Origin of the sequence: Pseudanabaena sp. SR411 (assembly GCF_002251945.1) — a bacterium.
Lineage (GTDB): Bacteria > Cyanobacteriota > Cyanobacteriia > Pseudanabaenales > Pseudanabaenaceae > Pseudanabaena.
In genome coordinates this window covers 1-57,671 of the sequence record NZ_NDHW01000036.1, presented here as the reverse complement: position 1 = coordinate 57,671, position 57,671 = coordinate 1, and the positions used below count along the sequence as shown (strand labels likewise).

Sequence of the window (57,671 nt, the reverse complement as noted above, 5' to 3'; positions counted from 1 at the left end):
TTAAAAACTTAGCCGATCTGTTTAATGGACAGATTGTGGATCTGGATGAAGAACCTAGCGATCAATAAAGAACAAACTTCGCATCGCGAAGTTTGTTCTTTGGGTTTTAAGCGTAGTCCTGAAGTGCAGTTACAGAAATTGCTCCAGTTTGTAGAGATCGAATCGCCGCGATCGCCGCTTTTGCCCCTGCAAGGGTGGTAATTACAGGAATCCGATAAGCTAGAGCCGTCCGCCGAATCATTTTGCCATCAGCCTTTGCCTCTTCGCCACTAGGAGAATTAACAATCAGTTGAATTTGACCGTTTTTCATCGAGTCACCAATGTGGGGACGACCTTCATGGACTTTGAGAACTTGTTTTGATTCAATATTGTTGCGCCGTAGGATTTTATAGGTTCCTTCTGTAGCAACAATTTTAAAGCCCAATTCGACAAAGGCTTCAGCAACGGAGGGAATACCGCTTTTATCGCGATCATTAACCGAGAGAAACACAGTTCCCTCTAGAGGTAAATGAGTTCCAGCCGCGATTTGCGCTTTGGCAAAGGCGCGTCCGAACTCGGTATCGATGCCCATGACTTCGCCAGTGGATCGCATTTCGGGGCCCAAAATTGTATCTGTGCCAGCGAACTTAGCAAAGGGAAGTACGGCTTCCTTGATCGAGATATGTTTAGGAATCACCTCTTCCGTTAAACCAAGTTCCGCAAGGGTTGCACCAGCCATGATCCGCGATGCATAGTTAACGAGGGGGACGTTAATCGCTTTGCTGACATAGGGAACAGTACGCGAGGCACGAGGATTGGCTTCAAGAATGAAGACCTTGCTCTCTTTGAGATTGTTATTATTCAACTGCACTGCGTACTGGATATTCATCAAGCCAATTACATTGAGTGATTTGGCGAGGCTAATCGTCCATGTGCGAATGGTGGTGAGAACTTCGGGAGGCAAAGAGAAAGTAGGAATTGAACAAGCAGAATCGCCAGAGTGAATTCCTGCTTCTTCGATATGCTCCATAATGCCGCCGATGGTGACATTGCCAAGTTGATCCGCGATCGCATCCACATCCACCTCGATCGCCCCTTCAAGGAAATGATCGATAAGTACGGGATGTTCAGGCTCGATAATGATCGCCCGACGCATATAGTCTTCGAGTTCAGCATCGGAGTAGACTACTTCCATACCCCGACCGCCGAGAACGTAACTAGGACGGACAACCACAGGATAACCAACGCGCTGCGCGATCGCTACGGCTTCTTCTTCAGAACGCGCTAGACCATTATTAGGCTGTAGGATGCCAATTTCTTGACAGATTGCCTCGAAACGTTCGCGATCTTCGGCAATATCAATGGAGTCAGGTGAAGTTCCCCAGATCTTAGTAGTAGAGTTTGTGTCTTGTAGATATTTCAGCAAAGGAACTGACAACTTCAACGGAGTTTGCCCACCAAATTGAATGATTACACCTTCAGGTTGCTCGGCTTCGATGATGTTTAAGACATCTTCGCGAGTCAATGGCTCGAAATAGAGGCGATCACTAGTGTCGTAATCAGTAGAAACGGTTTCAGGATTAGAGTTAACCATGATTGTCTCAAAACCTGCGGCGCGTAACGCATAGCTAGCATGACAACAACAATAGTCAAATTCAATCCCTTGTCCAATGCGGTTTGGTCCACCACCAAGAATCATTACCTTGCGCTTAGTGGAAGGGAGAATCTCAGATTCTTCCTCATAAGTGGAATAGTGATAGGGAGTGAGTGCTTCAAACTCAGCCGCACAAGTATCGACAGTCTTGTAGGAGGGGATCACACCAAGGGATTTACGATAGGTGCGGACTGCATCTTCATTTGTGCCTGTGAGATAGGCAATCTGGCGATCGCTAAAGCCCATGCGTTTTGTTTCCAGCATCTCATCTTTTTTGATACTGTCTAGCTTCCGACCCTTGATCAAAAGTTCCACATCGGTGATCTCGCGCATTTTTTGCAGGAACCAAGGATCGATATTGGTTAGTTCAAAAATGGCTTGCACTGATAGTCCTGACAAAAAACCATCGCGAATCGAGAAAATGCGATCAGGATTAGGAACTCGCAAACTGTACTTGATTTTATCGAGGTCAGGTAATATTTCTTCGCGATCGCCACCAAAACCAAAACGACCAACTTCCAGCGATCGCAATGCTTTTTGGAACGATTCTTGGAAAGTTCGTCCGATCGCCATTGCTTCACCGACGGATTTCATCTGAGTGGTGAGAACTGGCTCAGACCCAGGGAATTTCTCGAATGCAAAGCGAGGAATCTTGGTGACGACATAATCAATGGTTGGCTCAAAACTAGCAGGTGTTTTCTTGGTTATATCATTGGAAATTTCATCAAGGGTATAACCCACAGCAAGTTTTGCCGCAAATTTAGCGATCGGGAAACCTGTCGCTTTCGATGCAAGTGCCGAACTACGCGACACGCGAGGATTCATCTCGATCACGACGACATCGCCATTTTCAGGATTGATCGAGAACTGAATATTCGAGCCGCCAGTTTCTACGCCGATTTCGCGAATGATTTTAATTGAATAGTCACGCAAACGCTGATATTCTTTGTCAGTCAGGGTTTGAGCAGGTGCAACCGTAATCGAGTCACCTGTATGGATACCCATTGGGTCAATATTTTCGATGCTACAAATGATCACCACGTTATCGGCGAGATCACGCATCACCTCTAGCTCATACTCTTTCCAACCAATCAGCGATCGCTCGATCAGGATTTGCGATACAGGACTCGCTTCTAAACCAGAGGCACAAATTTCTTCAAACTCCTCTTGGTTATAGGCGATCCCGCCACCTGTACCGCCCATCGTAAATGCAGGACGAATAATTAAAGGATAGGAGCCAATTTCTTGGGCGATCGCACGGGATTCTTCCATGGTTGTCCCCAAGCCAGACGGACACATGGCAACACCGATCCGCTCCATCGCTTCTTTAAATAGCTTGCGATCCTCAGCCATTTCAATCGCTTCCAGTTTTGCGCCAATTAGCTCCACGCCATATTTTTCTAAAACCCCCATCTTAGCGAGGGCAACCGCCGTATTCAAGGCTGTTTGTCCGCCCATAGTTGGCAATATGGCATCAGGACGCTCTTTCTCGATAATCTGCGCGACAACTTCGGGTGTAATCGGCTCAATATAAGTGCGATCGGCTGTAGCGGGATCGGTCATGATCGTAGCGGGATTGGAGTTAACTAGGATCACGTAATAGCCTTCGTCCCGTAAAACTTTACAGGCTTGGGTTCCCGAATAGTCGAATTCGCAGGCTTGCCCAATCACAATTGGGCCAGCGCCAATCAGCAAAATCTTTTGGATGTCATTACGGCGGGGCATAAAATCTTGTATTTCTTAGGTAACTCGCAATACATTTTATAGCGTCATGGCGATCTCTTAGTATGTAGCGCATGATGCTAATTGGTTTGTTGGCTAGCAAGTAAGTGGATTAGCAGCAATTCTCATTATGGAAATTTAGTTAGTGCCATGAATTATTCACGGAAGATCTGCGGTCATGTTTGGCATGATCTCGCTCGACAATAAACCCGTAGAGACTTGCTGCGAAATCATACCAACACACAAAATGGCGTAGCTATTTTGTGTGTTTAAAATCCTTACTGGGTTTGTTTTTAATTCACAAAAGTGTCCTCACACTTTTGTGAATTGGTATTAGGCAGTCGCTTTGATAATTTCCTGTAACTTATTGCAAGCTTTTGAAATTGCATCGATGCTGCCGGGATTTACTAATCCGTAATAGTCGAAGGTGTAAACGCGATCGCTAATTACAGCATCAAGTTTGTTCCAAAAGGGGGCTTCTTTCAGCTTATTGATTGTGCCATCGCCCACATCAACAAGAATGAGGACTTTGGGATTTGCTTCTAAAACTTTTTCGGCAGAAAGAGTGATATAGCCACGTTGGGGGCTTTGACCCTGTAACTCGGCAGCCGCATTATTAATTTGGAACTGGGTCAGTAAATCACCAGCCCAACTATTCTTATTAGGAGCTAGGATTGGTTGCGAACTCACTAAAACGAGGGTTGATTCTGGCTTGGCAGATTTAGCTGATAGTAAGGATTGATAGGATTGAATTAGGGTTGTGGGATCAGCTTGAATTTCAGTAGAGATCGCTTTGGTTAATTCCTCTAGTGATTTCCAACTAGTAATGCTAGAAGTCATGGTCTTGATGCCCAGCCCTTTCAACTTTTCCAGAACTTGATCGTGAAATCCAGTTGCGCCAATTACTAAGTCAGGTTTGAGAGCGATGATTTTCTCTAGATTTGGTGGGGTTTGTCCTTCGCTAACTTGGGGGAGTTTGCTCATTTCAGCATTCTCTCTCAATAAGCGACTTCCGGGAATACCGACTAATTTAGTTTTATCTAAGCGATAGATAATGTCTGCTGAAAGTGAAGTCAAAGCAACAACCTTAGAAGCAACCGTAGGTTTAACTTCTGCTATTTGAGGATTATTAGGAGGAGTTGGAGCCGAAGATTGGGAAGGGATAGCTGGATTGCAAGCTACGGTAAATATGGCGATTAGGGTAATAATTAACCAGTTTCTGAGCGATCGCATGAATTGAAATACTCGATAAATCATAATTATAAGCTATTGATAATTTTGAGGGATTTGAAAAACCATTTATGAATTACTTTCTATGGGTAAAGGTTCTAAGAGATCCCCCTCAATCCCCCTTGTAAAGGGGGAAGAAGAAAATCCTCCCCCCTTTACAAGGGGGGCTGGGGGGGATCTCATCGCTAACTTAAAACATTGGCGATCGCCTGTTTTTGTTCCGCGTCATAGCCCCATTTTTCGAGAAATGCTGCATACTCACCGCTATCCATATTGGCGGAATCCTGCATTTGTTTGGCAATGGCACGAACTTCTGGCAAATTGACTTTCTCAATTAACAGGGCAGTGCGTTTTGCTACGCGATCAGAATCATTGGCTTGATCGGGTTTGTCATTGCGTCGATGGGTGATTGCCATTGCGGTTGACATAGCGAGATTTTTTACTAGCAATTCAGCGATCGCATTAGGTTCAGCTTGCAATGCTTGAATGATTGCAGGGCTAGGATTATCAGCGAGTTCCCATTCCTCTGTCAAAAAGCACACGAAAAAGCCTCTGGCTCCATTGGAGGTTTTGACAAGGTTGGTAATTTCTGATTGCAGTTGAGCATCATCAAGATCGGTGCGCGATAGTAGCTGCTCAGTGTAGGCGATCGCTTCTTCAAAGGTCATTGCCCTCTCATGTGAAGACTTTGGTTGCAGCAAGCTCAGTAAATGTCCTTCTGGCGATCTCATGGCGGCAACTTTACCAAAGGAAGGTTCACGCACGCGCCCCTGTAAGGATGCGCCGAGGGATTCTAATTTGGCGATCGTCTCCTGTAAATCAGTGACATGAAAACTAAGGATCGGCGATCCACCAACTTCAGCTTGATTTTCTGCACCATGGATGATGATTTTTGTACCATTTGCATCTAGCTCCGCCATGTTAGGACTGGCATTGACCACCGTTAGCCCTAAGCCTTCCTGATAGAATTTCACCGCCGCAGTTACATCTTTGATCATCAGCATAATATGTCGGAATTGAATAGTCATTTTTAACTGCTCCTGAATAGAAAAAGAATTGATGCTAATGTGTCGCGCGTAGCGCGACACATTAGCGAATTAAAATACAAAGGTCAAACCTGCTCTCAGACTGATTCCCGATTGAGCGTATCTGGGTAGATCCGTCGGGGCAGGAGCCGTAATCAGAGGGCGCACATCGGAATAGAGGAAGTATTGACTATTAAAGAGATTGAAGATACCCATGTTTAAGGTGAGTTGGGGAGTGATTTTATAAAATCCTGTTAGGTCAACCACAGTATAGCCTTGCGGCGTATAGGAATTGGCGGGACGGTTACTGGCAAGTCGAGGTTGCCCCGCAAAGGTGGCGATCAAATCCGCACCCCAAATATTTTCGGGAGCGCGATAACGCAAACCTGTCACTAACTTGATCGGATCGACAGTTTCCAAAGGTTGATTGGCAGTCAAGTTATCGCCAACGGTCAGACCTAGAGCCGAAATCAGGCTAAGCCCATAATTTTCAGGGCTAAAGCGATATTCACCACTTAGCTCCAAACCGTAGGTACTCGCTCGCGCCACATTCTGACTTTGGAAGAAGGTCACATTGGGAATGCCATTGACAGAACCAGTACCCGCATTAGCAAAGGCTTCAATGAAGTTATTGTAACTGTTGTAAAAGCCCGTCAGCCCAAAGTTGAACTGGGGATAGTTAGCGCGAATCCCTAGCTCAAATGTGTCACTGGTTTCTGGCTTGAGGTTGGGATTTGAGAGGGTCTGATAGCGAAAGAAAGGACTGGTGAGATTGGTAAAACCAGAGTTGATCTCACTGTATAAGGGAGTGCGGAAACCCTTGGCATAGCGTCCCACTAGCGTCCATTCAGGTGTTGTTTGCCAGACAAAGCCAAGACTAGGGGAAACTGCCGAATCGCTGAAGTCTGCTGCAACTGCACTAGGGGAATTATTTAGATAGAGTTGATCGAGTTTGGTGGTGAGTTTGTAGGAGTCAAAGCGCAAACCTGCAATTATGGAGAAAGTATCACTAAAGTTAAATTCATTCTGGGCATAAATCCCTAAACGGAAAGTGTCGGAATCAGGAAAGTCTTTGACGGGAAAGCTATCGGAACCAACTAAATTTGTATTGCCAATATTCGCTCCAGCCGCATTAAACCGATTCTCGATACCATTGCGAATCCGTTGATTGCTGGTGTTAGAGATATCAATTCCATAGGTAAGAATATTGGAAATCTGATCGATTTTGAATTGACTTTGGAATTGAACTTCACCACCAAACAGGCGATCGCTAAAGGTATTCGTGAGATTACGAAAGCGCCGCCGATCCGCACCTGCACCAGTTCTCACAAAATCCTGAGTCCGAATTTCCTCAACATTCGCATTTTGATAGTACAGCAAAGCTTTAACGGCAGTTATAAAGCCCATACTATTGGGATCGTTGTAGTCATAGGAAATGCTGAAGCGATCGCGAGAGACATTATTATCTAAAGTCTCATCCTGTCCCCGAAACCCTGTCGGTGATTGCAATCCCGCCACCGTAATTGGTGCAACCCTAAAATTATCGCGATTACGGAAAATCTCCGCCGCAAAGCTAATTTTACTGGTTTGATCAATGCGATAAACCAATTTGCCGATCCAGTTATTACGCGCATTGCTACGGCTATCAACAAACTCATTACCCGTGGGAACCCTTACCTCGGCTCCATCACGGCGCGTATAGCCTAGCAAACCTTCAAAATTGCCCTCCCGAAAAGCGATCGCGGCGGAATTTGTAAACCCGCGATCGGTGGTTTCATAATTAGTGGATAGACTGGTAACTACCGATTGATCGGGGCGCTTTTTGAGTAAATCCTCTGGCTCAATGGTACGGAAACTCACCACACCACCAAGGGCATCACTGCCATAGAGTGCCGAGGCAGGACCCCGTACAACTTCTACTCGTTGTAAGCTCTCAATATCCACATAGTCACGCCCAAGGGAAGGTGTACCGAAGGAGAATTGATTGGGAACGCGAATGCCGTCATTGAGAATGAGAACACGGTTTCCGCCTAGTCCGCGAATATTGATATCCTGCAATCCATAGCGGCGATTGTTGCCAACGGAAACATTAGGCTCATAGCGGAAAACATCGCGTAAATCTTGGGCAAGGTTTTGATCTAGTTTCTCGGCATCAATGACGCTAATCGAAGCGGGAGATAGGCGCACAGGACGCGCCCGCCTTGCCCCTGTAATCGTAATCTCTTCATCGGGATCATCATCGCGATTGAGGCTGTAGAGGATACCTTGGGTTTTTAAAGTCACCTCTTGGACAGGCGGTTTGCCCTTGCCAGCAACGTTTACGCGAATCGTGTTGCCCTCTAATTGTGTCAGGCTGATGTTACTAATTTCCTCAGTGGGATTAGCGGTTGTAAATTCCTGTCTATCAGGAATTGCCAAGACTGCATTGGGAATATCAGCAACGAGGTCATTACCCTCAATTCGAAAGTTATTGGTGTCAACTTGCAGCGATCGCCCTTCTGCGGTTTCCAGAATAATCTCTAATCTAGAGCTAGTAGGATTAATCTGGATATTTGTAATTTTTACGGGGGATGCTTGAGCGGTTTCTACAGAATTAGGCTGATTTTCCTGATTTGTTATAGAAATTACTGAATTATTAGGAACATTTTCAGCGATCGCGAGTTCTACAAATAACAGCGATATGGGAATGCTAAACAATAAAAAAGCAGCATTCTTGAGCAGAATGTAATGAAGTTTCATATGATGTTGATGTCGATTTGATATTGATAAATTCGATATTTGAGGGCAAGTTGGCGCTTGCCCTTTTTCTTGGGGAATTGCTTACCCCTCCCTACCCCTCCCCTTTCAAAGGGGAGGGAACAAGATTTCTAGCTTTTCCCCTTTTCAAGGGGCAATTAAAGGGAGTTTTTGAGAGATGTGGGTGGGGGATCTCTGGCAACTAAATCACCGTCGGATCGCGGCTTTTAACTAAAGTATGCGATGGCGACAGCAAACAGATCTGTAAACCCACAGGTGTAATGATCGTCACTGCTTCCACATCAAAAACTTGACGTAGATTATCGGGAGTGATTACATCCGCCGATCGCCCGATCGCTTTAATCACACCCTGCTTTAACATCGCTAGGCGATCGCTATAGCGCATCGCTAGATTAATGTCATGCAGCACCGTAATAATCGACAATTGCCGCTCTTGGTTGAGCGTCTTCAGCAGTTCCAATAGTTCTAACTGGTGATGCAAATCCAAAAATGTGGTTGGTTCATCCAGTAAGAGAACTTGGGGATCTTGAGCCAAGGTTAAGGCTAAGAAAGCCCTTTGACGCTCACCGCCTGAAAGCTGCTCGACGGGGCGATCGCTTAATTCTGTGAGTTGAGTTTGAGTGATCGCCGTCTCCACCATTTGCCGATCCTCTTCATCCAGATCCCATTGCCACCAAGGTTGATGGGGCGTGCGTCCCAGACTAACCAGCTGTCGCACCGTCAAGCCCGATGGAATCGTCTGCTGTTGCGGCAAAATCGCTAACTGCCTAGCCACAACATTGGCGGGCTGTTGATGGATTGCTTTACCATCGAGTAAAACCGTGCCTGTTTGCGGTGTCAAAATCCGACTGCATAGCTTCAACAAAGTTGATTTGCCTGAACCATTTGCGCCCACTAAACTCAACCATTCTCCTTTATGGAGAGATAGGGACACATCCTGCAAAATTGTTTGCTTGCCATAGCCACCAACGAGATGTCGAGCCTCTAGCAGTGCTTCAGCAAGATTATAGGAATCATGATTATCCATTACTAACCTCTCTGACCGCGCCGATAGAGTAACCAAATAAATAATGGCGAACCAAGCAACGCTGTCACTGCGCCTACAGGTAATTCCACCGTGCCAAGGCGCGATAGCAAATCCGCCAGCGTCAGTACCCATGCACCACCGATCGCGGAACAGGGTAAAATCCATCGGTAGTCAGAACCAACTAGCAAGCGTACGCCATGCGGCACAACTAAACCGACAAAGCCAATTAGTCCCGCCATACTCACGGCACTCGCTGCCAGTAAACTTGCCACTGCACCGATCGCCAAACGCGATCGCACCAGCGAAGTTCCCAATCCTGAAGCTAGGTCGTCACCAAGATTTAACAAGTTCAATGGACGCGCTAATAAACAACCTGCGATTAGTGCCATCCCCACATAGGGACCAACATTATTCACTTCAGCCCAGCCGCGTCCATTCAGGCTACCAATCAGCCAATTTAGTGCCGATTGAATCCTGCCATCATCAGCTAGTAGTAGCAACGTAGTTTGGATTGCACCAAACATCGAACTAATTGCCACACCCGCCAAAATCAAGCGCTCAACCGATAATCCTCCGCCCAAATAGCCAAGGCTATAAACGAGAATTGCCGTGGCGATCGCGCCAAACCAAGCCCCTACAGGCACGAGAGTTTGGACTACGCCAAGGGTAATCATGGCGATCGCTACGAGTCCCGCCCCTGCGGAAATGCCCAACACAAACGGGTCAGCCAGACCATTTCGCAACATTCCTTGCAATAAGGCTCCCGACATTCCTAGCGCCGCACCGACCACCATCGCCGCAATGATGCGTGGTAATCGCAATTCCCAAATAATCGTTTGATTGATCGATTCGCCTTGATGCCAAAGTGCTTGCCAGAGTTCATTCCAACCCATCGGCACGGCTCCTTGACATAGGGAAACTGCCATCGTAATGAGCAGTCCGACTATCAATAAAACTAGCGTGGGCAGGAAGCGATCGCGCAACAGCAAATGATTAAATTTAACTTTTTGATTAACTTTCTGAACTACCATCAACCCAAATCAACCTAATAACTCTAATACTATCTTTTGCCATAAATAAGTTGTTGGAATTAAATGTAGACTTAAACGTAGGATGGGTTAGCGACAGCGTAACCCATCATTGGGTAATTGATGCTGTTTATAATTGATGCGTTACACTGCACTAACGCATCCTACACATAATTAAGCTTTACAAATTAGCAACAAGCTAGGTAACTATTATTGTGAATTTTCGGCAATCCTCCATAAAATGCCCGATGGATCGATGATGACAAAATCGCGCATCTTCCATTCTTGCTGTTGCGGTGGAACAACTCGCACCTGATACTTTTCGGCAATTTTGTGGTCTTGCACTTCAGCCCACCAACTATCCACATCTTCAACCAACAAATGCATCATTAAGGTTTCGGCAAGTTCCTTTACATAAAAGTCCTGCAAGTAAAAGCCGATCCCTGTATTCCCAACATTAAAAACAGCTAACTCTGCATCCTCATAAAATATTTCAAAACCAAGATCCAAATAAAATGATTTGGAAAGATGGAAATCTCTTGCAGGCACAAAGGCTCGCAGATTGATCGCGTTCAAATTAGACACCGAACTCAGCCCTCAACAGCGCCACCCACTTTTTTAATCTCTGCTCCGTTAATTCTGATTGATTGGTATCATCAAGAGCCAGCCCGACAAATTTGCCATTGCGAACTGCTTTGGACGCATCAAAATCATAGCCTTCCGTTGACCAATAGCTAACAGTCTTGCCACCACGTTCAGTGATCTTCTCTTCGAGAATGCCGATCGCATCTAAGAAATTATCGGCATAGCCAACCTGATCGCCACAACCGAAATAAGCAACTTTCTTACCCGAAAAATCCACATCATCAAGCTCAGGATACAAGCCTTCCCAATCCGATTGCAATTCACCAATATTCCAAGTTGGGCAACCAATAATCAAGCAATTATAGTCCTCAAAATCACTAGCATCCGCCGTTGATACATCATGTAATTCCACAATTCCTGAACCAAATATTTTCTGAATTTCTTCAGCCGCGCTCTCAGTATTACCAGTCTGAGTCCCAAAAAACAAACCAATCTTAGCCATAGTTTTATTTGTCCTTATGTAGAAGAATAATTATTGAATAGTTAAAAATTGGAAGATAACTAGACGAGAATCTAAATGCGTGATTCCCACAATGATGGGGGCCAGCTTTCGAGAATATCTTGATGCAATGTCAAATAGTGATTTTTCCAACTGAGCAAACCTTCAACACGCAACTGATTCAACGCTCTAGTCATGGTTACTCGCGTTGATCCAATCGTATCGGCAATATCTTGATGGGTGAGCTTGATATCGATCATGATTCCGCGATCGCATGGTTTCCCAAACTTTCTAGACAACCAAATCAGAAATTTTTTGAGTTTGATATCAATAGTGCGACAGTGGGCGATGCTCAGTAATTGTTGTGTCTGTTGGCAATGGGTAATAATCGCACTAGAAGCCTGTTCCCATAAAATCGAAGGCAAGATTTCTACTTCAACATCATTCAAACATTGAATCTGATAAGGATCGAGAGTTGACATGAGACTACCAACTATATCGCCTTCACTCCATAGTCCTAAGACAATCTGATTCCCTTCTTCGTCCCAAGTCAGCGTCCGTACAATTCCCGTTTTAATCCGCCACAGTAGATCACTACGGATCGGAATATATTCATAACGCTTGAAGCAATAGCTCTTAAGTCCATGATTGAGAAGGTGCAAAACCTTGGGCGGTGCGATCGGAATTGATAAATGGTTGTCAGCTAATTTAACTAATGTGGAATTCATGACTTGAACCTCTATAAAGCTCTGTATATTTATCTCTGGATCAGGGACATTAGCACCCAAAAGTTGACCAGATAAGTGAATGATGCGATCGTAAGCAGACTGCCAAGAAACATCGCCATAATTTTGTTCTCTAAGATTTTTTTTTCTTCTCAAAGGTGTGGTTTTGCCACACCTTTGAGAGCAATATTTTTTATTCCGCAGTCGCCATATTTAAGGCACGACTCACACGACTGAAATCAAAACCGATCGCTTTCAATGCATGATACAAATGTCCTTGCAAGAAGAAGAAGGCAAGAATGAAATGGGCATTAGCCAACCAGCAACGGGGAGTATGCGCTCCCAAAGGTAAAGACACAGTGTCAGCATAGAAAGGCATCACACTCAACTTCACTTGCAAAACTTCGCCATAGAACTCCACAGGATAAGCAAGTGTATTCACAGCACAGAAGTAGGAAGCAACAAAACCAGCTAGTGCGATTCCACCTAAGGAGTAGGAGAGAATTGCTTCACTAGAAAAAATCAAGACTCTCTTTGCCCAAGCCAAAGGTGGCACGACAATATGCCAAATCCCACCACCAATCAGCATCAGCCCTACATAAATATGACCACCAACTAAGTCTTCTAGGTTATTTACATCGGCAAAATGGGTTTGATAACCATAGATAGTTAGAGGATTTAGCGTTGGTTCGGTGACCACCCTTACAGCATGAATTGTGGAATCGTAAAGCCCGCCCCAGTACATCGCTTTTGCCGTCAGCAGTAACGCACCAGCACCCAAGAACAACAAATGATGTCCCAAGATGATCCCCAATTTGCGCGAGTCAGTCCATTCAAAGTGGAAATTTTTGGCAAAGCCCTTAAGTTCTTTTAAATTTGCGGGAGTTTTGGTGAGGTGAAACAAGGCTCCCGCCGCTAAAACTGCGGAAGAGATCAGGTGGATTGAGCCAATCACAAAATAGGAATAACTATCAATAATTGTGCCACCTTCTCCAACACCAATCCCCAAAGAAGCAAGATGGGGCAGTAAAATTAGACCTTGGCTACCCATCGGCAGATCGGCTCGATACCAAGAGATTTCATACAAAGTAAATGCACCAGCCCAAAAAGCAATCAATGCGGCTTGAGCGACATGAGCCACGATAAAAAGACCAGATAGATCGGCAAAACGAGCATTCCCAGCCCACCAATCAGATTTTACGTTAGGTTTTTCAGAGATTTGCATAGCTACCTAGTTCAACAATAAGTTATCAAAAGTTAAGATTTTGAGATGCAACTAATAGGAATCACTCTCAATAATTTACTTCGCTAATCTTACTAGACAATCCTTTATTGAGAATTACTTTCATTAAAATTCTTAACATAACTTAATCAATAGCTGTTTTGGTGGCGCGGCTTCGCCGCGCCACCAAAACGGGGGTTCCTCATTAATCGCAGATCCCTTATCAAATTTGAGTATGATTAAGTTCTTATCTCTTTTGCTAACTATCTATGCAACTTGCCTCAGAACAACGTACAAAACTTGATAACTCTGATGATGCGCTGTTCTATGACTATCCGCGCTTTGTCACCCATGTAGACGATCGCTTTATTCAGCAATTGACAGAGCTTTATCGTCAGCGATTACAAACCAATACAAGAATTCTTGATTTGATGAGTAGTTGGGTATCGCATCTGCCCGAAGATATGGAATTTAGCCATGTAGAGGGACATGGACTTAATGCTGAGGAATTGTCTCGAAATCCGCGCTTAAATCATTATTTTGTCCAAAATCTCAATCAGCAACAAGTATTACCCTTTGCTGATCAATCCTTTGATGCCGTGTTAAACACCGTCTCCGTGCAGTATTTGCAATATCCAGAAGCTGTATTTGCCGAAATTCATCGCGTTCTTAAAGTTGGTGGAATCGCAATTATTAGCTTCTCAAATCGGATGTTTTATCAGAAGGCGATTCAAGCATGGCGGGATGGCGAAGAAAGCGATCGCACTAAGTTGGTATTTAAGTATTTTGCTTCTGTGCCGAAAGGTTTCTCCCGTCCTGAGCTAGTGGCTAATGTACGACCTAGTTCTCCTTTTTTAGCAATGTTTGGTATGGCTAGCAGCGATCCGTTTTATGCTGTAGTAGCAACTCGTTGTGGTTGATATATATATCAAGCTTTGCATGGCATATATATCTAGATAGAAGGATGAAATGGAATGACTGATGTTTTAGTAATTGGTGGTGGCATTATCGGTTTAGCGACAGCGATCGCCCTTTCTCAGAAAGGCGCAAATGTAACTGTGGTTGAGCGTGATCTTTGTGGACGTGGCGCGACATGGGCGGCGGCGGGAATGCTTGCACCTGAAGCAGAACGACTAGAGGGAGATCTCCTAGAATTTGGGATTCGCAGTCGGGAAATGTATCCGCAATGGATAGCGAACTTAATGCGATTATCAGGGCAAGATTGCGGCTACTGGTGTTGTGGGATGATCGCTCCAGTTTTAGAAGAAAGCGATCGCCAAGTTATCTCTACGCACCCCAAATATATTAACCGAGAAGAATCTCGCAAGCGTCAATCTGGATTAGGGGAATCGATTTTAGGCTCTCTCTGGTTACCTGAAGATGGACAGGTTAACAATCGCAAACTTACCCAAGCTCTATTAACAACTGCGCGATCGCTCTCAATTAAAATCCTAGAAGGCACGGCAGTTTATCAAATAGTGCGTGATCAAAAGCGAGTGATGCATCTCGATACTAGCGCGGGTAAATTGCAAGGCGATCGCTATGTTCTGGCAACAGGCGCTTGGACGCGATCACTGCTGCCTTTGCCGATTAAGCCCATCAAAGGACAAATGCTTTCAGTATTTGATGGTGATCGTAAATTACAACGAGTAATTTATGCGCCAAGTTGCTACATTGTGCCGCGCCAAGATGGAACCATTGTGATCGGTGCGACAGTTGAGGATAATGGTTTCTCGCAGGGCAACACTGCCTCAGGCATTGCTCAACTGTTAAATAGAGCAATTACCGTATATCCTGCGATCGCTGATATGCAAATCACTGAAACATGGTGGGGATTCCGTCCCCATGCTCCTAATGAAGTTCCACTGCTAGGGGCTAGTGATTATGACAATCTAATTTTGGCAACGGGTCACTACCGTAATGGGATTCTTTTTGCTCCAATTACAGCTAAACTAATCACCGATTTTATGGTTGATGGCATAACCGATTCTATCTATTTACAGTAACTTGAAAGCTATGCTTTGCGTGGCTTTTAAGCTGAGATTAGGGCTTGGAGACCAAGCCCCTACATTTACGGATATGTAGGGATTTGGTCTCCAAATCCTCTTTTAAGATGACTTAGCTACTAGAATGTAACGCGCTTGTATAAATCTCGCAAACTAATTTCAAAATTTACTGATCCCAGTTTCAGAATTGCATCTTCACCCACATAGTCGGATAAAATCCATTTACCATTAGCCTGTTTTGCATATTGTTCTATTCCATAGTCAGTTTGATCGACAAGGATATATTCTTGAAAGCTAGGAATAGAGCGATAAAGCTTAAATTTATTTTCGCGATCATATTCTCCTGTGGAGTTAGAGAGAACTTCGACAATTAAACAGGGATTAGTAATTCCAGTTTGTTTCTCATCCGTAAAAATTGGCTGTCCTTTTACTACAACCACATCAGGGTAAGTATAGCGTTTATGATCTGGCATCCATAGACGCATATCACTCATAAATATCTCATATTCCTGCTCTTGAATCGACAATGGAAAAAGACGACAGAAATTAAGAGAGATTTTATTATGATTTGCGCTTGCTCCTGCCATAGGTATGATATCTCCATTGACAAATTCGCTTTTAAACTCGGCTTTTTTTTCTAGTTCGAGATATTCATCTACGGTGTAGCGCTTAGTTGTTGCAAGTACCATGAGTTTTTAGCCTCCCAACTTTGTTCTGATTATATACGAAGGTCAGTGCTTCTCACTGACCTTCAAGTAATCGAAAGTTACGATCGCAACTTTCGATTACCTTATTCCAAATCGCAAAATGGATTTCTTTATTACGCTTGCGATCGCTTCTAATTTCTAAAACTTGTGTTCCCTTAGCGCTCAAGGAACTAGTAAGGCGATCTCGAAAATCTTGCCAATCTTGAATGAGCATATGTTCACAACTATATGCCGAGATGATCGGTGCAAAGTCCAGCCCATGACTTGTTCCGAAGAATTCTTCAAAAGTATCTTCAAATTTGGAAATGGGTAGTAAATCAAAAATACCACCTCCATCATTATTGAGCAGAATTACTGTAAGAGAAATATTATATTTTTTAGCTGCCAGCAATCCATTCAGGTCGTGATAAAATGCTAAATCTCCACAGATGAGAACCATCGGATGATCACATCCCCACGCTGCACCAAGTGCACTTGATAAAGTTCCATCAATGCCATTTGCACCACGATTGGCTAAAACTGTAATCGGGCGATCGCTATGGAAGAATGTATCCAGATCGCGAATCGGTGTACTGCTAGCTACATAGATATAAGTATCCGCAGGCAAAATCTCAGCAAGTTCTGCATAAACTTTGCCATCGAATAATTCATCAATTTCTGCAAGAGATTCAGCGATCGCATGTTCGGCGATACTCTCTGCTAGTTCAAAATCTAAGCGCCATTGCTTGTCCTGCCAAATTGGTTGAGCATAATTTTCTAAATAATTGGCTAACTGCAAGCAAAAGCTAACAGGCTGAACATTTAGCGCTTGAGTAAGTCCATGGGTTGGATCGCTATTGGTGCTACCGACAACGATCTGCTGACAGCCAATATGCTGCTGTAGCCATAGCATGTAACTTTTAGAGGTAGGCATAGCTCCAAAACGAATCACTATTTCAGGAGCATGAGCCTTAGAGAAATTCGGCGAACGCAGAAAACTATCATAATGTCCAATTTCATCCCGACGATGCGCTCCTGTGGCTTCGATCAGCAATGGATAACCTGTTGCTTTGGCGAGTTTTCGGACAGCATCTAAAAAATCTGTGGGCGCGTCATACACACCCACAACTAATACACCCTTGGGATGACTAATAATTTGATTTGCCATAGCCGCGATCGCATCTGTACCGAGCGATCGCATTCCCGTAATGACTTGACTATAGGCGGCTCCCGATGGATTACCAAACATCGCTTCTGGACTGCTGAGAGCTAAATCTTCTGGCACATCATTAGCCACAGGCACGGGTGGCATCGGATCGGCAAAGGGGAAGTTAAGGTGAACTGCACCTGCTGGGCTGTCACCTTTACCCATAGATATGCTTACAGAACGACTAATCAGCGATCGCAAATAACGCAGTCGAAAGCCGAGAATCTCTGGTGTCCCCACTTCAAAAAAATAGCGAACATGCTTTCCATAAATATTAATCTGATCGATAGTCTGTCCTGAGCCACAATCACGCATTTCTGGCGGGCGATCAGCAGTCAAGACCACAAGGGGAATCTGACTATAATAAGCCTCAATAATTGCAGGATAGTAATTAGCTGCGGCTGTTCCCGATGTGCATAGTAGCGCCACAGGAGCCATTTTTACCTTCGCTAAACCTAAAGCAAAAAAGCTGCTTGAACGCTCATCAATATGCACCAAAATCTGAAAATCAGGACAGCGATCGCGCAATTCTGCAAAAGCGATTACAAGTGGCGTAGACCTTGATCCAGGGGAAACACACACAGTGCGGACATCTGAGCGATAGAGTTCTTCAGCAACGATACTTGCCCAGAGCGTATTCCGATTGGCAGTATTCATCTGATTACAGTTCCATTCGCACTAAAGTGAATGCTGTAACCTAGTTCAGCTAACATTTGCCGCAAGATCGGTAAGCTCAATCCTAAGACGTTGGTATGACATCCTTCGATTTTATCAATTAGCAATCCTCCCAATTTCTCCAAAGTAAAGCATCCTGCACAGCATAGCGGCTCGCCCGAATCCACATAGCTATCAATTTCCGCATCAGTTACTTCTGAGAAATGGACTTTAGTTACTCCGTATCGCAGAACCGATCGCTCATTGTTAGCATCAATCAAGCAATGTCCTGTATAGAGTTCACAATAATTGCCGCGCATCTTTTGCCATGTGGCGATCGCCGTTTGCTTAGAGTCTGGCTTACCGTAAATCATGCCATTGAGGTACATGATCGAGTCACAGCCCATAATCAATGCATTCTGTCCTATAAATTCTGAGGCGATCGCTTTGGCTTTGCACTGCGCCAAGGTCATTACTAATGATGTGGGATCGCTCACCTGAATCGCATCTTCGTCAAAGTGACTCACTCTGATTACTGGCTTGATACCAGCATTTTCTAAAATGCTCTTGCGTGTGGGCGAAGCGGAAGCAAGGACAAAAATGGGATTGGACATAGGATCTAACAAAGTAAAAAAGAGAAAAGATAGAAATATTTGTCAGGTTTTCTCTTATTTACCCTACCGTATTTTCGTTAGTGATTCATGTTACTTGGAACTCAGATGATGAATCTCTTGCTACTAGCATGACAGGGCAACCACAGGGGGATTGCCCCTACCCCAATAATTTAAATTTTGTAGGGGCTGCGCCCCCGTGCCAGCCCTAGACTTAATATGATTGCAAAAATTCCATCCACTTAACATCAGTTAGTGATTTCCAGCATTGTCTTCTGACGATGGCTATCAACTTTTCTAGATTGATACTAAAATATACTTAGATTAAAGTTTCTTAATATTTGGGCAATCGTATCGTGCTAATCCAATCAGACTGGCTCAAAAGACTACGAGGGCGCTCGTTTGACCTAGAGTTGGGGGCGATCGCAATAATTTATTTTGTGCAAGGAGCAATGGCAATTTCGCAACTTGCCGTAAGTTTCTTCCTTAAGGATGACTTAGGACTTAGCCCTACGGAAGTTGCCTCAATGGTTGGCATTACGATGTTGCCTTGGACAGTTAAACCCTTATATGGCTTAATTTCTGACGGCTTTCCTGTTTTTGGCTATCGTCGCCGCCCTTACCTATTGCTATCAAGTTTTCTAGGAATTTTTGCATGGGTAAGCATGAGTTCATGGGTCGCGACTCCCTTTTGGGCGATCGCCATGATTGCGACTGGTTCCTTATCACTTGCCTTTTCTGATGCGATTACCGATGCTCTGATTGTCCAACGCGCAAGACTAGAACCAGAAGGCGATGCAGGATCATTGCAGTCCTTTAGTTGGATTGCTTCGTCAATCGGGGCAATTATCTCTGCTTATTTGAGTGGCTATCTATTAGAGCATTTTGGCGCAAAATTCGTTTTTGAAATCACAGCGATTTTGCCTCTTTTGGTGGGCATTTCCGCCTTTGCGATCGCGGATAACCCCATGTCTACGATTTATATAGTCGCTCCTGATCCGATCAATAAATCCAATGATGGCAGTTCATCAACTAAGCCAGAAAACTTATCGCGAAATTCACAGATCTGGATGTCGCTCAAGTTTAACTTTATTCAATTACGTCAAGCCTTTACAAATAAGGCGATTTGGTTACCAGCCGCTTTCTTGTTCTGTTGGCAAGCGTCGCCAAGTGCCGATACTGCTTTCTTTTATTTCACAACCAATGAACTGAACTTTAACCCTGAATTTCTTGGAACAGTTCGATTTGTTGGAAGTTGGGCGGGACTATTAGGTGTATGGCTATTTCAGCGCTTTTTCAGAGGTGTGCCAACCCGCAAAATATTCTTTTGGACAACTATTGTCTCAACTTTATTAGGACTTACCAGTTTATTGTTAGTCACCCATGCCAACCGTTCACTAGGTATTGACGATCGCTGGTTTAGTCTTGGTGACAACTTAATTTTGACTGTGGCGGGGCGGATTGCCTTTATGCCCGTCTTAGTATTAGCCGCGCGGCTATGTCCTGAAGGTATCGAGGCTACTTTATTTGCATTGTTAATGTCAGTGTTGAATATTTCGGCGCTATGTTCTTTTCAACTAGGCGCAGGTTTGACCTATCTATTAGGCGTTACTGAATCTAATTTTGATAATTTATGGTTATTAGTTTTAATTGCTAATCTCACCAGTCTTTTGCCATTACCACTCTTAAAATGGTTGCCCGAAGAGAAAAATATTAAGGAAGAAATTGCTCCTTTTACACCGTAAGCCAAAACAACGATGATGGTTACAGAGAATCTTAAAAATCTTCAGACGACGATTGACCTGCTCAATAGCGCACGAATTGTTTCGACAGTAGGAAGACTTAAAAGATTTTTTTGACCGAAATCACTGAAGAGAATTACTTCCTTAATTTGAAGATCGCGGTTTTGGTGTTGTTGATATAGGTCGCTGTAAGCCGAGGTGATCGCTAATTCCATCTAAATTTTAATTTAGATGGAATTAGAATGACTTTATATTAGAGCGATCGCAAAAATCATTTTTTTGGCTCAGGATTGCTAGTGGGAGCATTGACATTGATAAAGGGTAAAGCTCCATTGCTAGACATTACCAGTGGAAATTTACCATCCCATTTCTCGATCGCCTGTTTCTGTAAAATTTCTGAACTCAAAGATGTCTGTAACAGCTTTTGGGCTTCTGCTTGTCCTCTAGCACGTGTGATCGCTGTTTCCGCTTCTTTAGCTGCTTTTTTGGACTCGAAGTCTGCTTTTTGCAGTTCCTGTTCTGCAACCATCTTGTCAGAAAGTGCCTTTTGTTCGGCAATTTGTTTATCTTCTGTTGCCTTATTAAATTCATCAGAGGCAGTGACATTCAAAACTGATAGATCGGTTATTAGAATGCCATAGGACTCTAATCTCTGTTTCGCCTTTGTTTCTAGTTCCTGTTTTAGCTCTGTACGTTCGATCAAATTCTTCTCAAGACTTCTTGCGGGAATACGCGCCTTCACAATTTCTTCTAAAACAGGAGCGATAATTCTGGCTACCAACTCCTCATTATTCCCAAATTGTTGATAAACTTGTTGGATTTTATCTGGTGAAATTTGCCAATTGAGAGCAACCTTTGTGGTAATTCGTTGTAAATCTTTTGTGCGAGCATTGGCTTCAACATCGGTTCTTTGAATACGGATATTCATAACTCTGACTGATGATACAAAAGGAACTATAGGATGAGTACCTTCATTTAATACAAGTTCTTGCACCTTGTTAAAGGTTACGAGAATGCCGCGCTCTCCTGTATTAATCACCGCAAAGGATTTAGGGAGAATTACAGTCAAAGCTACAAAAATTATGCTTCCAAACCAATACCGTTTTTTATTTAACGACCCAAGGATTTCACCCAGCCTAATACTAAACATGACTGCCTCAAAGTTTTTCAAATTGATGTTTTTCTAATTACTTCTCACTGAAACTAAAATGAAATACGCATTTTGTTACAGAACTTTATTTTGGATTGCAAATTTCAATCCAAAAACTATCGAGATTGAGACGACTATTGAATGAGATTGTATCCTACGATTTTTGCTTGATCACTTTCGACCACCAGTACAAACTCTTCTGTAACATTAACGTAGCTAAACTCAGTAGTATATTTTAGAGCTGCTAAAAGGTTATCACTTCCTTAATTTGGAGATCGCGATTTTGATATTTTTGATAAAGATCGTTGTAAGCTGATGCGATCGCTTGCCATTTATCTTGAGGACAAAAAATGCGATCACTGGGTCTATCTAGAGATTTATAGATGGGTCGCTAATTATTGTTAGGTCTTTCTTTTAATTTGGCTAATAAAAATAAAACTGTGAATTGCTTGCTACTAAAGCCACTACTGCTATGAACTTCAACTAATCGACTATCCGAATCACACTGAATAGACATATCACCAATAGCAATTATATGCCCTCTAAGATCGTAATTGACAGACATATCACCAATAGAAGTGATATAAAAAACTCCATTAATAAAGCTGTAATAGACAGACATATCACCAATAGAATTGATATACTCGACACCTAAAAGACTTCCTCTGCAGTAATTGAAAGATATCCCCCCAAAACTACTGCCATATTTGATAGACATATCACCAATAGAAATGATATGCTCATGCACCAAAAAACTACTGCCATATTTGACAGGCATATCACCGATAGAAGTGACATGTCCCCAAAAATCATATTTGACATGCATATCACCAATAGAAGTGATATAGTCGCCTAGCCAAAATTTAGATCTATAGACAATTCTACAAAGTCTAGAAGTCTTATCAGAACTATTAATCTGAAACTTTTCGATACCATCAATTTTAGTGGAAAAACCTAGAAAGATTTTAATTAAATCAACAGTATCTTGAACTTGTTGGTGCCAATTACTAAAATCTGAATCTATATTAACTGATAGCTTTTCTCCCGAATTTAGAATTACATCAATACCTTCTGTAGAGATTCCGTTAAATGAGTTTCCAGTATCGCTTATTACAATATCTAAAATTGCGCTGAGAGGAAATTTGTCAACTTTTGTGTTCAGCAATTCTTTTGTTTCAACTATTAATAGATTAATTGTCTTATCAAATTTACAAGTTCTAGTCGGAGTAGCTTTTAAAAAAATTAAATACAAACTATAAATTAGCCATACTAATAGACCATAACTTCCTACTAAAACCAATGAAGCAACTAAAAATAACCATATTCTAGAATGGTTATTTAAATCCATTGATCGGCTACTATAGATGACGAGTCTTTTAGAATTATTTTCAAGTATATTCATAATGTAAGTTTATTTCTTGTGAACTAGCTTTGTTCCTACCTTTTTGAATGTAGTTTGTTAAAATTCAATAATAGTTTGACATTCTATAGAAATTGTTCGCTTTTAGCCTCCGCCTCCTTCTCCTCCGCCTCCTTCTCCTCCGCCTCCTTCTCCATATCTATTCGTGTTTGAAGCTAAGGTTACTAAAAATAAAGATACAAATTGTTTGAGATTAAAGCCGCTATTACAGTGAATCTCAACGATCCGTCCATACGAATCGGTTTGAACATTCATATTACCAATGGCAGTTATGCGACCTAATAGACCGTCTTGGTATTGGATACCCATAGCACCGATAGAATTAATCCGTCCCTGATAATCGTATTGAACAGCCATGTCACCAATGAAATAAATACAAGGCTTAAATCGCCAAAGACTCGTGCTATATGTGATGGAGATATCACCTATCGAAATAATTTGCTGAGAAGAGACAAATTTGCCAACTTTTTTATACTTGACGGGAATATCTCCAATAGAAGATATCTGCCGAACTCCCCAAATATTGCTTGCATCACTATACTTGACAGGCATATTGCCAAAAGCGATGATGTAGCCAGAACAATTGATAATTCTGATAGATTGAATCTTTTGGGTGTGGATATTAGTTAGCAACTCTTGAGGGATGCTAGTGTCTGTCGCTAAACCTAAAAATGATTGAATTAAAGCTACAGTTTCGTGAGCTTTTAGATACCACTTACTAGGAATATTGGTGTCTAAACTGATATAAACTGAAACATTTTTACTTGAACTTAAAATTAAATCTACTGGTTCTGTGGGAATTTCATTAATTGAGAATCCACCTCCACTGATAACAACATCTATAATTTCATTGAGTGGGTATTCAGCAGTCTTCTTGCCAAATAAGCCCTTGATTTCAACTGTTAATTGATTAGTAGTCTTATCAAAGATACAAGTTCTAGTCTGAATTACTTTTAAAAATAAATACAAACTAAGAGCCATCCAAAACACAAAAAAAACTAAACTAAACCATTCTAAATATTGATCGGTAGTAGTTAGTTTAAGCTGATACACACCTTCATTTTGTTTGACCTCAATACTAATTATCTGAGTGCGTCTTGTTTGAATAACAAATGTTTGACAAGAGCTAATATATGGTTCACTTCGTTTGCAGTTAAAAGAAGTGATTTCCAGAAAAGAACTTCCTACTACAATTCCAAGTATAGGAAATAATGCAGAAGCTAGCCATAGCGCTATCGGTCGGCTATAGATGACTAGTCTTTTAGAACTGTGCTCAAGGATTTTCATGATATTTTTGATTCGTCAAAGTGTTGATTTCAATTCAACTAGCTAGGTGCTTACTAGAAAAAACTGCCTTAGGGATAGGAAGTGACTGTTGAATTTCTAACTTAGAGTCAACGTTATCCATTTGATCTTTCTCCCATGCTCTAACTCTAGAGTTTGCCTCATCAAAAATTCGCTGATAGTTGCCAATTCTGACCTTAAATGAAGCCTCTTCATTGAGCAAATCCCATAAGGGTTTGTAATCGTTATAAGTTTTAAAGTAAGCTGCCTCATTCTTAGGCGCAACGGAATCTGTCCCAAACAAGAAGCGATCGGGATACTTATTGAGGAGGTTTGCAAAGGCACGGGTAGCTTCTGGTTCTTTTACAAAATATTTCGCTACTTCATCCCAAGAAATATCAAAGTTGACATGTTGATAATCTGGATCTTTTAAGATCTCCTCTAGTAAATTTAGATGATTTCCTCTAGGTGCAACAATACGCCCTAAACCATTGTGTGCCCAGATAATTGATGTTTTTGGATGGTTCTTAAAGAGGGTTTTAAGATTATCAAAATAGGCGGGTCTATCTCCTGTTATGGGTCGAACAGTGTCAATATCACAATGGATTAAAGTTACCAATCCAATATCACCAGCTAGGGCAAAAACTCGATCTAAAGCTGGATTAGTCAAACTTGCTGTATGCCCACCAACCTTATCACTGACAAACTCTTTATGAATTGTGAATTCACCAATTCCAGAGAAAACTCCAGGGTACATCTTTAAAACTCGGATAATATGAGCAGTTGCATACATATCTGTAGGATTAAAACCCGTAATCATCGGGTCAAAATGCTTTTGCTGCTCTGGAGATAACTTGAGATATTCTTGGGCAATCATTGCATCTACTAAAGAATAGTAATACAGCTCTGTATCTGAGAGTAAATAATAGTCTGGAGCGCGTTTACCATCAACGAAGTAGTCCCATTTTTGTTGAAGGGGAATTCCAAATATTGCTACTCTGTTAACCTTATTGCCCAACAGATTGAGAAAATCGCGTATTTTAATTCCTTTTTGAATATAGTTGGTCAAATGAAAGTGGGAATCATTAAATAGGATTTGGCTTGTCCCTTGAGTGAGATCTTCTTTGCCGATCGCCGAAAACGACAAGGAAATCACAAATAAAATCGAGAACAAAAAAGCAACTAAGGAAAGTTTATATCTCTTTAAATAAAGCATTTTTTAACTCCACTGATCGGTTTTATTTTTTTACTAGCGGAATCCTGAAACGACTACTGCATCAGGTTATAACCTACGATTCTTGCTTTATCTCCTTCGATGACTAGCACAAACTCTTCGGAGATAGTGACGTGGGTAAACTCAGTGTTGTATGTGAGAGTTGCTAAAGTTTCAGTAGGTGTGGACTCGATATTAAATCCTAATAAGTTAGAGCTTTTGACCTTTCCCAGACGCTCATGGATAGTTTTACAGGCCTTAAGGGCAGCATTTTTTTCATGTTGTTGCTTGAAGCGATTATCTGCTTGTTCGTAGATTTCACTGCATTGCTGAGCGTTCAGTCGATTGTGGAATTCTACAACAGCACTCTCCGCAATTTCTTTTCCTTTCAATAGCCCATTCCAAAAAGCACAAGATGATAGCAAAATTGTTGCTAGGATGGGAATAAATAGTGAGCGAAATATTTGTTTGTACATATCGAACTTCTCCAACCTTATTTAAAATTTTTCAACTGGCATAATTCTTATATCTCTGAGAATCAGGCAGTTATGCAACAGTGTTGCAGCAAGGAAAAGAATATTCCCGTTCTAGAGGATGGACGGCGCGAAGCGCTGCTCATCCGAACTTTCTAAAATTTTTTATGGAGATTGACAAGAGAGAAGTTTAGCTTGTGGGTAGGTAGATAGCAGTTGCTTCTGTCGCTCTTGATTCGATCGCCCATAGGTATTGAGCGATCGCACGCTATCAGGTGAAGGCAATCCAGAAAGTACCTCTTGTCCAAGATCATTGAAGAGAATTACTTCCTTAATTTGTAGGTCGCGATTTTGGTGCTGTTGATAAAGATCGTTGTAAGTAGAGGCGATCGCTTGCCATTTATCTTGAGGACAAAAACTGCGATCAATGAGAACGGTAATTTGCATAGGAGGTAAACCAAAGGCGATCGCACCACCCACAAGACCAAATCCTAACCATCCCAAACCGAGTGTAGTTACAACTTTACGATTAAGTTTATTCATTGATTTACAGGTTAGTCTAAAAAGTTTTGCTTGTTAGTTTTTAATACTTCATATAAAGTTATCTAGTCACACCCAGCACATCCTCCACAGGCAGAACATCCACCATCATCGCCAGATTTATCCTTACTGCTAGAGCTACTATTACTACGCAAAGTAATTACAGTTAGGACTAAAATTAAACCCATAAATGGTATTAGCAAATATATAGGATTTTTTGAGACAGTAATTAAAGCAATAATTAGAAATAAGAACAAATTAGAAACAAAAACTGTAATATGAATAAAAGCAGAAAATAGTTTGTTTTTGGGTGGAGTACGAACGAATTTTATCCATAAAATGTATGCTCCTACAAATAAAGCTAAAAGACTTATATAAATTATGGGTTTTCCATTGCTCAAACCGAAATAAGTTCTTATAGCACCTAATATATATAGGCAATAAGTAACTAAGAAAGTTACATCTATCCATCCAATTTCAAATATATTTCCTTCGTTATTTATATACTCTTCCCAAGAAAGATCGGTATTGTCTTTTGATTCTGGAGTAATAGAAAATTTGCTTTTCATCCATTGAGTGATTGATATATCGAAGACAAATGCATTTCCTATTAATACACAATAAAAAGCTAGAAATTCATATCCTGACAAGTTAAACATACCAAAGATTAATCCCATAGCATTTAAGATAAAGAGAACTAAACAGAATTTTCCTAAATTTAAAGTGTGTGGCATGAGTTTTGTATTAAGTTGAAAAAACAATAAAAGTAAGAATGTTGCGACAATTAAGGTGATGTCACCTAGCAATAAATATAAATTACTAGAATTTGCAAATGAATTTCCTACGCCTGACCTTTGAGCAAATACTGGCAAGCTGAAGCTAATCAAGCTAACGAGAAAAATTGAAAGGAAATTAACAATATAATTTAGCTTTAAACTATCAAAGTCAATTGGGAAGTGTGGTTTTGGTAAAATCCAGTTTTCTTGAGTATTTGCTCGGACAAAATTGACATCTTTGCCAAAGCGGATGTGAGAGGCTTTCCAAATATCGGATGGTGGAACTTGAGAAAAGAATAATTGGTAGTTTGCTAAAGTTTTATTATAAAAACTATTGAATTTGATTCGTTCATTTGTTCCACCCTTAGTCGGATGATGATGTAGATTTTGCTGAAGGATATTTGGGCAAAAGTCATCCCAATAAGATCGGGTATATAGCAAATGCAAGTGCCAAACTTGATCGATCTCATCTGATGGAGTAACTGGATGATCTGACACAATAGCTAAGAATACAAATTTTTTATACTCATCAATTACTCTTTGTGTATATTGAATTGTCCAACCATTGTCTCTTGCCAATCGTTTACTAAACGGCATCTTCGCATCAATATCATCAAGATCAAAATTTTGAATTCTTTGAAAAAGTTCTGTCTGTTGGGTTGTCATAACTTTCTAGTTGATTCTAATTAGTAAGAATATTTGAAATTTATCTAATTTTTAGAGGAGTAAAAATTTCTTAATCTCTATCCAAAGTCAGCGAAATCAATAACGGATAGAAATCCAAATTCTTTTCTCTTAAAGATTAGTTTGGAAGATTTCCTTAAGTAGGTTCTGGACGTTTTGGGGTGTGCCAACTTGGACTGTAGACTCCCGTAGAGCGGCGATCGCTTTTAGTTCTTGCTGGTTAACCTCCCCATAGGCGATCGGATAAATTCTCACTTCGCTAAACCTCATTAGATCCTTGACCTCCTCAAATTTAAGTCCTGAAGTTACTTCACCATCAGTTAGCAAGAGCAAGCGAAAGACTCCTGTAGGATCAATTTTGCGTCGTTCCATGAGAGGGGCTAAACCTGCGATCGCACCATCATAAAGAGCAGTATTACCATCAGCTTCGAGAGCATCGATCGCTGCGAGTAAACGCTTATGCTGCAAAGCATCAAAGGGAGATAGGTTGACTATATTTTTGACGCGATCGCTAAAAGTGATCAAACCAACCTGATTGCCAGCATTGATTTCTTTAGTAGCAATTCGTAAGCCTTCCTTCACAGCTTGTATTCTCGCACCAGCCATTGAGCCACTGGTATCGATTACCATCATCATATAAACAGTACGTCCACCATCTTTGCGTTGCTTCCAAAAAGTGAGCGCTGTCTTCAGAACTTCTCCTGAGGGGGTAGCAGGCAAGTTCTTGCGTTTGATATATTCCAATACTTCAGGAGTGGCAAACGCAAGTTTCTGCATAGGTTCCGAAGTTGCAAATTCAGCAAATTTTTGGAGTGCTTCTTGCTGATCAGGTGTATTCCAATCAAAGCCAACTAAAGGCGCATTATGAGGTAATCCAAAAGGAATATAGGCAACTTGCTCAAATCCTGGCAGCTTTTTCAGAGCAGTAAAAGCAACACCATCAAGGGGAAAGGCTTGCATTTTTTGTTGATCACGCACAAAGATATCTTTTAGTTCTAGAGTTGTCACTGATGTGACAATCACTTGCTTCTGAAAAGCATCAAATACAGAACTAACTTGGGGAACTTTTAAGTCTTGTACTGTTAGTGGTTGCTTATCGCGATCGTGTCCTGCGGCTTTCCAAAGAATTGTATAGAGTAGGTTGAGTGCAGTTGAACTTGAATAAGGATTGGGATAGCCAATAGACAACTTGCCTGTAGTAATAGCATCAAGCAAGCGGTCGAAAGTTACTTCTCCGCTTTTAGCTAGTTCTTGGTAAATGTCGCCTCTTACTGCAAAGCCAGTTCCATTGGCTTGTAAGACTGGGGCGATCTGTTTGGTTGGAATACCGTCGCTTTTGAGGATTTCGACCCACAAATCGTTGGATGGACTGAAACCAGCAGGTTTAAATGTTTTAGATGCAATCAACCTTTCGCCTAAGCCAGAGGCAATATTGCGAATCCCGACTCGGATAATCTGTCCTGAGCCTGTTGTAAGGTTTTTAGCATTAAAAGCCTCGGCAACATCAACGAGCCAGCGTTCATCTTGCTTTTGAGCATTAGCTTTTTCGGCAGAGCTAAAAATCTCTACATAAACCTGTTTAGTGTCATTGGTCGGTTGAGCGCCATACAGAGGGAAGTCTTCAATCTTTGGTAGAGGTTCTTTAATGCTATCAGTGGAATATCGCGCTGCCGCCGAATCAGAAACTAATGCTTGTTCGATTTTAATTTTAGGTAGAAAATCATTTTGAATAGCTTTGCTTGCCGTCTCAAAAGAGTCAATTTTTATCGTTCCACAAGCTACAATTAATGTCAGGCTCAGCCCGATCGCAAACCAAAGCGATCGCAGAGTTTTGAGCTTTTTAAACAGGCGATCACGTAGCTTATTTGAAATTTTATTGATGATATTGGCAAACATAAATTTGTTATCACTAGTTAAAAATTTAGTATTTTCGTCGATGATAATGTAATTTAAAATGTTTAGGGTGGAATTTCTATTGCTTTATAGGGTTCAAGTTGCAGGAATTCACAAATGAAACTAGCAATTTTATGTGCTTCATTTAGCTCTACATTATTTGAAACCATAAGGTTGATAGACAACAATTTTGAGTTACCATAAAGAGAAATTCTTATATCTTGAACAATTAGTTCACCATCCGAATAATTTTTTTTCTCCTGCAAATAAATTTTTTTAATTTTATGAAGTGGGATATTAGTAGGTGGATTATTTGGTAGGGATTTCCAAAAAGCTTTCTGAATTATTAATTCTCCATTGCTTTTATCAAAAATATAATTTACAGAACTAAAAATATCTATAAATAAACGATCTATGCCAAAAAACTTCCAAAATAAAATTACCGCTAAAGCTTGATATGCTAGCCATAGTAGATTCGAATTCCTATAGCTAGTAGTAATATTCAACTCAGCCATTGTAGTATTTCTCAAGAATGTATTTAATTTAACTTCTTGTTCATGTACGATTTCTCTTTGTGTGGAAAGGATAAACTCTTCTCTAGTTGTTTTAATTATCAGTGAAGCTTCATTGTCTTCAGAAGAATATGGCTTAGTTTGAGCTTCTTTGATGATATTTCCATTTTTAGTAGAAAATACTTTCTCAACTTTTCTATACAAATTAGATCCAGTTAGAGAACAAGATATTTCTGCTTCATTTCGATAGCAATCTATTTTTGCTTGATCTAGTACATTGAATTTACTTGTTAAGCCTATTAAAATAATACAAATGTAAAAGATGGTAGAAGAGATAAGTGAGATGATAAATTTTATACTCTCAGAAATTGATGGACTTTGAATAATTAGCTTTTTTGTTGTGCGACTAATAACAGTTATGGACATAACTTTTATCCTTTTTAAATTTCATTTGCTTGTAAAGTGATTTTATTTGTGTCGATCGCCAGTCTTAACTGAGCAGGAAGCTCCATTTTGAGACTTGAACTATTGCGATCTAGCGAAAGCAACAGAACTTGATCTTGTAAATTTTGTAAAAGTTCATGAGTAGCTTGGAGGCGATCGTAACTTGCTTGTAACCGTCGCTGCGCGACCACACGATAGTTATCAGACTTCACCTGACCGATAGTAGCGATCGCCTCAGCAACCTGTCCCGCTAAAGCCAAAACAGTGATCAAAGTCTCTAAGATATCTACCGTCAAGTCTGGCTCCTTCTCAACTATTTTTTCAGCATAAGCATGAATCTCCCTTGCCCATGCTTTCGCTCTGCGCCACTGCATTCCAGTAGCGAGAGATTTGCGTTCCAATGCATCCAGTTTTGAGGCAAATACATAGCGATCGAGCAAATTATTTTCATTCAGCCAAGCGAATTCCTTCTTGATTTGCCATGCCCACGCACCAAATACAATCGCCGCGATCGCACCACCACTAGCAATCACAATCGGACGTGGGCGTAGTATTGCTATAAAACAAGCCAAACCCAAAGCCGTTCCTGCCAAAAGCATATAAGTTTGTGGCAATTGGAATAGCCTTGTCCTTTTATTACTCCGACTAGGCGGTGTTGGCGATGGTACTTCTAGCATTGACGATATTACTGGGATTGATTGTTGCGGTGTTGCTGTTAGAGGTTTTGTCACTTTCTCCTCCTTAGGAATCGACCATGTTAAAGGTGTTTCGGCGGGATTTTGACAGATAATCGGTAACCATGTCGCACAGGGAAAGCGATCTTCAATCCCTTGCAAGCGCTCTCTTGCTCGACGGACTGACAAATAGCATGAGGTTCCACTAGAAAAGTCTTCGAGAAAGTAACGCAAAAACTTCTGGGCTACTTCATCGGGGATCGGTTCGCGCATCACGATCACTTGGGGAATATGCAAGTCAAATAGCGATCGCGCCAAGCCCAAACCATCACAGGAGTTAAAAATTGCTAATCTCAAACCATTGGATACAGCAGTCCTCATGGCATAGCGCAACTGTTCCATCCTTAAACTCTCAGTCTCGTTAATATAGATCCGACCGATATCCTCCTGTGTAGAGCTATGCCCCGCAAAAAAGAGAATATCCCATTGCTGTTGCCACAATTGATCGTTCAGTTGTTGCCGCTTCGGTTCCACTAATAAAGTTACTTCAGCATTTGGTAATTGTTCTAGCATCGTGCGATCGGTATCCACATTAATACCTTCGCTATTACCGAGAATTACCAAAATATGGATCTTGTCAGAGTGTTTTTTGACAGGTTCGATACTGGAGTAGGCAGGAGCAGCGATCGCAATTTCAGATTTAGTAAAGCGGCGGTCAAATAAGTCCCACAAATGCCAAGGCATTTTCTGCAAATAAGGATTTCCCGATTGCAAAAGCACGCGCACTTCATCTGTTCTTTGGATATTGTCTGATAGTAATTCTCTTGCTGTTAAAAAAGATTGCGATCGTAGCCACTCATTTAACTGTTCTGCTAGTTTTTCTGCTGCATCATAACAATCTTCAATAAAGGAAACGTTGGTAACAGCATTCGCATCAGCAGAAAGGCGAGTTGGCGCTCCTATTGCCAAATAGATAGATTGCCAAGCATCGTATAGCTTGGGTAAATCAGTTGATGGAGGTAGAACTGCGGAAATCTCTGATGAAGGTTGGACTCCTTCTTGACCGATCTGAATCGTTACAGAAAATCCTTGTTCAAAATTACCGTCATTAAATTTTAGGGTTACTAGCTTCCCCATAATGGCGATCGCTCCATCAAAATATCTACAAAATTATCATGTACGTTTTATTTAGATTTGTCATTAAATTACCTTTGTAAATATAAAAAGCTAATTCAAAATTATTGTTTGACTAACAATAGCTCTAGCGATCGCTGAACTATGCAGTACAAATGCAACTATTTAGCTACCTATCAGGCTCGAACTAAGAACTTACGCAGTAATTTACAAAACTTAAACTTAGAACAAAACAAAAAAGTAAGAAGTGACTGGCGGCGCGAAGCCTCGCAAATCACTTCTGGTGGGTAAGGGAGTATTTATTTGTTAAACATTGTAAAGAACGGCGTAAGTTCTCAGATTAGCCATGATGACTAAATAGATTAAAAATGCAAATCGAGAATTCTACTTGCATACATCATCAATCTCTAGCGATAGATAAAAGCACATGTAACTCATAGTCAAAAAAATATGAAGAAAGTAATGTATTGGTTGATTGGAGAAAAAGCTGGTAGAACCGTTGTCGGAACTTGGAACTGGCTCTGGGGAATTCCTGTAGATGCAGGAGGTAAAGTGGCGGTAGCAGTTGCCGAGGAATCACTACAATCGATGCAAGAAGGTGTCCATCGTCTAGCAGAAGCAGTTGCTATTCAAGATGCATCCTATCAAAAAGCCAAGAAAATGCATGAGGCAAAACTTAAAGAGTTAGAAGTTCTCAATAGACAAGTTGCGACCGCCCAGAAACTTGGAAACGATCTAGCAGCAAGGCAGACAATGACAAAAGTGATTCAGATCGAGCAGGTTTTGCCAAATCTCGAATCAATGATTCGGCAAGCAGAACAAGCCGTCAATCAGTCCAAAGCAAAGCTGAATCGTGAACGGGTAAAGATCGAGTCATACAAGTCTGACATGCAGAATATGAAAGATCTTGCAGAGGTAAACGAAGCATTGGCAATCATCGCCAGTGTCAATAATGAGTTTGATATTGGCTCAGCCAAGAGTCAATTTGAAGAGGCAAAGAACGCTGTCGAAACTCGCAATTTGCGAACGAATGCACTTGCCGCAATATCTGAAAATCCGATCGCAGTGGTAAATGCCGAAATTGAACAAATGACTTTGGAAGACGAAGTAACGCGCCGTCTTCAGCAAATCGGAAATTCTGACCTTCAACAACTGAATTAATTTGACTTAATCAAGGAGTAAATTGTCATGGCAAATTCAAAAGCAACCAAAAAATCTTCCCCTCCACCACCAATTGTTTTCATTTTGCTATTTTTAGGATTGGGATTTGGCGGATATTGGTGGTCTCAGAAAGCATCTAATCCCTCTAATTCTTCTGTTTCTCCAAATTCACAAGTTTCATCTCTCCAAAACATCCAAAATATCCTTAATGTCATTAGTATTGGAGACAAAATTCTAATTAGCGACAAGCTGACTCCTGACAAACAAGCGGGCGTTGAGTCTATGGCACAGGGCAATTGGAATGAGGCGATCACCAAATTTCAAGCTTCACTCCAGCAGAACCCCAACGATCCTGAAGCCTTGATTTACTTGAATAATGCCAAAATTGGCAATAACAATGCTCTAAAAATTGCTGTCAGCATCCCAATTGGCAGCAACCTTGATGTTGCACAGGAAATACTCAGAGGTGTAGCGCAGGCTCAAGATGAGATCAATCGCAGTGGTGGCATTAATGGAATTCCGATCAAAGTGGCGATTGCTGATGATCGTAACGATCCCAATCTTGCTGCTCAAATCGCGGCAGAATTTGCAAAGGACAATAAAATTCTGGCAGTTGTAGGACATAACGCCAGTAATGTATCTCTAGCTGCTGCGCCCATTTATCAACAAAATAATTTAGTAGCGATTTCTCCCACATCTAACGCTGTAAACCTATCGGGAATTGGTAGCTATATTTTTCGCACCATACCAAATCTCCGTAACGAGGCTCTTGTTTTAGCGCAGTATGCCACCAAGACAAAAAATTTTGCCACTATTGCCATCTGCAACGATTCTACCTCTGTGTCAAGTCAATCGCTTAAAGCTGAGTTTACTGATCGCGTTGTATCGAATGGCGGTCGTATCGCAAATACACCCTGTGATTTTGCGGCTATAGATTTTAGTCCCGATCTCATCATTCCCAAGTTCATTGCTGAAGGAGCCGATGGCTTACTTTTATTGCCCAATATTGACAAAATCAATGCAGCAACTGACATGGCAAGAGCAAACCAAGGGAAACTCTCTCTAATAGGTAGTTCGACAATGAATACCCACAAAACTCTTCAATTAGGTCAGAAAGATGTTAACGGTATGGTGATTAATTCAATTTGGCATCCCGATATTGATTCTGCAAATCCTTTTGCTAAAAATGCTCAAAAGCTCTGGAGTGGAATTGTTAATTGGCGCACAGCAACATCTTATGATGCAATGCAAGCAATTATTGCGGGATTAAAGCAAAATCCTACTCGTAGTGGTTTGCAACAAGTAATTTCGCAGCAAGGTTTTTCGGTTAATGGTGCTACAGGCATTGTGAAGTTTCTACCCTCTGGCGATCGCGCTGATACAAATATGCTGCTCAAAATTCAGCCCAGCAAATCATCAACTGGCTATGATTTTACTCCCATGCAATAAATATCTTTTAAGATGTAATAAAGCACCGCGCGAAGCGCGGTGCTTTATTACATCTTAAAACTAGAGCCAAAACATGTGGTGCCACATGTTTTGGCTCTAGTTTTTAATTATGTTCAGATACTTAAATAATAAAATTTTCTATCAAAGAACTGTCATCAAGAGAGACTCGAATAATAAAGCGCTCTCCTATCTTGCCGCTAAATTGAATATTGAGATAATTATCAATACTTCTAGCTTGCCCTTTTAAAAACTCATTCCCCTCATCGTCTAAAACAACTAATTCAATCAATTCGGGCAGAAAAGTTTCTGAGATTGGATAAAGTGATAAACGAATATCGATCTCATTTTGACCTTTTGGCGAAATTGTCGCGATTAGAGCTAGTAAACTTTTAGGATTCGTAAAGCTCAATTCAAACAACTTACCACGTCGAATTTCCTTTGAATCAACTAAATTATTGCGGAGAGATCGGGAGATTTCTTTTGTACGATAAGCATACTGAGACTGTTTATCGTCTAGTAAAGTTTCTAGCTCTTGCCACCCTGACACACACACACCCTTTAACCAATTGCTGAGACTTGCGACCGCCTTTGAATTACGAGAAACCATCTGAGTAGTTGTTCGCAAAGAGTTGATCGCTCCACATAAATTTTCAATTGGTTCTAAGTGATCAGGTGAAATGAATTCTGTTGATACCTGTGGTACAAAACCTAATAATGTAGCCGATCGCAAGTTTGTTTCAAATTGCACAACGACATAACCAATGCGGTCTTCCCATACTTCGGGTGGTACATAACAGTTCCTATCTCCAGCTTGTAGTGATCGACACTCCAACTTTCCTACCCCCTCAACTTCTAAGTCAGCGATATTTGCACAGAGTTGAACAATTGGATTCCAACAATCGCTAGCTTCTAAATTGGTGGAGATTCCCATCATATTTAGATAATCACAAATTACGAGAACTGCTAGAGTATTGAGTCTCACTCGTGTTGCTGCCTGTAGCGTAGGCTGTTGTAATGCAAGAGAATTAGCAACGCCACGATGTTTAAGAGAAACTGGCAGAGACAAAGAAATATCAGCAATATTATTCATAACTAATGTTTTTAATTTGATCTAAGCAACAATCTGCTTTTCGTAAAACTCTTTTAGCAAAGGAATACATTTACGTTGATAAAAACTGCTAAGGGTGGAAACTGGGAGTGCAAATTCTTGAGCTAATATTTGCCAACTAGTCTCAGGTGGTAAACGCTTGAGGATTAAGATCTGAGCATTCACGTCAGTGCGATCGCGTATGTAAGTGTGTCGTAAAATCTTTGTTCGATCCACTTCCACCCACTTCTGCAATTGCTCTAATAAGTTAGATGATGGAGGCGGTGTAGCTATATGCTCTATGGCTCGATCTATTTCATTTGTGTGGTTATTATTTTCCCATTGTTTAGGGGCATATTTTTGTTTCTGTTGTTGATTTTCGATATACATATCTTGCAAGCGCCTTTTGAGATAAGCATTCATCCACGTAATCACATTACTTTGCTCAGAATCATAAGCAGATTTTGCAGTAATAGCCTCACAAAGATTGCGACAAAAATATAACCATGTCTGCTGTAAAGCATCTTCATAATAGGTCGAACTATCTTGCCAAAGTTTTTGTGATCGATTAATTAAACGTACTAGTACAGTTAATCCCTTTTGTCTTTCAACACTTCCATGTGGATGTTGACAAGTTTCTGTGACAAGTTGTTTTAATTGTTGCTCTGAAGCGATCATTTTGTATATCGATAAGTATAAAGTTTTTGGTAGTCCTAAATAGGAGTACCCACATTTTTATATACAGATAGTTCTTGATCAATAGTTTGACAGCAATCTTCGACAGTTGCACCACTGAGCATTTTCTCGGCAAGCTTAATTAGTACTGTACGTCGATCGCTTAATAAATTACGAGCATTTAATAACGCCCAACGCTCTTGAGTCATCGGATTGGGTAAAAGAGAAATGGCTTGACGTAGGCGTTGCATATCATCAATACCACCTTCAGTTTCACCTTCACACATCAGTTGTTCAGCCGCAATACCTGCCATATAGAGAGTACTGTAGCGATCCAGTAAATTTGCCGATAAATTGGTCGATAAATTGCCAGAACTATTCACATCAGTAGTCTCAATTTCTACACCACCTTCGATACCCGTAAAGTTCTCATCAGCTAAGATCTCACCTAACGATCGCCCAACAATACCTGCGATCGTATATTTGACAACTTTAAATCCCAATACATGGGCGACTAGAAAATGTCCTGCTTCGTGATAGGAAACTCGCTCGCGGTATTTAGGCGATCGCGCCCTTAGCCACGCTTGAGCATAGGCTCCAAATTTCCCTTGCCAAAAGCCAATGTCCAGCCCCCATATGCTGAGTAAAGTAATGGCGATCGCACTAGGAACAATTGGAGACAATCCCGCCATCGTCCCTACCAAAGACATCATCGTAATTGTAAATATGGCGATCGCGAGTAGATCTGTAGCATTAACATTCATGGCAAAGTTCAAAAATAAACCCAATTTTGGGATGTACTGCACAATGAAGTTTGAGAGGTCAGCAAAGCCTCCCTCTGAAGAAAGTTATGGCTTAAGTTTTTATGGTGGCGGCTTTGCCTCCCTCCACAAGAAAATTATGGCTTAAGTTTATGTGGGGCGACTTGCCACCCCACATAAACATTATGGCTTTTTAATAAAGGAACTACTGCGATTGGACTTCTTGTAAAAAGTCGCAAGACTATCATCATCACCTACAAACCGCCAATGCCAAGGCTCATACATTACACCTTGAGGATTGTTGGGCGGGAAAGACATCTCAAAGCCATACTTGGCTGCATTACTTTGTAACCACTGAAAAGCAGCAGTTTTCTCAAAATTTGTTGATAGATTCGCACTGGGAACAGCACCATCACCAATATCTAGTGCATAACCTGTGTGATGTTCGCTATGCCCTGGGGGAGCGCTGACCTTAGCTCGTTGGGCTGGGGTTTGATTCCGTTGTTTGCTGATCTCAAAAAAGAGTTCTTGCTGCTCAGCGATCGTCCGAAAGCCTGAAATCACGACAAAATCAACACCATCAGCCTTGGCATCAGCTTCCATTTTGAGATAACTTTTTGCTGCTGCTTCATGTAGTCGAATTTCATAACCATCTCCTGCCCTACCAATAGTACGTAATTTGTTCGCAGGAGCTTCACTAAAAGCATGATGACCAAATAAGTCTGGCGGACTATCGGTATCTTTAGCAATGACTTCTGGATTTTCGCCATTGACATTGGCTTTAGCAGTTGGAGTTGTGGTTATAAATGGTGCAACGGTGGGACGCACCGACGGTTGCGCTGTTGCTGATACAGTGGGTTGTGAACTTTCAACAGGTGTAGTAATTTCTTTGGGTTGATTGGTAGCGTTAGCGTTCAGGGCGAACCAGATACGGGTGCTGACAATGGGTGACAAAAAAGCTAAGACTGCTAAACCATATGCCCACCAAGGAACTGACTGTAGCGATCGCGAAATTGAGTTAACTTTTTCAGGTTGCTTTTGGGGCGATCGATTAGGATCGCTGACTCTTTGAGCAACGGGGATATCGTTTTGGGTAGGCATAGGTATACAAACGTTTGAAGTTTTAACCAAGGTCAAATATATACTCTCTGTTCCAAAATACCAAAGATATATCTATGTTTGCAGCTATCCGAACCAATAAATTTCCTAAAACTGTTGCTTGGCAACAGTTTTAGGAAATTTATTGGTTCGGGTTTGATTGGACAATTTCGAGAATATTGCCATCAGGATCGCTTAAAAACAAAATTCTTTGTCCCCAAGGCATAACTTCGGGTGGCGAGATGATATCTAATAGCTTACTTTCTTGAATGCTAACTTGCCGATCGCATATTTGCTGATAAACCTGATCGAGATCATCAACGGTCATCGATAGCAAAAATGGATTACCGCTAATCATCTGCTTGCTGCGATCGCCAAATAATTTTGGCAACCAACTGCGATCATAAATGCCAATTTTTAGCCTGCCGCTGTAGCCCTCCACGCCATCAGGTTTAGCAGGTTTGTCAAAGCGAAAACCTAAAATATCACGATAAAAAATCAGCGATCGCGTCACATCTGACACAAATAGGGCTATGTAGTCTATTTCCATAAATTTAAGAGCATAAGTGGCGACGCGAAGCGCCGCCACTTACGACACCATTTAGAATTACTTTCTTTAGTTAAAAACTCTAAGAGATCCCACCAGCCCCCTTTAAAAAGGGGGGCTGGTGGGATCTAGAGAAATTTTCAACGTTAGTTTTTTATTTTAAGAAGGCAACTAATTCTTCTGCTTTTGACCAAGCTGCACCACTTTTGAGAATTTCAGAAGCAAAACGGACACCTTCAGCCCAAGTACTCGCCGCCCCACCAATTCGTAGAGCTAAGCCACTATTGAGGGCAACACAATCGGTTTGAGCTTGACTTCCTTTCCCTTGCAAAACTGCCCGTAAAATCTCGGCATTTTCCTGAACATTTCCACCCTTCAGACTTTCGATTGGAGCAGGAGTTAATCCCAACTCTTGAGGGGCGATCGCTTCTTCCATCACCACCCCATCACACAAAAACGAGATATCTGTCAGATCTCCTAAACCTGCTTCATCCATCCCTTCTCGACTATGGAGAACCACAGCTTGCTGGCGATCAAGTAAACGCAAAGCTTCGGCGACGGTATGGGTTAGTTGCTTATTATAAACTCCTAAAACTTGAGCCGTAGGATGAAGCGGATTGACCAGTGGACCAATCAAGTTAAATACGGTGCGAACTCCTAAACTTTTGCGAATTGCGCCAACCGCTTTCATGGCAGGATGCCAACTCGGAGCAAATAGGAAGGTAATCCCCACCGCAGGTAAAGCTTCGTAAATTTTTTCTGTGGATGTACCAAGATGAATCCCGATCGCTTCCAAAACATCTGCCGAGCCAGAGCGACTCGAAACCGCCCGATTTCCATGCTTCGCTACGGGAATCCCTGCGGCGGCAACTACAAACGCAACGGAAGTAGAAATATTAAACGTCGATGCACCATCACCTCCAGTGCCACAAGTATCTATTAAAGGTTTAGTGCGATCAACAATATGACCAAATTGATCTTTAAACTTTTGCCCTTCACTCTGAGATTGCAGCACATTCGCCATGGCAGCTAATTCAGAAGCCTCAATCCCCTTAAATTGCAGAGCCGTCAAAATTGCCCCCGATAGCTCTGGGGCGATCGCTCCTTCTAGCCAACCCTGCATCAGCGCTGTAGCCTGTTCGCTCATCAGGGTTTGTCTATCCATCAGCTGCTTTAGCAGTTGTGACCAATTCTGTTCCATAATCCCTTCTATATATAGCTATTGCTTAAAAGGATACAACGCTTTAGCGCTTTACGCTTCTTTAGTTTCAAATGCATGAGTTCTTGTGATTAGCTACACCGCCTTATTGTTTCTATCAAATAGAACCATAAAAGTTTGGACAATCAATTTGAGATCGTACCAAATACTCCAATTTTTACGATACTCAATATCATAGTTAACCACTTCCGCAAAGGATCTCACATTAGAGCGACCATTTACTTGCCACACACCAGTAATGCCTGGTTTAACATCTAGACGATTCCATTCTGTATAGCGCTCATCATGATACTCAACTTCCAATTCATAGGAGTTAATCTCATTAAAAGTAGGAGGACGAGTTCCTACTAAGCTCATATCTCCAATTAAGACATTCCAAAATTGTGGAAATTCGTCGAGACTAGTCTTTCTTAAGAATTTACCCACCCTAGTTACACGAGGATCATCAGCATTCTTAAAAAACTTGCCACTTACAGTCGTATCATCTCCATCAACAATAGGCACATTTGAGCTTGCCTCAACCTGATTTTCAACTTTGATTTGAAGTTGCTCAGCATTCTGTACCATTGATCGAAACTTCCAGATTTTGAAAGGCTTGCTCAGTAGTCCACAACGGATTTGTCCAAATAGAACATTACCTTTGCTCTCTAGCATAATTGCGATCGAGATCGGGATAAATAGAACCGCAGTAAAACTTAGACCAATTAAAGAACCAATTATATCGATTATTCTTTTAATTGGGTTGCGTACTGAAGGATGTACAGGCACACTAGGATCAATGTCAATGAAAGGGAAAAGAAATTTGAGAATGGGATAGAAAATTCTGAGTACAGGAATCTTTTTGAGCAGTCGTTGAGTCCGAAACAACAACAAACCAAACATCGTAATATTTCTGACTTTGGTTCTTTGGATGGAATTAGAAAGTCTAAAAGTATTGCTAGTTGGTTCAGTTATAAATAAATTACTAATAGAAGATATTCCAATCAAAGCACTAACAGCATCACTCACACTCCACAACGCTAATTGAGTCTTATTTGCCGTAGCCATTCGCAGGCAATTGGTTAAAGCGCCTAGCCCTGCACTATCCATAACCGTGGTGTGACTCATATCGATCACAATCTTTTTATAGGATTCATCGATATTACAAATAGATTGAAAATCAAGCAAAAATTCTCTAGCAGTAGAAAATACTAGCCTTTCAGGACTAAATATAAATGCGACTTCATCAAAAGTAACTATTGAAGCTTGTTTATAATCTCTATTTTGCTTGGTTTTATCACTAAGATTATCACTAACAGGAATATAGACAGCTTCAGGATACAGATTCGCGATCGCCTTACTTCTAACCACAATTAGGTCAAGCACTCTTAATTTCATGAGTACCCATGCTGGTAAGCCTATTTTTTGAAAGCGCGTTTTCGATTCGATAAAAACAACTTTACTACCACAAAAAAACTTAGCAATTAATAAATATGGGAGAGAAAACCCTGAACCTGTAGAAACAACTAGATCTGGCTTATATCGAGGTACGGCTCTAAAAGCTAAGAATAAATTACGAATAATATTTAGTAAGTTATCTTTGACAGGAACATATCCCCAATAGCGATGACTATCTTGTATTTCACGCTCAGTAATACTAGTCCGCACTGATATCCATAGACGATCATTATAGTTTTCCCAGAAACTTTGGAGGCTTTGCATATATCGAAAGTATCCTCCCGCAGCACAAACCAGCATCAACTTTTTTTGAGATTTATATCGATCTTTTAAATATTCACATAATTGAGCCTCGGATACTTTAGAGCTTACCGAGGATGTCTGTCGTAATTTAATAAATTTGACTAGATCTCCTGGGGATCTGGCGATCGGAATACCTCGACGTTCAAAGTCATCAGCAACTTCCATTTGGTGATTGTCAATAAATTCTCTAAACCTATGTAAACGAGGTACAAGTACATAAGGCGTATCTTTATCTTCTAAAAGTTGAGCAATATCTTCATCACAATGACTAATAATTAAATTAGCTCTTTCCACAAAGTTCAAAAATTCTTGCTCAGACAAATTTCGATAAGCTTTAGACCCGTCGGGCAAATGCGTTGAAGCCCCGTATTGTACTAATACATCTTCGTTAATTAGTTGGTACTTAATCAACAATTCTATCCAATGCATTAAAGCGTTAAATTGATATTGTTCTGTCCCAACTGTGATTAAAAGCATGTCTCAAGCCTTACTACATCAAAACTAAACAATTTTTAGCGTTTCTAGTATTCTATACCTAGAGAATTATAGTAACGCTAAAGTTGACTAGCTGAGTCTATCAAACATTACAATAATAAATAAAATAATTATCAAAGCCTCAAGTTTATGAAAAAAGCTATTTGGAATGGTGTTGTTCTTGCAGAAAGCGATCGCTGCGAAGTGGTGGAGGGCAATCAATATTTCCCTGCGGATTCGCTGAATATGGAGTATTTTAAACCGAGCAATACCCATACAACTTGTGGTTGGAAAGGGGTGGCAAGTTATTACAGTGTCGAAGTTAATGGCGAAACCAACAAGGATGCGGCATGGTACTACCCTGAGCCAAAGGATGCGGCTAAGCAAATCAAAGGCTATGTAGCTTTTTGGCGAGGCGTAAAAGTCCAGTCTTAAAAGAAAGACACCCACGCTCGGCGCAGGTGTCTTTCTTTTTTATGAGTTAACAACTTTAATATGAGCTTGGCGGGAAATAGGTGAGTTCACTCGATATATGGCGCTACGAGGTAAGACCCGCAAAACTTCCTCGGTTGTGGTTATACCAGCGTTTAATTTGTCGATCGCTGCAAGTCGGAATGAATTAAAGTCAATTTCATTAAGATAACGATTCATTTGGGTAATTGTCCCTTCATAAATCATTTGCCGAAAAGCATCATCAATATCGATCAATTCAACAACAGCTTCTCGCCCAATATAACCAGTAAAAAAACATTTTTCACAACCTTTACCTTTGCGCCAATGACTGGGATCAATATCATCACGATCCAGTCTTAGGGCTTGCAGTTCTGACAAGGTAGGATGATGGGGCGCGGAGCAATGTGGACAGTTTTTGCGAATTAGACGCTGAGCGACCACACCCAATAAAGCATCACTAATCAATCCTGGATCGGGACCAAGATCCTTGAGGCGGGGGATGGCACTAGCCGCATCGTTCGTATGCATGGTGGAGAGAACTAAATGCCCTGTGAGCGCAGCCCGCACGACAGTTTCCGCAGTTTCAGGATCACGAACTTCACCCACCATCACAATGTCGGGATCTTGGCGTAAAATCGCCCGTAATCCCGCCGCAAAGGTCATGCCTGCGGGTTCACAAACTTGAGTTTGGGTGATATTTGGCAAGATGTATTCAACGGGATCTTCAACGGTAATTACGTTGACATGTTCTTGGGCGATCGCCTGCAAGCTGGTGTAAAGAGTACTGGTTTTACCTGAACCCGTGGGCCCAGTCATGATGATCAGTCCTTGAGGTTGTCGTAGCCAACTGTCATAAATTTTGAGGGTGCGATCGCTAAATCCTAAACAGTCCAAATGATTAGAAAAAGGGTTATCGCGAGGCAATAATCGAATTACCGCTTTTTCACCACAAACACAGGGCAAGGTACTCACCCGCATATCGAGATTAAGGTGCAGGCTTTCATCACTGGTATATTCTTTGCCAATGCGTCCGTCTTGAGGGCGGCGACTATCGGCGATATCCATATCCGACATTACCTTGAGGGCGACAATCATTTTGCGGCTGATTTCAAGGGGCAGGGTTTTGATGTCGCGCAAAATGCCATCAATGCGAAAGCGAACTCGTAAACCTGTGGGCGTTGGCTCTAGGTGGATGTCACTAGCACGATGCTGCAAAGCGATCGAGATCAGGGCATTAATGCGACGAGTTTGATCGACGGCTTGCGCTAGATAGAGATCAGTCACTTCGCCAATATCCACCTGCTCAGTTTCTCCTGTGAGGGGATTGATCGCCTGTGCTGAATGGATCTGATTAGGATTAGGAATATTTTGGCGACGGAACCATTTGCGATAGCTATCAGTAGTAATCCTGATTACTTTGATCTCGGTCAAGGTGCGATCGCTAATCAGCTTGATCTGGTCATCATTGAGAGTTTGCGGACTACCAATATAAAAACAATTTCGCCACAGTAGTAATGGAATTACGGGCTGCAAGATACTACGGTCTTCAAATTCGCGAAAAAACCGATGTGTTAGATCTTGGTCAAGCCAAGCCAAATGAACATTACCTTCAATATCTACTAAAAATCGTAATGCTTCTTCGCAGGTTGCAATGTTGCCAAGACGCAGTCTTTTCCAGACTGATTCCCCTACTGACTGCCCAGATGTTTGACTCATATTTTGTAAGCTCTGTATTAGAACTTTTTCCTATCTTAATAACAATCACAAAATGGCACTGCCATTTTGTGATCTTCAAACCCTGATACCAATTCACGAAAGTGCGGCTACACTTTCGTGAATTAAAAACCAAACCCAGTAGTACCAAAACACAAAATGGCTTAGCCATTTTGTGTTTTGGTACTACTGGGTTGATTTTTTAATTCATTTGATCGTATTTTTTGTTGAACATTTTTTTTGCTTGATCATAAATCTCGATAGTGATTGGTGAGAAACTATTATCCTGAGCATATTTCTCAATCTTTTTACGAGCAAAAGGACGCACAAAAAAAGGAATATCTTTAAGCTTAGCTTCAGCTTCAGCAGTCCATACAATCTTTTCACTCATTGATTTTTAGGTTTGATTTGTATCTATTGTTTTACTTAGCGGTTTACAAATTTTAACCTAGCAATAGCCCAAAAAGAGACGCTAAGCAAAGCGTAGCATCTCTTTTGAAACTACTTTTTATACCAATTCCCAAAAGTGTTGCCACACTTTTGAGAATTAAAAACCAAACCCAGTAAGGGTTTTAAAAACACAAAATGGCTTAGCCATTTTGTGTTTTGGTATTAACTGCATCGTGGGGCGATAAAATCTTCTCGAAGCCAACCTCTAGTAGCACTTGGCTCATATTCTACATAGTACCAAGTATATCCTTCACTATCTTCACGGCTGATCCTATTGCCAGAAGCATTATTCAACATGTTTACATATTGACCTACTAGCAAATATGAAGGACTGCTATACTCAGTTCCAGCACCATCCCTTAGGTTAACCCGCGTTCCTCTTTCTCTTCCAACAATCCGAACATTACAATCACTCAGATATTGTGCATTGGCACTAGGAGTGAAGAAGGTAAATAGTGTTAGAACTGGCGCGATCGCGGTTATGACAATATTTTGAATTTTCATAAAAAACAAATCGGTTGATCTGAAGCAACATATGTCAATCTTACCCAGTTCCATCCTGTGACTTGCTATTTTTCAATGTAAGTTTTGCTTCCAAAAGATAAGTGGCGGCGCAAAGCGCCGCCACTTATCTTTTGGATTTTATAGCGCTTGCCAAGTTATTAAGATTGATAACACTTCATCGCACCAATCGAGCCAGCCTTTTTCAAAATTAATCCCTCGACGTAAAGTTAAATAGGCAAAGCGAGATTCAATATTACATTTTTCAGGATGATTAAAAAAGTTACGCTCGATCGCTTGATAAATTTCCAGTTGTTGTTGATGCAGTTGGCGATGATCTTTGATTTTTTGGGCGATCACCTCTTCAGGAATTAAATACCCAGCATAGATTTTAAGCAAAAACTCATCTTTGACAGATGCAACATCGCTAGATTGCAGTAGCCATATTTTTAGATGCGACAAACCTAGATCTGTAACAGAAAATATCTTTTTGTCTGGTTTTCCCTCTTGGGCGATCGCTTCGGCAGAGATAAGACTTTGCTGCTCTAGTTTGGTTAGCTCTCGATAAATCTGTTGGTGTGTGGCTTGCCAGAAAAATCCCACCGATCCATCAAATTGTTTGGCGAGGTCATAACCACTTTTCGGTTCCTGAACCAGTGAAACCAAGAGAGCGTAAGCAAGGGACATATTTTTGGAAATTGACAATAATTGGGGTTGACATATGCACTTAGTTGAGTATACATTATTCAGCATATTCAACTAAGTGCATATTAGCTTAATTGAATACTAATATCTCGCTACCTTGTTGCAGGAGACTAAAATCATGGACGCTTCTCAGGACGGACTTCACGTTATTTTTGGTACAGGTGCATTGGGCATGGCGATCTCCCATCAACTGATCGCAAAGGGTAAAAAAGTGCGAATGGTCAATCGCCATAATCAAGTGCATTTGCCTCAAGGAATAGTGCTAGAGATCGGTGATGCAACTAATTCCAGCTTTACGCAGAGAGTTTGCCAAGGTGCAGAGGTGATTTATCACTGTGCGGGGCCAAAGTATAACTTCAAAGCTTGGGTTCAGGAATTTCCACCATTGCAGCAAGGCATTCTCGCTGGGGCGATCGCTAGCGGCGCAAAGTTGATCTATGGCGATAGTCTCTATGGCTACGGCAAGGTTAAAGAACCAATGCACGAAGATCTTCCCTATGCAGCGCATACCAACAAGGGTAAAATGCGGGCGGCACTTGCGGAAACCTTGATGTCAGCTCATCGAGAAGGCAAAGCCAAAGTAGCGATCGCCCGATCCTCTGATTTTTATGGTGAGGGCGTTCTCAATTCTGTATTTGGCGATCGCGTGTTTATTCCTGCGCTTCAAGGTAAAACAGCGGAAGCGATCGGAAACTTGGATTTGCCACATACCTATACCTATATTCGAGATTTTGCTAGAGCGATGATCATTTTGGGAGAGCGTGACGAGGCGATCGGGCAAGTCTGGCATGTTCCCAACGCACCCACGATCTCCACAAGAGAAATGTTAAATATTCTCTTTGAGGAATTGGAATTGCCAGCAAAAATGAATGGCATGGGCAAATTGATGATGCGAATCGGTGCTGTATTTATTCCTGAAGCTGCTGAATCAATCGAGATGATGTATCAGTTTGAGAATCCCTTTGTTGTTGATAGTTCTAAGTTTGTCAGTGCCTTTGGTAATATTGCCACACCGCATCGTGAAGCAATTCGCCATACAATTGTGTGGTATCGCCAACATCTTTTGGCGCAAGACAGTTTAAAACAGGGTTTTAGAATGTATGAACAACCAAATCTCACAACTAATTAACAAACATAATTTAGGTATGTTTGCTGATCGCATCGAATCAGCAATCAAGCCTGCTATTCATGTTTCCAAAGTGGATTTCCAAGGAGGCGTAATCGGTATTTCTCGCATTGGTGGGTTACCTGATGTGCCAGCAGATTTTCAATGGGTGTTATGGCAAGAACGTCCGCTTAGCTTTTTAGCTCAGATCAACTGTGCGGACTTACAGGGATTTGGTTCTGCAAAGGATATCCCGAATTCTGGAATGCTTTACTTCTTTTACGATGCTATCGAGCAACCTTGGGGTTTTGATCCAAGCGATCGGGGAAGTTCTGCAATTATTTACCATCCTTCCACTGACAATCTAATTCCGTCTTCATTGCCAGAAGGTGCAGACATCGACAATGGCTGGCTATTTTCTCCTTATGCTCTGCAATTTCGTGAAGTATTATCTCTACCTAGCTATGATTCTTTAGCATTTGAGCAAATGGCGATTCCTCAAAATAGTGTAGATAATTATCTCAACCTAATTGAAGATGTTGGCAAAGTGATGTCAGGAGATGCACCAATGCATCAGTTTTTTGGACATTCGGCGAATATTCAAGGAGATATGCAACTAGAATGCCAACTTACTTCCCAAGGGCTTAACTATGGTGATGCAAGTGGAAACAACGATCTGATTGCTAAAGACTTGGAGGCTAGTGCTTCTGATTGGGTACTTCTACTTCAGTTAGATTCTGATGACGATGTAGAGATGATGTGGGGAGATATGGGAAGACTTTATTTCTGGATTCGAGAATCATCACTTCCATCAAAACGATTTGACGAAGTATGGACTATTCTCCAATGCTATTGATAAACTAAACCCAATTGATGAACCCAGCACTATGACTATCATCGATCCTAATCAATTACCTAGCCGTATAGGTTCTAACTATCCCGATCGCTTCAAACCAGTAGTTGCTGGACGTGAAAAAAAGCGTTTAGGTGAGGCAACAGGACTAAAAAACTTTGGCGTAAATTTAACCACCCTGCCACCAAAATCTCGATCTGCTCTGCGCCACTGGCACACCAAGCAAGATGAGTTTATCTATGTATTATCAGGAGAGCTAACCCTGATTACCGATGCAGGAGAATCAATTTTACAAGCGGGACAAGCGGCGGGATTTCCTGCGGGTGAGGCTAATGGGCATTGTCTCTATAACCATAGTGACGAAGTTGCTACTTATCTAGAAATAGGCGATCGCACTCCTGATGATTCCGCAACCTATCCCGATGATGATCTGATTGCGATCGCTATAGAGCAAGGCTGGCAATTTACCCATAAGAATGGAATTCCTTATCTCTCTTAATCACTGATGTTACGTGGAACGCACATGATGAATCTCTTGCTGGTAGCGAAGCAGGGCAACCACGGGGGGATTGCCCCTACTCCAAAATTTAAAGATTCTCGTAGGGGCTGTGCCCCCGTGCCAGCCCCAAACCTATGCCATTATAGGAATTCCTTCCACGTAACATCAATTAATCAATAGAAATTTATTTATTGGAAAATATCATGACTACAACTATTCAAAAAACAGCATCTTGGGCAAAGGCGATCGCGAAACCAGCTTCAGAATTCCCCCTTACCCAACTCTCGACTATTTCTGGCAAGATTCCTGAATCAGTCAAAGGTTCTCTTTATCGTAATGGACCTGCACGATTGGAACGTGGTGGATTAAAAGTGGGACATTGGTTTGATGGTGATGGCGCAATTCTTGCTGTACATTTTGCAGAAGGGCAAGCTCGTGCTACCTATCGTTATGTGCAAACTGAAGGATATTTAGAAGAAGAACGCGCCAATAAATTAATTTATGGCAATTATGGCATGGTTGCCACTGGCCCATGGCTACAGCGTTTCGGTAAGTCATCTAAGAATGTGGCGAATACTTCCGTTTTAGCATTACCCGACAAGCTGCTTGCCCTTTGGGAAGGAGGCTTACCCCATGCTTTAGATTTGGAAACTCTCGAAACCTATGGTTTAGAAGATCTAGAAGGATTGGAAAATCGGTTGCCCTATTCGGCTCATCCGAAGCGTGATCCTCTGACAGGCGAGATTTTCAATTTTGGACTTTCCTATGGCAAGAATGCCACACTGCATATTTATCGTAGCGATCGCACAGGTAAGCTGATTAAAAAGAATCAGGCTACTTTGCAAGGGCTACCAATGATTCACGACTTTGTGCTGGCTGGAGATTACCTGATCTTTTGCGTACCACCTTTGCGGATGAATCCATTTCCTGTGCTACTCAATTTGCAAAGCTACAGTGAGTCATTGCAATGGAAGCCCCAAGAAGGTACGGAAATTCTCGTGTTTAACCGCCATAATCTCGAACTGGTCAGTCGCAACGTTGCTGAGCCTTGGTTTCAATGGCATTTTGGTAATGGCTATAGCGATCGCGATGGCAATGTAGTCTTTGATTTAATCCGCTATCCTGATTTCACTACCAATCAGTTTCTCAAGGAAGTTGCTTCAGGACAAACTAAAACTAAAGCCAAAGGTACTCTCTGGCAAATGCAACTCGATCCGAAAACAGGTGAATTTCTCGAAGCTTCGCAATTGGTAGATCGTGGTGCTGAGTTTCCTAGTGTGGCTCCTGCTGAAGTTGGAAAAAACTCTCGCTACACCTATCTTTCTATCCATCGCTCTGATGCGGTAATTAATCAAGAACTATTTGGGGCGATCGCTAGTTACGATTACCAAACCCATACGCTCATCGAATCTGATCTGGGTGCAAATTGCTATCCGATGGAGCCATTATTTGCCCCTGATTCCACCAATCCCGATCGCGGTTATGTGATTACAGTCGTGTTTGATGGCGATCGCCAATGTTCAGAAGTATGGATATTTGACAGCGATCGCCTAGATTGTGAACCGATTTGTCGTTTAGCTCTGCCCAGTATTGTGCCAATGGGCTTTCATGGTACTTGGCGAGCATAGCAAAAAAATGAGGTGCTTTGCACCTCATTTTTTTGCTTAGTGGTTTACTCACGGCGTTGCCAATTTTGACGATAGATCAGCTCTAACTGATTGCCAAACTTCATAAATAGCTTGCTTTGCTGATCTTGAAGTGCCAAAAATAAACGGTGAAATGCTGAAGCAAAAATGGCAATAACTAGCCCTGTCGCAGTTGTAATTAACGCTTCAGCAATACCCTCAGTTAGTGATCCCGACTTCGCATTAGCCGCAACATCACCAATTTTGAGAGAACCAAAGGAACCAATCAGCCCTGTCACAGTTCCTAACAGTCCCAACAAAGGCGCGAGTGTAATCACCGCTTCCAGTAATTTCTCACCCTTGAGCATTCCTGCTAGTTCTTCATCAGCCGTACTTTCAAGCGCAAGGCGAAAAAGATCAGGTTCGGGATCTTCCAATGCTAGAGGAGCATATAAAAACCTTGCCACAGGGACTTTTAAGGAATGCCCAGCCGCCACTGCCGCGAGTTTTAAATCTTGACGAGCGATCGCCAAAATATTCTCGGCAGTTTTTTGTTCTTGCTTAATGATACCGAACCAAAAAAAGAGACGCTCCATGATCCCAGCCAACGCAAACACAGATAGGGCGATGAGGGGGTACATGACTGGACCACCCGCCTTGATCAACTCAATCACTGGGATTCGACTCCTTTTCTTCACGTTCACGGCTGAGTTGGTTGATGAGGGACAGCACCTTCACACCACGCTCAAAGGAGCGATCTTCATGGAAGACGACTTCAGGCACACGGCGCAAGGCTAGTCTTTGACCAACTTCACGTTTGATAAACCCCGTAGCTGAGGCTAAGGCTTCCATAGTTTGCTGTCTTGCTTCTTCAGTACCGTAAATACTGACAAAAATTTTCACATGTTGGAGGTCGCCTGATAGTTCGGCATCGGTGACACTGACCATGCCCATACCTACGCGATCGTCTTTAATATCTTTGAGCAACATATTGCTGACTTCTCGCTTAATTAATTCAGCAACACGCGCAACTCGTCTTGTAGTAGCCATAGATTTGTACTTATATCAGTAAACTTTTAAACTTTAATTTTTGAATTTGTTGATAACAGTCCATCTACGATGGACTGTTATCATAGGCTGTCGTAATGCCGACAATCTTGGCAGGGACCACTAGGATTGATCGCACAGCGAATATATGGCGATCGCGCATTGTATTTGCAGCTAACCTTGCCAATCACATAACCAAACCCATCAATGCAGGTCATATCGGCGGGTGGCAGGGCTTTTAGGCTTAGGGTTACAGGAGTTGCATTAACCGTTGTATTTACAGCCGAATTTATTTGCCGATAGTGAGCTTGGGTACGATGAAGTATCCATAGAGACAAGATTGGTGGTGCTACACCCACTAATAAGATGATGACGATATCTAACATATTGCTGAACATGGTGATATTTCAACATGTGGCGAAGTTGCGGCTCGAATCGAATCTGGGTGAGAAGATCTTCTAAGCGATGTCTAGCCCTAGCATAGCTCTTAATACTAGTGATACACCAATAAATCCACTAACGATCGCGGTAATCATGGCGATCGCAGTTAGAGGTTGTTTGAGTAATGGAATAATTGGGGCGATCACCACAGATAGAACGCCGCCAATGATAAGAGCTAAGAATTTGGGATAGCGGAGCAGATTTTGGATAAAGTTTTTCATTGTTTAACTAGTTTAATACGTTATCGTAAGAGGCTATTAGAGCCTTACTTAACTATAGATTTTTGCTTTTTAGGAAAGAACCCATTTTTTTGTGGCGCGGCAAAGCAGCAACAAGAAATAGGTTTTACTCCCTTATACCAATTCACAAAAGTGCAACGACACTTTTGTAAATTAAAAACTAAACCCAGTAAGGATTTTACAAACGCAAAATGGCTACACCATTTTATGTTTTGGGATTACCTGTGGATAAGGCAAGGTTGAGACTTGATGATCAGTCTTGTGAGTAGTATTTTCTGACAAATATTTTGTCAAAACCTCGGGATGATAATCCCAGTTTAATAGACCAGATAGCCCCATAAACAAACCAAAGGCAGCAGGAACCATAGCCGCACCATAAAGCCAACCTTTTTGTGTGAGGGATGTCATCGCCAGTAGCGCGATCGCTAGGGCAAAGGCGGCTTCTGACAAGTCAAATTGGTCATCATGGATATTCAGTTGATCATAGAGTTTTTCAGCATCTAAGGCTTGTTGCTGCAATTTATCTTTTTCCGTATCTTGCTTAGAAGCGATCGCTTCGTACTTAGCAATTTCTTTGTTATATTCAGCCCGAATATTGGACTGTGGCACTGCTACAGCCTGTAACCTTAATTGGGCAACCGTCGATTTGGCAATTTCCGCACGCACATTTCGAGCTTGATAAAAAGCCCATGTATCAATGCGATCGGCTTGGGCTTTTTGCATTGCTTGCACTACATTGCCACTTTTAACTTGACATAGCCCCATAAAAGTGACAAATAAAACTACCGTAATGGCAACGTAATTATTCAGTTGACTCTTTTTCGGTTTCTCTTCTTTGTGGGGATCTTGAGATTTTTTGCCATCTTCTGACGCTTCATGATCATCATCATTATCTTCTATAACCTCAGAAATATCAGATATTTCCATGATTTTTTGTACTATGCTCCTGAATAAATATTTGTTAAATTTAGAGAAGTTATATTGGGCGAAGCAAAATTTCGCCTAATCCTAGCCTTTAAAATATTGCCAGCTTTAGCAGCTAAATTATATGACAAGGTGATGGGTGATCCAGTTTTGGAAAATTTATGATGCAGAAATTTACGTTACAAGCAAAATCTATGCAAAAAAAATCTCTTCGCGATCGCGCAATTTCGCCACGCTATCAAAAATCGGTTTCTAATTTTACGGCGAAGCCTCTATCAATCCTATGTGTGTTTGGGATGACATTGGCTTTGTCGGAACTTGGCATAAATCCTGCCTATGCCTTGAAGAAAGCCGTTACCGAAGAAACTGCTATAAACATTGCTCAACCTGTCGTAAATACAAATTCTGCACCAACTTCCGCACAAACTTCTCAGTCAACAGATGCTCTTTTACAAAAAGCTGAGCATCTATTTGATCAGGGAAGGTATCAGGATGCTTTGGCACAATATCAACAGGCTTTGAATATTTATCGTCAACAAGGCGATCGCTTAGGGGAGGCAATTACCCTAACGTGGATCGGGGCAGTGCAGATCGGCTTAAGACAAGAAAAACAAGCACTCAACACTTTACTCGAAGCAAACTTAATTTTACAAAGGGGCTTGCAAAACTCGACTAACTCAGACAAGCAACTCTATCGCAAAGCTGAAGGGGAAAATCAGTATCAATTTGGCAGAGCCTATCTCAATCTGGAGGAATACGCTAATGGGTTAAAGATACTGGAAAATTCCCTAGCAATTCGGAAAGAAGTAGGCGATCGCTATCGTGAGGGCAAAACCCTTACGGGAATTGCTATTTATCACGTTAAAAAATTTGATTTTCCCAAAGCCTTAGAATATTTGGATCAAGCTCTCAAGATCAATCAGGCTGAGAAAAATCAAGCTGCCGAAGCTCAAAACCTCTTCTTTTTAGCTTCCGTCTATGGAATTCTCGGACAGAAAGATAAAGCATTAGCATTCACACAACAAAGTGCGATCGCCTATCAGTCTCTCGGTAACCTCTTAGGACAAGCCAATGTCCTAAATCTAGAGGCAAATATTTTAAGCTTATCGTTGGAATATACAAAGGTTGTGCAGTTAAACCTCAAAGCTCTTGAGCTAGCGCGACAAGCTGGCGATCGTGACCTCGAAGCGGAGCAGTTAAATGCCGTTGCGGTATCCTATCGCAATCTTAATGAATATCCCAAAGCGATTGAGTTCTTATTGCAAGCTGAAAAGGTTTATCAAGCTTTAGGCGATCGCGCGGGTGAAGCACGCAATTTGAAAAATATTGCGGAAATTCGTCTTGCTCAAGGGCAGAACCGTGAGGCTCTGGCTCTCTACAGTCAAGCAAAGACAATTTATCAGGATTTGACTAATGTTCCCAATCCTAAACCTAGCGATCGGCAAACTTTAGCGAGTATTCTCGTTGATGAAGGTAGCCTCTATACCGTACTTAGCCAATATCCTAAGGCGATAAGTACATTGCAAGAAGCGCGATCGCTTTATCAATCCGTAGGCGATAAGTTTGGCGAAGGCGTAGCGGCGATGTATTTGGCAGGAGTCTATCTGCAATTGGGTGAGACGGCAAAAGTTGCGGAAGTTTTGAAATTACTTCCCTCCTTAACGAAAACCTCGCCACAACTACAACAGATGGGACAGATTTTGCTTACCATGTTTAGCAACAATTCTGACTCATCCAATCCTCAAAGCCAATTAAACTCAGCGCTGAGTTTACTAGAATTTTTTAAACAATCAGGTAATCGCGCCACAGAAGCAGGTATGCTTTCGCAGATTGGCGCTTTGTATTTTGAGTTAAAACAACCAGACAAAGCGATCGCCGCGCACCAACAAGCTTTAGAGATCTATCGGGCAATCGGTGATCTCTCAGGTGTAGGGAATTCATTTTACAATCTTGGCTTAGTCTATGCCTTGTCGAATCAAAGTGATCGAGCCTTTACAGCCTTCCAAACTGCGATCCAATTTTTTCGTGCGATCGGCAATCGCAATCAGGAAAGCAAACTAATCGCTAATTTGGGCTTATTAGTTCAACGTCAATATCCTGAACTGGCGATCGCCTTTTACAAACAATCCGTGAATGTCACTGAATCGATCCGTAAAGAATTGCGGGTACTTGATATTGCACAACAAAAGTCCTATCAGCAAACGGTTGCCGCCAACTATCGAACTTTAGCAGATTTACTATTACAAAAAGGGCGCGTAATGGAGGCATTACAAGTTCTTGATTTGCTCAAGGTACAAGAGCTACAAGACTATTTACAAAATGTCAAAGGGAATGAGCGCACTGCTCAAGGAATTTATATTTTCCCTGAAGAAGATTTGCAAACTAAAGCGATCGCCAGTCAGCCCCTAAAATCCTTGCAAACTCTGATAGATGGCAATCAAAAAATTGCCCAGCAGTTAAGCAAAATCCCTCAATCAGAACTCAATCAGGTTCCCGAATACCTGCAAAAACTGCCTCAAGGTCACGCACTGCTATATCCTCTGATTTTAGGCGATCGCTTAGAACTGATCTTATTTATTCCTAATAAAACACCGATTCATCGATCTGTGGCGATTAAAGAAGTAGATATCACTCAATTAGTTGTAGATTTTAAGATAGGGCTACGTGATCCTGACTCGCTAGACGTAATCGAACCTGCAACCAAGCTCTACAATCTTCTCATCAAGCCCATCGAAGCCGATCTAACTAATACAAATACTATTCTCTATTCCCCTGATGGACTACTACGCTATGTCCCGATCTCGGCTCTCTATGATGGCAAACAATGGCTAGTTGAGAAGTATCGAGTCAATAATTTGATTTCCTATAGTCTGAGTGACTTCACTCCCAAACCCGCAAAGCCACTTCGTATTTTTGCGGGAGCATTTGGCGGCGCACAAAATACGACCAAGTTTGGACAGATTGGACTGCCTGCTACAGTGACTGAAGTTCAATCTATTTCTGAGGCTCTGCCCAATACAACCAAGCTAGTAGCCAATGATTTCAGTCGTAAAGCAACTGAATCACAGATGCAAAATAAAAATATTGTCCATTTGGCAACCCATGCCGAGTTTAACTCTGGTAAGCCTGAAGATTCATTCCTAATTTTTGGCAATGGCGATAAGGTTCTGCTCAGTGAAATGAAGGATTTGCCAATGTCCAATGTCGATTTGATCGTTCTCAGTGCTTGCCAAACAGGTGTTGGAAAGTTAGGCAATGGCATCGAGGTCTTGGGCTTTGGCTATCAGGTGCAAAGGGCTGGTGCAAAGGCGGCGATCGCTTCTCTTTGGCAAGTTAGCGATGAGGGTACGCAAGCTTTAATGCAGGCGTTTTACAATGATGTGAAAAAAGGCGATCGCTCTAAGGCTGAGTCTTTACGTCAAGCGCAAATTGCCACAATTCGCTCTAAAGATTTCTCACATCCTTACTACTGGTCAGCTTTTATTTTAATCAGCAATGGTTTATAGAGACACTTCTTTTCTGGTAAAATTCAGATGTGGCGGTATAAGTAAGTAAATATGGTTGATATTAATACGGTTGAACTTTCTTTCAAGCTCATACCTAAATATAATGACAAACTTGCAAAAACAGTCCCTTCAAATACAAAGACAAATTATTTAGTTGGTTCAGTTGTTGCGATTGGGATTGGTCTATTTACTTTGTTAGCTACTTCTCAAAGTATGCTCAAGATCCTTGGTGGGGGCTTAGCAGTTGGTGGTGTAGGTATACATATTACAGCGTAAAACAGATGATTCTAGTGAAGCACAAGAGGAAAGAAAAAAGTTCAATATTGCTGAAAGTATCCGCTAGGCAAAAACAAATGTTACAAATGAACGGGTTCGGCTAACTAATGCTGCCCATAGTTGGCATTCATTCAGTTTTGACACTGCAAATGCAATTGGCGATCGCATTACATTTAATTCCTATACCGTCAAAGTAGCTGATAGACCAGACAGTATAAATATCGGATTGAGAACAGATAAAATCCTTTATCGCACTGAGTCCTATGCGAAGTTTTACACGACTAAACGAGGTAATTTAAAATCACGTCAGCGATCGCGCAAGGTTGCAGATCGAGTAAAATTTACCGTGGCTTTCCCCACTCGTAAACGTGCGATAAAGGGGGTAATACCTTTTGATAGTTACAATCAGATGGTGTCTCTATACAACTGGAGTTTAGACTAAAAAAGGTAAGAAAGGCAGAGTAAAAGAGATACAAACTGCCTAAAGTAGATAAAAAAGAAAGACATATCTACAGCCATGATTATTGACAAACTACAGGAATTTCGTCAACAGGTATATGGATTTTT

Annotated in this window: 56 protein-coding genes (1 of these 56 running past the window's edge); 16 read left to right on the top strand and 40 right to left on the bottom strand. The window is 41.6% G+C overall.

Going from position 1 to position 57,671, the window contains the following annotated elements; all coding sequences use genetic code 11:
• On the top strand, positions 1–68 hold the final stretch of the coding sequence (gene dnaX, locus B9G53_RS28830; RefSeq protein ID WP_094528592.1) for a DNA polymerase III subunit gamma/tau. Its footprint begins 2,956 nt before the window's first position; 68 of the gene's 3,024 nt are visible here — the last part of the coding sequence; its start codon lies off the left edge, out of view; its stop codon occupies positions 66–68.
• Positions 69–106: 38 nt separating this feature from the next.
• Here dnaX and carB read toward each other — a convergent pair whose 3' ends face one another.
• The 10 genes from carB to B9G53_RS01670 all read right to left on the bottom strand — a co-directional run bounded on the left by carB (position 107) and on the right by B9G53_RS01670 (position 13,456).
• Positions 107–3,358 carry a carbamoyl-phosphate synthase large subunit gene (gene carB, locus B9G53_RS01725; protein WP_094528591.1) on the bottom strand — a complete coding sequence of 1,084 codons (3,252 nt, stop codon included), beginning with the start codon at positions 3,356–3,358 and terminating at the stop codon, positions 107–109.
• Between the two features lie 330 nt (positions 3,359–3,688).
• The gene (locus B9G53_RS01720) at positions 3,689–4,612 is read right to left on the bottom strand and encodes an ABC transporter substrate-binding protein (RefSeq protein WP_254923508.1); all 924 of its coding nucleotides are present in this window, start codon (positions 4,610–4,612) and stop codon (positions 3,689–3,691) included.
• A 158-nt stretch (positions 4,613–4,770) separates the two neighbouring features.
• Complete coding sequence (locus tag B9G53_RS28300) at positions 4,771–5,613, bottom strand: VOC family protein (protein WP_254923507.1); 843 nt, start codon at positions 5,611–5,613, stop codon at positions 4,771–4,773.
• Positions 5,614–5,682: 69 nt separating this feature from the next.
• Positions 5,683–8,349: a TonB-dependent hemoglobin/transferrin/lactoferrin family receptor gene (locus B9G53_RS01705; protein ID WP_094528590.1), complete on the bottom strand. Its 2,667-nt coding sequence runs from the start codon at positions 8,347–8,349 to the stop codon at positions 5,683–5,685.
• 199 nt (positions 8,350–8,548) lie between these two features.
• Positions 8,549–9,394 (bottom strand): ABC transporter ATP-binding protein, encoded by an 846-nt coding sequence (locus B9G53_RS01695; RefSeq protein WP_094528588.1) that lies wholly within the window; start codon positions 9,392–9,394, stop codon positions 8,549–8,551.
• Between the two features lie 2 nt (positions 9,395–9,396).
• Positions 9,397–10,320 (bottom strand): FecCD family ABC transporter permease, encoded by a 924-nt coding sequence (locus tag B9G53_RS01690; RefSeq protein ID WP_369682990.1) that lies wholly within the window; start codon positions 10,318–10,320, stop codon positions 9,397–9,399.
• Between the two features lie 312 nt (positions 10,321–10,632).
• Positions 10,633–11,007: a VOC family protein gene (locus tag B9G53_RS01685; RefSeq protein ID WP_094528586.1), complete on the bottom strand. Its 375-nt coding sequence runs from the start codon at positions 11,005–11,007 to the stop codon at positions 10,633–10,635.
• Positions 11,000–11,509: a flavodoxin FldA gene (gene fldA / locus B9G53_RS01680; RefSeq protein ID WP_094528585.1), complete on the bottom strand. Its 510-nt coding sequence runs from the start codon at positions 11,507–11,509 to the stop codon at positions 11,000–11,002. The genes B9G53_RS01685 and fldA overlap by 8 nt, the downstream gene beginning before the upstream one ends.
• A 71-nt stretch (positions 11,510–11,580) precedes the next feature.
• Entirely contained in the window at positions 11,581–12,387 is an 807-nt protein-coding gene (locus B9G53_RS01675; protein ID WP_094528584.1) for a Crp/Fnr family transcriptional regulator, read from the bottom strand.
• Positions 12,388–12,424: 37 nt separating this feature from the next.
• Positions 12,425–13,456, bottom strand: coding sequence for a chlorophyll a/b binding light-harvesting protein (locus tag B9G53_RS01670; protein ID WP_094528583.1), 1,032 nt, complete (start codon positions 13,454–13,456; stop codon positions 12,425–12,427).
• A 266-nt stretch (positions 13,457–13,722) separates the two neighbouring features.
• On the opposite strand from B9G53_RS01670, the gene B9G53_RS01665 reads away from it, so the two are divergent.
• On the top strand, positions 13,723–14,373 hold the full coding sequence (locus B9G53_RS01665) for a class I SAM-dependent methyltransferase (protein ID WP_094528582.1): 651 nt from the start codon (positions 13,723–13,725) through the stop codon (positions 14,371–14,373).
• A gap of 54 nt (positions 14,374–14,427) precedes the next feature.
• Positions 14,428–15,459 carry a glycine oxidase ThiO gene (gene thiO / locus B9G53_RS01660; protein ID WP_094528581.1) on the top strand — a complete coding sequence of 344 codons (1,032 nt, stop codon included), beginning with the start codon at positions 14,428–14,430 and terminating at the stop codon, positions 15,457–15,459.
• A gap of 119 nt (positions 15,460–15,578) precedes the next feature.
• Here the strand turns inward: thiO and B9G53_RS01655 are convergent, their stop codons facing one another.
• From B9G53_RS01655 to B9G53_RS01645, 3 genes are read right to left on the bottom strand one after another with little or no spacing between them, the layout of a single operon-like run.
• A complete protein-coding gene (locus B9G53_RS01655) occupies positions 15,579–16,148 on the bottom strand; it encodes a Uma2 family endonuclease (RefSeq protein ID WP_094528580.1) in 570 nt (189 codons plus the stop codon).
• 52 nt (positions 16,149–16,200) lie between these two features.
• Positions 16,201–18,009 (bottom strand): 2-succinyl-5-enolpyruvyl-6-hydroxy-3-cyclohexene-1-carboxylic-acid synthase, encoded by a 1,809-nt coding sequence (gene menD, locus B9G53_RS01650; RefSeq protein ID WP_094528579.1) that lies wholly within the window; start codon positions 18,007–18,009, stop codon positions 16,201–16,203.
• Positions 18,006–18,620: a nucleoside triphosphate pyrophosphatase gene (locus B9G53_RS01645; protein ID WP_094528598.1), complete on the bottom strand. Its 615-nt coding sequence runs from the start codon at positions 18,618–18,620 to the stop codon at positions 18,006–18,008. The genes menD and B9G53_RS01645 overlap by 4 nt, the downstream gene beginning before the upstream one ends.
• Positions 18,621–18,973: 353 nt before the next feature.
• Between B9G53_RS01645 and B9G53_RS01640 the strand changes: the two genes are divergently transcribed.
• Positions 18,974–20,362 carry a folate/biopterin family MFS transporter gene (locus tag B9G53_RS01640; RefSeq protein ID WP_094528597.1) on the top strand — a complete coding sequence of 463 codons (1,389 nt, stop codon included), beginning with the start codon at positions 18,974–18,976 and terminating at the stop codon, positions 20,360–20,362.
• Positions 20,363–20,403: 41 nt separating this feature from the next.
• Here the strand turns inward: B9G53_RS01640 and B9G53_RS27085 are convergent, their stop codons facing one another.
• From B9G53_RS27085 to B9G53_RS01590, 11 genes are all read right to left on the bottom strand, one after another.
• Positions 20,404–20,574 (bottom strand): hypothetical protein, encoded by a 171-nt coding sequence (locus B9G53_RS27085; RefSeq protein ID WP_176453051.1) that lies wholly within the window; start codon positions 20,572–20,574, stop codon positions 20,404–20,406.
• Positions 20,575–20,630: 56 nt separating this feature from the next.
• Entirely contained in the window at positions 20,631–21,509 is an 879-nt protein-coding gene (locus B9G53_RS01635; RefSeq protein ID WP_094528578.1) for a prohibitin family protein, read from the bottom strand.
• A gap of 391 nt (positions 21,510–21,900) precedes the next feature.
• A complete protein-coding gene (locus tag B9G53_RS01630; protein WP_141211673.1) occupies positions 21,901–22,911 on the bottom strand; it encodes a hypothetical protein in 1,011 nt (336 codons plus the stop codon).
• 102 nt (positions 22,912–23,013) lie between these two features.
• The gene (locus tag B9G53_RS01625) at positions 23,014–24,216 is read right to left on the bottom strand and encodes a hypothetical protein (RefSeq protein ID WP_094528576.1); all 1,203 of its coding nucleotides are present in this window, start codon (positions 24,214–24,216) and stop codon (positions 23,014–23,016) included.
• Between the two features lie 34 nt (positions 24,217–24,250).
• Complete coding sequence (locus B9G53_RS01620; protein WP_094528575.1) at positions 24,251–25,429, bottom strand: amidohydrolase family protein; 1,179 nt, start codon at positions 25,427–25,429, stop codon at positions 24,251–24,253.
• Between the two features lie 53 nt (positions 25,430–25,482).
• Positions 25,483–25,902 (bottom strand): DUF4019 domain-containing protein, encoded by a 420-nt coding sequence (locus B9G53_RS01615; protein ID WP_094528574.1) that lies wholly within the window; start codon positions 25,900–25,902, stop codon positions 25,483–25,485.
• Positions 25,903–26,064: 162 nt separating this feature from the next.
• The gene (locus tag B9G53_RS01610; RefSeq protein WP_094528573.1) at positions 26,065–26,442 is read right to left on the bottom strand and encodes a hypothetical protein; all 378 of its coding nucleotides are present in this window, start codon (positions 26,440–26,442) and stop codon (positions 26,065–26,067) included.
• A 62-nt stretch (positions 26,443–26,504) separates the two neighbouring features.
• Positions 26,505–27,881 carry a hypothetical protein gene (locus tag B9G53_RS01605; protein ID WP_094528572.1) on the bottom strand — a complete coding sequence of 459 codons (1,377 nt, stop codon included), beginning with the start codon at positions 27,879–27,881 and terminating at the stop codon, positions 26,505–26,507.
• A 129-nt stretch (positions 27,882–28,010) separates the two neighbouring features.
• Complete coding sequence (locus tag B9G53_RS01600; RefSeq protein WP_094528571.1) at positions 28,011–29,795, bottom strand: VWA domain-containing protein; 1,785 nt, start codon at positions 29,793–29,795, stop codon at positions 28,011–28,013.
• A gap of 62 nt (positions 29,796–29,857) precedes the next feature.
• A complete protein-coding gene (locus B9G53_RS01595; RefSeq protein ID WP_094528570.1) occupies positions 29,858–30,730 on the bottom strand; it encodes a hypothetical protein in 873 nt (290 codons plus the stop codon).
• Between the two features lie 14 nt (positions 30,731–30,744).
• The gene (locus B9G53_RS01590) at positions 30,745–32,559 is read right to left on the bottom strand and encodes a CHAT domain-containing protein (RefSeq protein ID WP_094528569.1); all 1,815 of its coding nucleotides are present in this window, start codon (positions 32,557–32,559) and stop codon (positions 30,745–30,747) included.
• 141 nt (positions 32,560–32,700) lie between these two features.
• Between B9G53_RS01590 and B9G53_RS27080 the strand changes: the two genes are divergently transcribed.
• The 3 genes from B9G53_RS27080 (at position 32,701) to B9G53_RS01580 (ending at position 35,166) form a co-directional block, all read left to right on the top strand.
• Entirely contained in the window at positions 32,701–32,847 is a 147-nt protein-coding gene (locus B9G53_RS27080; protein WP_176453050.1) for a hypothetical protein, read from the top strand.
• Between the two features lie 159 nt (positions 32,848–33,006).
• A complete protein-coding gene (locus B9G53_RS01585; RefSeq protein WP_094528568.1) occupies positions 33,007–33,717 on the top strand; it encodes a PspA/IM30 family protein in 711 nt (236 codons plus the stop codon).
• A 27-nt stretch (positions 33,718–33,744) separates the two neighbouring features.
• Positions 33,745–35,166, top strand: coding sequence for an ABC transporter substrate-binding protein (locus B9G53_RS01580; RefSeq protein WP_094528567.1), 1,422 nt, complete (start codon positions 33,745–33,747; stop codon positions 35,164–35,166).
• A gap of 121 nt (positions 35,167–35,287) precedes the next feature.
• On the opposite strand, the gene B9G53_RS01575 is transcribed toward B9G53_RS01580, so the two are convergent.
• The 3 genes from B9G53_RS01575 to B9G53_RS01565 are packed head-to-tail and all read right to left on the bottom strand — an operon-like array spanning position 35,288 to position 37,692.
• Positions 35,288–36,256 carry a DUF1822 family protein gene (locus B9G53_RS01575; RefSeq protein ID WP_094528566.1) on the bottom strand — a complete coding sequence of 323 codons (969 nt, stop codon included), beginning with the start codon at positions 36,254–36,256 and terminating at the stop codon, positions 35,288–35,290.
• A 21-nt stretch (positions 36,257–36,277) separates the two neighbouring features.
• Positions 36,278–36,931, bottom strand: a complete 654-nt coding sequence (locus B9G53_RS01570; RefSeq protein ID WP_094528565.1) for a hypothetical protein — start codon at positions 36,929–36,931, stop codon at positions 36,278–36,280.
• Positions 36,932–36,966: 35 nt separating this feature from the next.
• Positions 36,967–37,692, bottom strand: coding sequence for a hypothetical protein (locus B9G53_RS01565; RefSeq protein ID WP_094528564.1), 726 nt, complete (start codon positions 37,690–37,692; stop codon positions 36,967–36,969).
• On the opposite strand from B9G53_RS01565, the gene B9G53_RS27075 reads away from it, so the two are divergent.
• Positions 37,691–37,837 (top strand): hypothetical protein, encoded by a 147-nt coding sequence (locus B9G53_RS27075; RefSeq protein ID WP_176453049.1) that lies wholly within the window; start codon positions 37,691–37,693, stop codon positions 37,835–37,837. The genes B9G53_RS01565 and B9G53_RS27075 overlap by 2 nt on opposite strands.
• Before the next feature lie 35 nt (positions 37,838–37,872).
• On the opposite strand, the gene B9G53_RS01560 is transcribed toward B9G53_RS27075, so the two are convergent.
• The 4 genes from B9G53_RS01560 to B9G53_RS01545 all read right to left on the bottom strand — a co-directional run bounded on the left by B9G53_RS01560 (position 37,873) and on the right by B9G53_RS01545 (position 42,770).
• The gene (locus B9G53_RS01560) at positions 37,873–38,790 is read right to left on the bottom strand and encodes a D-alanyl-D-alanine carboxypeptidase family protein (RefSeq protein ID WP_094528563.1); all 918 of its coding nucleotides are present in this window, start codon (positions 38,788–38,790) and stop codon (positions 37,873–37,875) included.
• A gap of 139 nt (positions 38,791–38,929) precedes the next feature.
• Positions 38,930–39,337, bottom strand: coding sequence for a VOC family protein (locus B9G53_RS01555; protein ID WP_094528596.1), 408 nt, complete (start codon positions 39,335–39,337; stop codon positions 38,930–38,932).
• A gap of 151 nt (positions 39,338–39,488) precedes the next feature.
• The gene (trpD, locus tag B9G53_RS01550) at positions 39,489–40,535 is read right to left on the bottom strand and encodes an anthranilate phosphoribosyltransferase (RefSeq protein ID WP_094528562.1); all 1,047 of its coding nucleotides are present in this window, start codon (positions 40,533–40,535) and stop codon (positions 39,489–39,491) included.
• A 93-nt stretch (positions 40,536–40,628) separates the two neighbouring features.
• On the bottom strand, positions 40,629–42,770 hold the full coding sequence (locus tag B9G53_RS01545; RefSeq protein ID WP_094528561.1) for a sugar transferase: 2,142 nt from the start codon (positions 42,768–42,770) through the stop codon (positions 40,629–40,631).
• A gap of 147 nt (positions 42,771–42,917) precedes the next feature.
• On the opposite strand from B9G53_RS01545, the gene B9G53_RS01540 reads away from it, so the two are divergent.
• The gene (locus tag B9G53_RS01540; protein ID WP_094528560.1) at positions 42,918–43,202 is read left to right on the top strand and encodes a DUF427 domain-containing protein; all 285 of its coding nucleotides are present in this window, start codon (positions 42,918–42,920) and stop codon (positions 43,200–43,202) included.
• Between the two features lie 39 nt (positions 43,203–43,241).
• Here B9G53_RS01540 and B9G53_RS01535 read toward each other — a convergent pair whose 3' ends face one another.
• The 4 genes from B9G53_RS01535 to B9G53_RS01520 form a co-directional block, all read right to left on the bottom strand.
• Positions 43,242–44,936 carry a GspE/PulE family protein gene (locus tag B9G53_RS01535; protein ID WP_094528559.1) on the bottom strand — a complete coding sequence of 565 codons (1,695 nt, stop codon included), beginning with the start codon at positions 44,934–44,936 and terminating at the stop codon, positions 43,242–43,244.
• 199 nt (positions 44,937–45,135) lie between these two features.
• On the bottom strand, positions 45,136–45,324 hold the full coding sequence (locus B9G53_RS01530; protein WP_094528558.1) for a PCP reductase family protein: 189 nt from the start codon (positions 45,322–45,324) through the stop codon (positions 45,136–45,138).
• A 221-nt stretch (positions 45,325–45,545) separates the two neighbouring features.
• The gene (locus tag B9G53_RS01525; RefSeq protein ID WP_254923506.1) at positions 45,546–45,887 is read right to left on the bottom strand and encodes a hypothetical protein; all 342 of its coding nucleotides are present in this window, start codon (positions 45,885–45,887) and stop codon (positions 45,546–45,548) included.
• 138 nt (positions 45,888–46,025) lie between these two features.
• A complete protein-coding gene (locus tag B9G53_RS01520; protein ID WP_094528557.1) occupies positions 46,026–46,571 on the bottom strand; it encodes a PadR family transcriptional regulator in 546 nt (181 codons plus the stop codon).
• 136 nt (positions 46,572–46,707) lie between these two features.
• Between B9G53_RS01520 and B9G53_RS01515 the strand changes: the two genes are divergently transcribed.
• The 4 genes from B9G53_RS01515 to B9G53_RS01500 all read left to right on the top strand — a co-directional run bounded on the left by B9G53_RS01515 (position 46,708) and on the right by B9G53_RS01500 (position 50,674).
• Complete coding sequence (locus tag B9G53_RS01515; RefSeq protein ID WP_094528556.1) at positions 46,708–47,718, top strand: NAD-dependent epimerase/dehydratase family protein; 1,011 nt, start codon at positions 46,708–46,710, stop codon at positions 47,716–47,718.
• Positions 47,690–48,550 (top strand): YwqG family protein, encoded by an 861-nt coding sequence (locus B9G53_RS01510; RefSeq protein WP_094528555.1) that lies wholly within the window; start codon positions 47,690–47,692, stop codon positions 48,548–48,550. Before B9G53_RS01515 ends, B9G53_RS01510 begins: the two co-directional genes overlap by 29 nt.
• A 31-nt stretch (positions 48,551–48,581) precedes the next feature.
• Complete coding sequence (locus B9G53_RS01505; RefSeq protein WP_094528554.1) at positions 48,582–49,046, top strand: cupin domain-containing protein; 465 nt, start codon at positions 48,582–48,584, stop codon at positions 49,044–49,046.
• A 203-nt stretch (positions 49,047–49,249) separates the two neighbouring features.
• Positions 49,250–50,674 (top strand): carotenoid oxygenase family protein, encoded by a 1,425-nt coding sequence (locus tag B9G53_RS01500; protein ID WP_094528553.1) that lies wholly within the window; start codon positions 49,250–49,252, stop codon positions 50,672–50,674.
• Between the two features lie 44 nt (positions 50,675–50,718).
• Here the strand turns inward: B9G53_RS01500 and B9G53_RS01495 are convergent, their stop codons facing one another.
• From B9G53_RS01495 to B9G53_RS01475, 5 genes are all read right to left on the bottom strand, one after another.
• A complete protein-coding gene (locus tag B9G53_RS01495) occupies positions 50,719–51,345 on the bottom strand; it encodes a MotA/TolQ/ExbB proton channel family protein (RefSeq protein ID WP_094528552.1) in 627 nt (208 codons plus the stop codon).
• Positions 51,338–51,721, bottom strand: coding sequence for a 30S ribosome-binding factor RbfA (rbfA, locus tag B9G53_RS01490; protein ID WP_094528551.1), 384 nt, complete (start codon positions 51,719–51,721; stop codon positions 51,338–51,340). Before rbfA ends, B9G53_RS01495 begins: the two co-directional genes overlap by 8 nt.
• 80 nt (positions 51,722–51,801) lie before the next feature.
• A complete protein-coding gene (locus B9G53_RS01485; RefSeq protein ID WP_217901488.1) occupies positions 51,802–52,116 on the bottom strand; it encodes a DUF6464 family protein in 315 nt (104 codons plus the stop codon).
• 60 nt (positions 52,117–52,176) lie between these two features.
• The gene (locus B9G53_RS01480) at positions 52,177–52,380 is read right to left on the bottom strand and encodes a DUF751 family protein (protein ID WP_094528549.1); all 204 of its coding nucleotides are present in this window, start codon (positions 52,378–52,380) and stop codon (positions 52,177–52,179) included.
• A gap of 213 nt (positions 52,381–52,593) precedes the next feature.
• A complete protein-coding gene (locus B9G53_RS01475; RefSeq protein WP_094528548.1) occupies positions 52,594–53,325 on the bottom strand; it encodes a DUF4337 domain-containing protein in 732 nt (243 codons plus the stop codon).
• A 191-nt stretch (positions 53,326–53,516) separates the two neighbouring features.
• Here B9G53_RS01475 and B9G53_RS01470 point away from each other — a divergent pair, with 191 nt between their 5' ends.
• The 3 genes from B9G53_RS01470 to B9G53_RS26590 all read left to right on the top strand — a co-directional run bounded on the left by B9G53_RS01470 (position 53,517) and on the right by B9G53_RS26590 (position 57,546).
• Positions 53,517–56,828, top strand: a complete 3,312-nt coding sequence (locus B9G53_RS01470; RefSeq protein ID WP_176453048.1) for a CHAT domain-containing protein — start codon at positions 53,517–53,519, stop codon at positions 56,826–56,828.
• Between the two features lie 51 nt (positions 56,829–56,879).
• On the top strand, positions 56,880–57,104 hold the full coding sequence (locus B9G53_RS01465; RefSeq protein WP_094528546.1) for a hypothetical protein: 225 nt from the start codon (positions 56,880–56,882) through the stop codon (positions 57,102–57,104).
• Positions 57,105–57,330: 226 nt separating this feature from the next.
• Positions 57,331–57,546 (top strand): hypothetical protein, encoded by a 216-nt coding sequence (locus B9G53_RS26590; RefSeq protein ID WP_141211672.1) that lies wholly within the window; start codon positions 57,331–57,333, stop codon positions 57,544–57,546.
• Positions 57,547–57,671 lie beyond the last annotated feature (125 nt).

What these genes read in the sequence shown, in the direction of transcription:
- carB (WP_094528591.1), bottom strand. Translation starts at nt 3,358, where the DNA reads ATGCCCCGCCGTAATGACATCCAAAAGATTTTGCTGATTGGCGCTGGC.
- B9G53_RS01720 (WP_254923508.1), bottom strand. Translation starts at nt 4,612, where the DNA reads ATGATTTATCGAGTATTTCAATTCATGCGATCGCTCAGAAACTGGTTA.
- B9G53_RS28300 (WP_254923507.1), bottom strand. Translation starts at nt 5,613, where the DNA reads ATGACTATTCAATTCCGACATATTATGCTGATGATCAAAGATGTAACT.
- B9G53_RS01705 (WP_094528590.1), bottom strand. Translation starts at nt 8,349, where the DNA reads ATGAAACTTCATTACATTCTGCTCAAGAATGCTGCTTTTTTATTGTTT.
- B9G53_RS01695 (WP_094528588.1), bottom strand. Translation starts at nt 9,394, where the DNA reads ATGGATAATCATGATTCCTATAATCTTGCTGAAGCACTGCTAGAGGCT.
- B9G53_RS01690 (WP_369682990.1), bottom strand. Translation starts at nt 10,320, where the DNA reads ATGGCAGTTTCCCTATGTCAAGGAGCCGTGCCGATGGGTTGGAATGAA.
- fldA (WP_094528585.1), bottom strand. Translation starts at nt 11,509, where the DNA reads ATGGCTAAGATTGGTTTGTTTTTTGGGACTCAGACTGGTAATACTGAG.
- B9G53_RS01670 (WP_094528583.1), bottom strand. Translation starts at nt 13,456, where the DNA reads ATGCAAATCTCTGAAAAACCTAACGTAAAATCTGATTGGTGGGCTGGG.
- B9G53_RS01665 (WP_094528582.1), top strand. Translation starts at nt 13,723, where the DNA reads ATGCAACTTGCCTCAGAACAACGTACAAAACTTGATAACTCTGATGAT.
- thiO (WP_094528581.1), top strand. Translation starts at nt 14,428, where the DNA reads ATGACTGATGTTTTAGTAATTGGTGGTGGCATTATCGGTTTAGCGACA.
- B9G53_RS01655 (WP_094528580.1), bottom strand. Translation starts at nt 16,148, where the DNA reads ATGGTACTTGCAACAACTAAGCGCTACACCGTAGATGAATATCTCGAA.
- menD (WP_094528579.1), bottom strand. Translation starts at nt 18,009, where the DNA reads ATGAATACTGCCAATCGGAATACGCTCTGGGCAAGTATCGTTGCTGAA.
- B9G53_RS01645 (WP_094528598.1), bottom strand. Translation starts at nt 18,620, where the DNA reads ATGTCCAATCCCATTTTTGTCCTTGCTTCCGCTTCGCCCACACGCAAG.
- B9G53_RS27085 (WP_176453051.1), bottom strand. Translation starts at nt 20,574, where the DNA reads ATGGAATTAGCGATCACCTCGGCTTACAGCGACCTATATCAACAACAC.
- B9G53_RS01635 (WP_094528578.1), bottom strand. Translation starts at nt 21,509, where the DNA reads ATGTTTAGTATTAGGCTGGGTGAAATCCTTGGGTCGTTAAATAAAAAA.
- B9G53_RS01630 (WP_141211673.1), bottom strand. Translation starts at nt 22,911, where the DNA reads ATGAATATACTTGAAAATAATTCTAAAAGACTCGTCATCTATAGTAGC.
- B9G53_RS01625 (WP_094528576.1), bottom strand. Translation starts at nt 24,216, where the DNA reads ATGAAAATCCTTGAGCACAGTTCTAAAAGACTAGTCATCTATAGCCGA.
- B9G53_RS01620 (WP_094528575.1), bottom strand. Translation starts at nt 25,429, where the DNA reads ATGCTTTATTTAAAGAGATATAAACTTTCCTTAGTTGCTTTTTTGTTC.
- B9G53_RS01615 (WP_094528574.1), bottom strand. Translation starts at nt 25,902, where the DNA reads ATGTACAAACAAATATTTCGCTCACTATTTATTCCCATCCTAGCAACA.
- B9G53_RS01610 (WP_094528573.1), bottom strand. Translation starts at nt 26,442, where the DNA reads ATGAATAAACTTAATCGTAAAGTTGTAACTACACTCGGTTTGGGATGG.
- B9G53_RS01605 (WP_094528572.1), bottom strand. Translation starts at nt 27,881, where the DNA reads ATGACAACCCAACAGACAGAACTTTTTCAAAGAATTCAAAATTTTGAT.
- B9G53_RS01600 (WP_094528571.1), bottom strand. Translation starts at nt 29,795, where the DNA reads ATGTTTGCCAATATCATCAATAAAATTTCAAATAAGCTACGTGATCGC.
- B9G53_RS01595 (WP_094528570.1), bottom strand. Translation starts at nt 30,730, where the DNA reads ATGTCCATAACTGTTATTAGTCGCACAACAAAAAAGCTAATTATTCAA.
- B9G53_RS01590 (WP_094528569.1), bottom strand. Translation starts at nt 32,559, where the DNA reads ATGGGGAAGCTAGTAACCCTAAAATTTAATGACGGTAATTTTGAACAA.
- B9G53_RS27080 (WP_176453050.1), top strand. Translation starts at nt 32,701, where the DNA reads ATGCAGTACAAATGCAACTATTTAGCTACCTATCAGGCTCGAACTAAG.
- B9G53_RS01585 (WP_094528568.1), top strand. Translation starts at nt 33,007, where the DNA reads ATGAAGAAAGTAATGTATTGGTTGATTGGAGAAAAAGCTGGTAGAACC.
- B9G53_RS01580 (WP_094528567.1), top strand. Translation starts at nt 33,745, where the DNA reads ATGGCAAATTCAAAAGCAACCAAAAAATCTTCCCCTCCACCACCAATT.
- B9G53_RS01575 (WP_094528566.1), bottom strand. Translation starts at nt 36,256, where the DNA reads ATGAATAATATTGCTGATATTTCTTTGTCTCTGCCAGTTTCTCTTAAA.
- B9G53_RS01570 (WP_094528565.1), bottom strand. Translation starts at nt 36,931, where the DNA reads ATGATCGCTTCAGAGCAACAATTAAAACAACTTGTCACAGAAACTTGT.
- B9G53_RS27075 (WP_176453049.1), top strand. Translation starts at nt 37,691, where the DNA reads ATGGCAAAGTTCAAAAATAAACCCAATTTTGGGATGTACTGCACAATG.
- B9G53_RS01565 (WP_094528564.1), bottom strand. Translation starts at nt 37,692, where the DNA reads ATGAATGTTAATGCTACAGATCTACTCGCGATCGCCATATTTACAATT.
- B9G53_RS01560 (WP_094528563.1), bottom strand. Translation starts at nt 38,790, where the DNA reads ATGCCTACCCAAAACGATATCCCCGTTGCTCAAAGAGTCAGCGATCCT.
- B9G53_RS01555 (WP_094528596.1), bottom strand. Translation starts at nt 39,337, where the DNA reads ATGGAAATAGACTACATAGCCCTATTTGTGTCAGATGTGACGCGATCG.
- trpD (WP_094528562.1), bottom strand. Translation starts at nt 40,535, where the DNA reads ATGGAACAGAATTGGTCACAACTGCTAAAGCAGCTGATGGATAGACAA.
- B9G53_RS01545 (WP_094528561.1), bottom strand. Translation starts at nt 42,770, where the DNA reads ATGCTTTTAATCACAGTTGGGACAGAACAATATCAATTTAACGCTTTA.
- B9G53_RS01540 (WP_094528560.1), top strand. Translation starts at nt 42,918, where the DNA reads ATGAAAAAAGCTATTTGGAATGGTGTTGTTCTTGCAGAAAGCGATCGC.
- B9G53_RS01535 (WP_094528559.1), bottom strand. Translation starts at nt 44,936, where the DNA reads ATGAGTCAAACATCTGGGCAGTCAGTAGGGGAATCAGTCTGGAAAAGA.
- B9G53_RS01530 (WP_094528558.1), bottom strand. Translation starts at nt 45,324, where the DNA reads ATGAGTGAAAAGATTGTATGGACTGCTGAAGCTGAAGCTAAGCTTAAA.
- B9G53_RS01525 (WP_254923506.1), bottom strand. Translation starts at nt 45,887, where the DNA reads ATGAAAATTCAAAATATTGTCATAACCGCGATCGCGCCAGTTCTAACA.
- B9G53_RS01520 (WP_094528557.1), bottom strand. Translation starts at nt 46,571, where the DNA reads ATGTCCCTTGCTTACGCTCTCTTGGTTTCACTGGTTCAGGAACCGAAA.
- B9G53_RS01515 (WP_094528556.1), top strand. Translation starts at nt 46,708, where the DNA reads ATGGACGCTTCTCAGGACGGACTTCACGTTATTTTTGGTACAGGTGCA.
- B9G53_RS01510 (WP_094528555.1), top strand. Translation starts at nt 47,690, where the DNA reads ATGAACAACCAAATCTCACAACTAATTAACAAACATAATTTAGGTATG.
- B9G53_RS01505 (WP_094528554.1), top strand. Translation starts at nt 48,582, where the DNA reads ATGACTATCATCGATCCTAATCAATTACCTAGCCGTATAGGTTCTAAC.
- B9G53_RS01500 (WP_094528553.1), top strand. Translation starts at nt 49,250, where the DNA reads ATGACTACAACTATTCAAAAAACAGCATCTTGGGCAAAGGCGATCGCG.
- rbfA (WP_094528551.1), bottom strand. Translation starts at nt 51,721, where the DNA reads ATGGCTACTACAAGACGAGTTGCGCGTGTTGCTGAATTAATTAAGCGA.
- B9G53_RS01485 (WP_217901488.1), bottom strand. Translation starts at nt 52,116, where the DNA reads ATGTTCAGCAATATGTTAGATATCGTCATCATCTTATTAGTGGGTGTA.
- B9G53_RS01480 (WP_094528549.1), bottom strand. Translation starts at nt 52,380, where the DNA reads ATGAAAAACTTTATCCAAAATCTGCTCCGCTATCCCAAATTCTTAGCT.
- B9G53_RS01475 (WP_094528548.1), bottom strand. Translation starts at nt 53,325, where the DNA reads ATGGAAATATCTGATATTTCTGAGGTTATAGAAGATAATGATGATGAT.
- B9G53_RS01470 (WP_176453048.1), top strand. Translation starts at nt 53,517, where the DNA reads ATGCAAAAAAAATCTCTTCGCGATCGCGCAATTTCGCCACGCTATCAA.
- B9G53_RS01465 (WP_094528546.1), top strand. Translation starts at nt 56,880, where the DNA reads ATGGTTGATATTAATACGGTTGAACTTTCTTTCAAGCTCATACCTAAA.